Origin of the sequence: Vibrio sp. 3-2(1) (assembly GCF_963887575.1) — a bacterium.
GTDB classification, from domain to species: domain Bacteria; phylum Pseudomonadota; class Gammaproteobacteria; order Enterobacterales; family Vibrionaceae; genus Vibrio; species Vibrio anguillarum.
Window position 1 is genome coordinate 1 of the sequence record NZ_CAWPGB010000063.1, and the last position, 57,448, is coordinate 57,448.

57 protein-coding genes and 9 tRNA genes (1 of these 66 cut by a window edge) are annotated in these 57,448 nt (G+C 45.0%); 22 read left to right on the top strand and 44 right to left on the bottom strand.

Going from position 1 to position 57,448, the window contains the following annotated elements:
* Positions 1-296 precede the first annotated feature (296 nt).
* On the top strand, positions 297-506 hold the full coding sequence (locus AACQ79_RS15560) for an AAA family ATPase (RefSeq protein ID WP_249339207.1): 210 nt from the start codon (positions 297-299) through the stop codon (positions 504-506).
* 309 nt (positions 507-815) lie between these two features.
* Here AACQ79_RS15560 and AACQ79_RS15565 read toward each other — a convergent pair whose 3' ends face one another.
* From AACQ79_RS15565 to AACQ79_RS15585, 5 genes are all read right to left on the bottom strand, one after another.
* Positions 816-1,496, bottom strand: coding sequence for a 4'-phosphopantetheinyl transferase family protein (locus tag AACQ79_RS15565; RefSeq protein WP_154167498.1), 681 nt, complete (start codon positions 1,494-1,496; stop codon positions 816-818).
* Between the two features lie 191 nt (positions 1,497-1,687).
* Positions 1,688-2,173, bottom strand: coding sequence for a MarR family winged helix-turn-helix transcriptional regulator (locus AACQ79_RS15570; protein ID WP_154167501.1), 486 nt, complete (start codon positions 2,171-2,173; stop codon positions 1,688-1,690).
* A gap of 116 nt (positions 2,174-2,289) precedes the next feature.
* A complete protein-coding gene (locus AACQ79_RS15575; protein WP_212756399.1) occupies positions 2,290-3,210 on the bottom strand; it encodes a pseudouridine-5'-phosphate glycosidase in 921 nt (306 codons plus the stop codon).
* A gap of 10 nt (positions 3,211-3,220) precedes the next feature.
* The gene (locus tag AACQ79_RS15580; RefSeq protein ID WP_170899347.1) at positions 3,221-7,123 is read right to left on the bottom strand and encodes an amino acid adenylation domain-containing protein; all 3,903 of its coding nucleotides are present in this window, start codon (positions 7,121-7,123) and stop codon (positions 3,221-3,223) included.
* Positions 7,124-7,271: 148 nt separating this feature from the next.
* Positions 7,272-7,757 (bottom strand): MarR family winged helix-turn-helix transcriptional regulator, encoded by a 486-nt coding sequence (locus AACQ79_RS15585; RefSeq protein ID WP_170899348.1) that lies wholly within the window; start codon positions 7,755-7,757, stop codon positions 7,272-7,274.
* A 156-nt stretch (positions 7,758-7,913) separates the two neighbouring features.
* Here AACQ79_RS15585 and upp point away from each other — a divergent pair, with 156 nt between their 5' ends.
* From upp to AACQ79_RS15615, 6 genes are all read left to right on the top strand, one after another.
* Complete coding sequence (upp, locus tag AACQ79_RS15590) at positions 7,914-8,579, top strand: uracil phosphoribosyltransferase (RefSeq protein ID WP_170899349.1); 666 nt, start codon at positions 7,914-7,916, stop codon at positions 8,577-8,579.
* The gene (locus tag AACQ79_RS15595; protein WP_170899350.1) at positions 8,572-9,480 is read left to right on the top strand and encodes an EamA family transporter; all 909 of its coding nucleotides are present in this window, start codon (positions 8,572-8,574) and stop codon (positions 9,478-9,480) included. Before upp ends, AACQ79_RS15595 begins: the two co-directional genes overlap by 8 nt.
* Positions 9,481-9,491: 11 nt before the next feature.
* Positions 9,492-10,088: an NADPH-dependent FMN reductase gene (locus tag AACQ79_RS15600; protein WP_170899351.1), complete on the top strand. Its 597-nt coding sequence runs from the start codon at positions 9,492-9,494 to the stop codon at positions 10,086-10,088.
* Between the two features lie 13 nt (positions 10,089-10,101).
* On the top strand, positions 10,102-10,326 hold the full coding sequence (locus tag AACQ79_RS15605; protein WP_154167518.1) for a tautomerase family protein: 225 nt from the start codon (positions 10,102-10,104) through the stop codon (positions 10,324-10,326).
* Positions 10,327-10,380: 54 nt separating this feature from the next.
* Positions 10,381-11,055 (top strand): HAD family hydrolase, encoded by a 675-nt coding sequence (locus AACQ79_RS15610; RefSeq protein WP_154167520.1) that lies wholly within the window; start codon positions 10,381-10,383, stop codon positions 11,053-11,055.
* A gap of 966 nt (positions 11,056-12,021) precedes the next feature.
* Positions 12,022-12,825: a glycosyl hydrolase 2 galactose-binding domain-containing protein gene (locus AACQ79_RS15615; RefSeq protein ID WP_013857849.1), complete on the top strand. Its 804-nt coding sequence runs from the start codon at positions 12,022-12,024 to the stop codon at positions 12,823-12,825.
* Between the two features lie 11 nt (positions 12,826-12,836).
* On the opposite strand, the gene AACQ79_RS15620 is transcribed toward AACQ79_RS15615, so the two are convergent.
* The 5 genes from AACQ79_RS15620 to argR form a co-directional block, all read right to left on the bottom strand.
* Positions 12,837-13,229, bottom strand: coding sequence for a DUF2061 domain-containing protein (locus AACQ79_RS15620; RefSeq protein WP_029388185.1), 393 nt, complete (start codon positions 13,227-13,229; stop codon positions 12,837-12,839).
* 167 nt (positions 13,230-13,396) lie between these two features.
* Positions 13,397-13,834, bottom strand: a complete 438-nt coding sequence (locus AACQ79_RS15625; RefSeq protein ID WP_013857847.1) for a universal stress protein — start codon at positions 13,832-13,834, stop codon at positions 13,397-13,399.
* An 84-nt stretch (positions 13,835-13,918) separates the two neighbouring features.
* Positions 13,919-16,492 (bottom strand): TRAP transporter permease, encoded by a 2,574-nt coding sequence (locus tag AACQ79_RS15630; protein ID WP_013857846.1) that lies wholly within the window; start codon positions 16,490-16,492, stop codon positions 13,919-13,921.
* Between the two features lie 287 nt (positions 16,493-16,779).
* Entirely contained in the window at positions 16,780-17,748 is a 969-nt protein-coding gene (locus tag AACQ79_RS15635) for a TAXI family TRAP transporter solute-binding subunit (RefSeq protein ID WP_094166180.1), read from the bottom strand.
* 463 nt (positions 17,749-18,211) lie between these two features.
* Complete coding sequence (argR, locus tag AACQ79_RS15640; protein ID WP_013857844.1) at positions 18,212-18,685, bottom strand: transcriptional regulator ArgR; 474 nt, start codon at positions 18,683-18,685, stop codon at positions 18,212-18,214.
* 325 nt (positions 18,686-19,010) lie between these two features.
* Between argR and mdh the strand changes: the two genes are divergently transcribed.
* Both mdh and AACQ79_RS15650 read left to right on the top strand, forming a co-directional pair.
* Positions 19,011-19,946 (top strand): malate dehydrogenase, encoded by a 936-nt coding sequence (gene mdh / locus AACQ79_RS15645; RefSeq protein ID WP_017043806.1) that lies wholly within the window; start codon positions 19,011-19,013, stop codon positions 19,944-19,946.
* 293 nt (positions 19,947-20,239) lie between these two features.
* On the top strand, positions 20,240-21,646 hold the full coding sequence (locus tag AACQ79_RS15650; protein ID WP_094166179.1) for a basic amino acid/polyamine antiporter: 1,407 nt from the start codon (positions 20,240-20,242) through the stop codon (positions 21,644-21,646).
* Positions 21,647-21,743: 97 nt separating this feature from the next.
* On the opposite strand, the gene ispB is transcribed toward AACQ79_RS15650, so the two are convergent.
* Positions 21,744-22,715 (bottom strand): octaprenyl diphosphate synthase, encoded by a 972-nt coding sequence (gene ispB / locus AACQ79_RS15655; protein ID WP_094128145.1) that lies wholly within the window; start codon positions 22,713-22,715, stop codon positions 21,744-21,746.
* A gap of 272 nt (positions 22,716-22,987) precedes the next feature.
* On the opposite strand from ispB, the gene rplU reads away from it, so the two are divergent.
* The 6 genes from rplU (at position 22,988) to folA (ending at position 26,929) form a co-directional block, all read left to right on the top strand.
* Positions 22,988-23,299: a 50S ribosomal protein L21 gene (rplU, locus tag AACQ79_RS15660; protein ID WP_010320620.1), complete on the top strand. Its 312-nt coding sequence runs from the start codon at positions 22,988-22,990 to the stop codon at positions 23,297-23,299.
* 21 nt (positions 23,300-23,320) lie between these two features.
* Complete coding sequence (gene rpmA / locus AACQ79_RS15665) at positions 23,321-23,578, top strand: 50S ribosomal protein L27 (protein ID WP_010320621.1); 258 nt, start codon at positions 23,321-23,323, stop codon at positions 23,576-23,578.
* A 221-nt stretch (positions 23,579-23,799) separates the two neighbouring features.
* Positions 23,800-24,972, top strand: coding sequence for an Obg family GTPase CgtA (gene cgtA, locus AACQ79_RS15670; protein ID WP_010320622.1), 1,173 nt, complete (start codon positions 23,800-23,802; stop codon positions 24,970-24,972).
* A gap of 116 nt (positions 24,973-25,088) precedes the next feature.
* Positions 25,089-25,850, top strand: a complete 762-nt coding sequence (locus AACQ79_RS15675) for a threonine/serine exporter family protein (RefSeq protein ID WP_013857840.1) — start codon at positions 25,089-25,091, stop codon at positions 25,848-25,850.
* Complete coding sequence (locus AACQ79_RS15680; protein WP_013857839.1) at positions 25,838-26,326, top strand: threonine/serine exporter family protein; 489 nt, start codon at positions 25,838-25,840, stop codon at positions 26,324-26,326. Before AACQ79_RS15675 ends, AACQ79_RS15680 begins: the two co-directional genes overlap by 13 nt.
* 72 nt (positions 26,327-26,398) lie before the next feature.
* Entirely contained in the window at positions 26,399-26,929 is a 531-nt protein-coding gene (gene folA, locus AACQ79_RS15685; RefSeq protein ID WP_373568406.1) for a type 3 dihydrofolate reductase, read from the top strand.
* Between the two features lie 64 nt (positions 26,930-26,993).
* On the opposite strand, the gene apaH is transcribed toward folA, so the two are convergent.
* Genes apaH through lptD form a run of 6 tightly spaced genes read right to left on the bottom strand, consistent with a single transcriptional unit; the run spans position 26,994 to position 33,773 of the window.
* Positions 26,994-27,797, bottom strand: a complete 804-nt coding sequence (gene apaH, locus AACQ79_RS15690; RefSeq protein ID WP_170899352.1) for a bis(5'-nucleosyl)-tetraphosphatase (symmetrical) ApaH — start codon at positions 27,795-27,797, stop codon at positions 26,994-26,996.
* Positions 27,798-27,808: 11 nt separating this feature from the next.
* Positions 27,809-28,189: a Co2+/Mg2+ efflux protein ApaG gene (gene apaG, locus AACQ79_RS15695; protein ID WP_013857836.1), complete on the bottom strand. Its 381-nt coding sequence runs from the start codon at positions 28,187-28,189 to the stop codon at positions 27,809-27,811.
* A 60-nt stretch (positions 28,190-28,249) separates the two neighbouring features.
* Positions 28,250-29,056 (bottom strand): 16S rRNA (adenine(1518)-N(6)/adenine(1519)-N(6))-dimethyltransferase RsmA, encoded by an 807-nt coding sequence (gene rsmA, locus AACQ79_RS15700; protein WP_013857835.1) that lies wholly within the window; start codon positions 29,054-29,056, stop codon positions 28,250-28,252.
* Positions 29,057-29,069: 13 nt separating this feature from the next.
* Positions 29,070-30,062, bottom strand: coding sequence for a 4-hydroxythreonine-4-phosphate dehydrogenase PdxA (gene pdxA, locus AACQ79_RS15705; RefSeq protein ID WP_170899353.1), 993 nt, complete (start codon positions 30,060-30,062; stop codon positions 29,070-29,072).
* Complete coding sequence (gene surA / locus AACQ79_RS15710) at positions 30,052-31,347, bottom strand: peptidylprolyl isomerase SurA (protein ID WP_017043799.1); 1,296 nt, start codon at positions 31,345-31,347, stop codon at positions 30,052-30,054. The genes pdxA and surA overlap by 11 nt, the downstream gene beginning before the upstream one ends.
* A gap of 56 nt (positions 31,348-31,403) precedes the next feature.
* Positions 31,404-33,773, bottom strand: a complete 2,370-nt coding sequence (gene lptD, locus AACQ79_RS15715; RefSeq protein WP_170899354.1) for an LPS assembly protein LptD — start codon at positions 33,771-33,773, stop codon at positions 31,404-31,406.
* 149 nt (positions 33,774-33,922) lie between these two features.
* Here lptD and djlA point away from each other — a divergent pair, with 149 nt between their 5' ends.
* Positions 33,923-34,777, top strand: a complete 855-nt coding sequence (gene djlA, locus AACQ79_RS15720) for a co-chaperone DjlA (protein ID WP_170899355.1) — start codon at positions 33,923-33,925, stop codon at positions 34,775-34,777.
* Between the two features lie 121 nt (positions 34,778-34,898).
* On the opposite strand, the gene AACQ79_RS15725 is transcribed toward djlA, so the two are convergent.
* From AACQ79_RS15725 to mutY, 12 genes are all read right to left on the bottom strand, one after another.
* Positions 34,899-34,974 (bottom strand) — tRNA-Asn (locus AACQ79_RS15725).
* 30 nt (positions 34,975-35,004) lie between these two features.
* A tRNA-Thr gene (locus AACQ79_RS15730) sits at positions 35,005-35,080 on the bottom strand.
* A gap of 34 nt (positions 35,081-35,114) precedes the next feature.
* Positions 35,115-35,190 (bottom strand) — tRNA-Asn (locus tag AACQ79_RS15735).
* A gap of 15 nt (positions 35,191-35,205) precedes the next feature.
* A tRNA-Thr gene (locus AACQ79_RS15740) sits at positions 35,206-35,281 on the bottom strand.
* Positions 35,282-35,336: 55 nt separating this feature from the next.
* Positions 35,337-35,412 (bottom strand) — tRNA-Phe (locus tag AACQ79_RS15745).
* A 371-nt stretch (positions 35,413-35,783) separates the two neighbouring features.
* Positions 35,784-35,859: transfer RNA gene (locus AACQ79_RS15750), tRNA-Asn, on the bottom strand.
* Positions 35,860-35,895: 36 nt separating this feature from the next.
* Positions 35,896-35,971 (bottom strand) — tRNA-Phe (locus tag AACQ79_RS15755).
* Between the two features lie 6 nt (positions 35,972-35,977).
* Positions 35,978-36,053 (bottom strand) — tRNA-Thr (locus tag AACQ79_RS15760).
* Between the two features lie 55 nt (positions 36,054-36,108).
* Positions 36,109-36,184: transfer RNA gene (locus AACQ79_RS15765), tRNA-Phe, on the bottom strand.
* A 106-nt stretch (positions 36,185-36,290) separates the two neighbouring features.
* A complete protein-coding gene (gene mltC / locus AACQ79_RS15770; protein ID WP_094166178.1) occupies positions 36,291-37,421 on the bottom strand; it encodes a membrane-bound lytic murein transglycosylase MltC in 1,131 nt (376 codons plus the stop codon).
* Positions 37,422-37,499: 78 nt separating this feature from the next.
* Positions 37,500-37,772 carry an oxidative damage protection protein gene (locus tag AACQ79_RS15775; RefSeq protein WP_010320634.1) on the bottom strand — a complete coding sequence of 91 codons (273 nt, stop codon included), beginning with the start codon at positions 37,770-37,772 and terminating at the stop codon, positions 37,500-37,502.
* A 21-nt stretch (positions 37,773-37,793) separates the two neighbouring features.
* Positions 37,794-38,849: an A/G-specific adenine glycosylase gene (mutY, locus tag AACQ79_RS15780; RefSeq protein ID WP_013857828.1), complete on the bottom strand. Its 1,056-nt coding sequence runs from the start codon at positions 38,847-38,849 to the stop codon at positions 37,794-37,796.
* A 175-nt stretch (positions 38,850-39,024) separates the two neighbouring features.
* On the opposite strand from mutY, the gene trmB reads away from it, so the two are divergent.
* Both trmB and glsB read left to right on the top strand, forming a co-directional pair.
* Positions 39,025-39,744, top strand: a complete 720-nt coding sequence (trmB, locus tag AACQ79_RS15785; protein WP_026027213.1) for a tRNA (guanosine(46)-N7)-methyltransferase TrmB — start codon at positions 39,025-39,027, stop codon at positions 39,742-39,744.
* A gap of 143 nt (positions 39,745-39,887) precedes the next feature.
* Positions 39,888-40,808 (top strand): glutaminase B, encoded by a 921-nt coding sequence (gene glsB / locus AACQ79_RS15790; RefSeq protein WP_026028230.1) that lies wholly within the window; start codon positions 39,888-39,890, stop codon positions 40,806-40,808.
* 83 nt (positions 40,809-40,891) lie between these two features.
* Here glsB and hemW read toward each other — a convergent pair whose 3' ends face one another.
* The 7 genes from hemW to AACQ79_RS15825 all read right to left on the bottom strand — a co-directional run bounded on the left by hemW (position 40,892) and on the right by AACQ79_RS15825 (position 45,634).
* Positions 40,892-42,049, bottom strand: coding sequence for a radical SAM family heme chaperone HemW (gene hemW, locus AACQ79_RS15795; protein WP_094150988.1), 1,158 nt, complete (start codon positions 42,047-42,049; stop codon positions 40,892-40,894).
* Positions 42,049-42,648 (bottom strand): XTP/dITP diphosphatase, encoded by a 600-nt coding sequence (locus tag AACQ79_RS15800; protein WP_017042394.1) that lies wholly within the window; start codon positions 42,646-42,648, stop codon positions 42,049-42,051. Before AACQ79_RS15800 ends, hemW begins: the two co-directional genes overlap by 1 nt.
* A gap of 12 nt (positions 42,649-42,660) precedes the next feature.
* A complete protein-coding gene (locus AACQ79_RS15805; RefSeq protein WP_170899356.1) occupies positions 42,661-43,092 on the bottom strand; it encodes a DUF4426 domain-containing protein in 432 nt (143 codons plus the stop codon).
* 42 nt (positions 43,093-43,134) lie between these two features.
* Positions 43,135-43,425, bottom strand: a complete 291-nt coding sequence (gene yggU, locus AACQ79_RS15810) for a DUF167 family protein YggU (protein ID WP_088720811.1) — start codon at positions 43,423-43,425, stop codon at positions 43,135-43,137.
* Positions 43,425-43,982 carry a YggT family protein gene (locus AACQ79_RS15815; protein WP_010320643.1) on the bottom strand — a complete coding sequence of 186 codons (558 nt, stop codon included), beginning with the start codon at positions 43,980-43,982 and terminating at the stop codon, positions 43,425-43,427. Before AACQ79_RS15815 ends, yggU begins: the two co-directional genes overlap by 1 nt.
* 70 nt (positions 43,983-44,052) lie before the next feature.
* Positions 44,053-44,871 (bottom strand): pyrroline-5-carboxylate reductase, encoded by an 819-nt coding sequence (gene proC, locus AACQ79_RS15820; protein WP_096036776.1) that lies wholly within the window; start codon positions 44,869-44,871, stop codon positions 44,053-44,055.
* A 61-nt stretch (positions 44,872-44,932) separates the two neighbouring features.
* Entirely contained in the window at positions 44,933-45,634 is a 702-nt protein-coding gene (locus AACQ79_RS15825) for a YggS family pyridoxal phosphate-dependent enzyme (RefSeq protein WP_170899357.1), read from the bottom strand.
* A gap of 25 nt (positions 45,635-45,659) precedes the next feature.
* Here AACQ79_RS15825 and AACQ79_RS15830 point away from each other — a divergent pair, with 25 nt between their 5' ends.
* Together AACQ79_RS15830 and AACQ79_RS15835 are read left to right on the top strand one after the other, a co-directional pair.
* Positions 45,660-46,697: a type IV pilus twitching motility protein PilT gene (locus tag AACQ79_RS15830; protein WP_013857819.1), complete on the top strand. Its 1,038-nt coding sequence runs from the start codon at positions 45,660-45,662 to the stop codon at positions 46,695-46,697.
* A 10-nt stretch (positions 46,698-46,707) separates the two neighbouring features.
* A complete protein-coding gene (locus AACQ79_RS15835) occupies positions 46,708-47,814 on the top strand; it encodes a PilT/PilU family type 4a pilus ATPase (protein WP_017048293.1) in 1,107 nt (368 codons plus the stop codon).
* Positions 47,815-47,897: 83 nt separating this feature from the next.
* Here AACQ79_RS15835 and ruvX read toward each other — a convergent pair whose 3' ends face one another.
* From ruvX to metK, 7 genes are all read right to left on the bottom strand, one after another.
* A complete protein-coding gene (gene ruvX / locus AACQ79_RS15840; protein ID WP_010320648.1) occupies positions 47,898-48,326 on the bottom strand; it encodes a Holliday junction resolvase RuvX in 429 nt (142 codons plus the stop codon).
* Positions 48,327-48,408: 82 nt separating this feature from the next.
* Positions 48,409-48,972 carry a YqgE/AlgH family protein gene (locus AACQ79_RS15845; protein ID WP_170899358.1) on the bottom strand — a complete coding sequence of 188 codons (564 nt, stop codon included), beginning with the start codon at positions 48,970-48,972 and terminating at the stop codon, positions 48,409-48,411.
* A gap of 46 nt (positions 48,973-49,018) precedes the next feature.
* On the bottom strand, positions 49,019-49,972 hold the full coding sequence (gshB, locus tag AACQ79_RS15850) for a glutathione synthase (RefSeq protein WP_170899359.1): 954 nt from the start codon (positions 49,970-49,972) through the stop codon (positions 49,019-49,021).
* Between the two features lie 13 nt (positions 49,973-49,985).
* Positions 49,986-50,717: a 16S rRNA (uracil(1498)-N(3))-methyltransferase gene (gene rsmE, locus AACQ79_RS15855; RefSeq protein WP_013857814.1), complete on the bottom strand. Its 732-nt coding sequence runs from the start codon at positions 50,715-50,717 to the stop codon at positions 49,986-49,988.
* Between the two features lie 108 nt (positions 50,718-50,825).
* Positions 50,826-51,533 carry a deoxyribonuclease I gene (gene endA, locus AACQ79_RS15860; RefSeq protein ID WP_170899360.1) on the bottom strand — a complete coding sequence of 236 codons (708 nt, stop codon included), beginning with the start codon at positions 51,531-51,533 and terminating at the stop codon, positions 50,826-50,828.
* Between the two features lie 131 nt (positions 51,534-51,664).
* Entirely contained in the window at positions 51,665-52,165 is a 501-nt protein-coding gene (locus AACQ79_RS15865) for a SprT family zinc-dependent metalloprotease (protein WP_019282289.1), read from the bottom strand.
* Between the two features lie 67 nt (positions 52,166-52,232).
* Complete coding sequence (gene metK, locus AACQ79_RS15870) at positions 52,233-53,387, bottom strand: methionine adenosyltransferase (protein WP_026027375.1); 1,155 nt, start codon at positions 53,385-53,387, stop codon at positions 52,233-52,235.
* Between the two features lie 329 nt (positions 53,388-53,716).
* Between metK and tkt the strand changes: the two genes are divergently transcribed.
* Complete coding sequence (gene tkt / locus AACQ79_RS15875; RefSeq protein ID WP_170899361.1) at positions 53,717-55,726, top strand: transketolase; 2,010 nt, start codon at positions 53,717-53,719, stop codon at positions 55,724-55,726.
* 62 nt (positions 55,727-55,788) lie between these two features.
* Here the strand turns inward: tkt and AACQ79_RS15880 are convergent, their stop codons facing one another.
* Positions 55,789-56,691, bottom strand: a complete 903-nt coding sequence (locus AACQ79_RS15880; protein WP_170899362.1) for a LysR family transcriptional regulator — start codon at positions 56,689-56,691, stop codon at positions 55,789-55,791.
* Between the two features lie 143 nt (positions 56,692-56,834).
* Between AACQ79_RS15880 and AACQ79_RS15885 the strand changes: the two genes are divergently transcribed.
* Positions 56,835-57,448 carry the start of a ligand-gated channel protein gene (locus tag AACQ79_RS15885; protein ID WP_094149861.1) on the top strand. It continues 1,342 nt past the right edge of the window, so 614 of the gene's 1,956 nt are visible here — the first part of the coding sequence; its start codon is at positions 56,835-56,837; the stop codon falls past the right edge of the window.

Genomic DNA, 57,448 nt, shown 5'->3' on the forward strand with positions numbered 1-57,448 from the left:
TGACCAGTCTTCGTTACATTGTCAGACTCGCTACTTTATTCAGAGTCCTAGGTTCATCTGGTGATACAGATGGTTCACACATTAAGCGGTGAACAGCGCTTCATACGACCTCACGTCGCACGCCCCAAAATCATTTAGAGCTAATACTCATCACACCTTCAGAAGACCGTACTTGCCCCAATTTTAATAATTAATCACTATGTGCTTAGTTGATTAATTGCTGGATTACCCTAAGTCTAGGGATATAGTGTTTATTTACTTTTATCCGATAATATTTTGGCGATCTAGCAGCCCAGATGCTTAGGATACCCAAAGTGCATATTTCAAAAGTTAGAATTGAAAACTTCCGCAATTTCCGTGAATTGGAAATCAAAACAGATAGAAATATGGTGATTGTGGGAGAATATAAAGTTGGCAAGAGTAATTTCCTCTTCTCACTCAGACTTGTTTTGGACCCCTCCTTATCTGACCTAGACCGATTCCTAAGTCTTTTGGGGATGGATTAGGAGGTGACAAGTTAGGAAGTACAATAAAGATATCCTTAGAAATTAGCGGAATTGACCAATCACCAACGACTTTAGCTGCTTTGGCTGATGGCTTAATTGATATAACAACCCACACAGCGAAAATTACCTATGTTTATCAACCTAAATACGGGGTAACGATAAGCTCTCTTAATGATTACGAGTACAATATATACCTTGGGAATGCTGAAGATATTCCTATAAATCGTTCCCTACGTCGCTGCATACAAATGGAACTATTTCATGCAATACAAACTTTATCCAGTACGCCTTATTTTTTGAATTAGGTAGTTAAGACTTTATCGAAGTATAAAATCCCATGTTGTCGATTTTTATGAAACTAATATCCTTGATTGGTATATCACTTTGCCAGCAAACACTGAGAGCTCCCCAGCCTAGACAAATGGTTTTTATCTTGTAGTTCTTTCCTCGCCAGTGTTGTATATACGGTTTGTCATCTAAACTCGCTGCACAGTTTATGGTGTTTAGTCTATCATCTAGCCCACAGCCAACTGCCTTGAGTAGGGATTCCTTGGCTGTCCATATTTTAAGAAATCCTTGATTTATATTCGGTGTAGTCGTTAAGTGGTTCCTTTCTGTTCGGTGCAATACGCTCTTTGTGAGTCCCGCAATATCCTCCCTTTTTTTATAGACCTCAATATCGATACCTATGTTGAGTTGGTTATTTCCCTTTAGAACAGCTAAGGCGACTGCTCCCGAGCTATGACTTAAGTTAAATGATAATGGTTCTTTTACAAATGGCTTACCGTTCTTATTTGTAAAGAACTGCCATGTCATTTTGTCCTTTTCTGGGTAATTCTGACTTAGTATATGGCGTTTAAAGCTATGTGCAAAAGCGTATTCGCTCCGTTCTTTTTCAAACTGAAATCGATTGAAGCGCTGGTATTCAGTGGAATCTAAACATTTCTCCAGTTCGAAAGGGCATTTGGTGAAAAAAATATGTAGCTGCATTGAGGTGACTCCCTTCTCACGACAAGTTGTTGGTCCGTTTTGGAGTTGACTTCTAACGTAACCAAAGAACCAACTAAGGTTAGTGAGGTGTCTGGTATTGATGATGTCATTGTACCGAGAGCCTCTTTCAGTTCGTGGATAACGGTTTTTCCAGAAACGAACCAAGTTTTTGATGTTGGCCAAAAAGTTGTTTAATTTCGCGTTAATTTTGGTGAATATGAGCTATTGTGACTAGAGCCAATTGAAATTTTGGATAGAATACTCTTGAGTTCTGCTTGGTTGAGAGAACAGAAAGTACGTTTACAAATCTGATTCAGGTCTTTTCGATATAGAAGTGTTCGCTCCTGACCTTTTTCTGTCAGTTGAACTCTGATGCTTCGACGGTCAACCGGATCAGCATAACGTACAGTTAATTCTTTGCGCTCTAGCGAGTCCAAGCGTCCCGTGATCGTCCCGGTAGTTACTCCTGTGTAGTATGCAATCTCAGAGGGTGTGAGATATCCCTTGGTGCTATGCTGTTGTAAAACGTCAAGAATCGTAAATACGTTAGGGGGGATTCGATGATGCTTGAGCTCTGTCCTTTCTAGATCGTTGATGTAGTTGATAATGTTTCTAAACTGATGATAAAGGCGCATCGCACAATCGTCTCCAGTGCAGGCAGGATCTGTTGTTTTCACAGCGTATTTTCCTTGTCGATGTGTTTTAATGTTTCTGTGGCCTGAAGGTCAGAGAGCAACCTCTCATTGAGAAGTGACTTCAGGCCAAATGGTGTCATAAGGGAATTTGAGCAGGGTTATTTCTGTGGATAATGGCGGTGGTGTGCCACCGCGAGTTCTCCTGCTACTCGAGCGGTATTAATCAGCACTGCTTGATTTGCTTCAGCAGAACGCCCATCAGTGGCTTTTTCGATCGCTTTCATTATGAACTTGGTCACCGAGTTTCCTGTTACTCCCTCTCGTTTTGCTCTCGCTACAGCGTCTTGAATCAACAGCTGGATATCCTGGCTATCGATAGCATCGTCATCTCGGGTTGGCGTTGTAATCAGTAAGCCACCGGATCCAGGGAGAGAGCGGTTGATTTCAATGGCTCTGGCTATCTCATCTGCATGATCCATTCTTACTGGGCTTTTGTGTCCACTGCTCTGACAATAAAACGCTGGAAAATCGTCAGATCGGTATGACACCACTGGTACGCATTGGGTTTCTAAATATTCCAGAGTCAGGCCGATATCGAGAATATTTTTTGCTCCGGCACAGACGATGGCCACTTTGGAACGTGTAAATTGAATCAAATCCGAAGATATATCCATCGAGGTTTCAGCTCCACGATGAACACCTCCTATCCCTGCAGAACTGAAAAATAAAATGCCTGCAAGTTCGGCGATAACAAGGGATGACGCTACGGTTGTTGCTCCCATTTTTCCTGAAGCCAAAACAAAAGGTAGGTCTCTGCTCGAGACTTTCGGAATATTTGGGGTTGAAGCAAAGCGCTCGATCTGTTCGCGATTCATGCCTACCAACACCACGCCATTATCGATGCCGATTGTTGCAGGGATGGCACCAGATTCACGCACGGCGTCTTCCACCTTAAGAGCCGTGTAGACGTTATCAGGATAGTCTAACCCATGAGTAATCACATTGGATTCCAGTGCAACAACGGCTTGACCTGCTTTAAGTGCTGCTTTTACTTCTGGGTGAAATTCAAGTGTAATCATTTTCTTCATCCTACTTTTTTTGTTGTTCTTGGTTGTTGGCCCACAGTTTTTGTTTGAGCTCCTGCACTCCGATGGCTTTTAGGACCTGATAGTGGTCGGCATCTAGCTCAACATAGGTTGGTCTTTCTCTGCTAAAGGTTGTTGCTTTTTCAAGGAATGAATAATGATCATCTTGTGCCTTAACAATGGTAACTGGTGCGTTTAAGCAGCGATTTTTTAACTCCTCGAACTGATAACTAAAACCATACGTCATAGTGACGATACGAATAATACGTTTGACTAAATCGGGCTCCAACATAGGGAATCGTTCACAGATGAATGCGACAAAGTCTTGCTCTGAATGACACAGTTCAAGACACCGCTCCATCAGGCGACCTTCTACTTTGTGAGCAAACACAGAGAACAAAATGGCCAGAAATACTGGATTTTTGAAGCTGGCGTTATGCTTAAATTTTTGCTCTCTTTCCAACTGTGTGATCGGAGCTCCGGGAGCCAGTAGGTAGAGTGCCTCAACAGTTTCGCCCATGGCTTCCAACTGTGCGGCGGCTTCAAACGCTACTCGAGCACCAAAGGAGTATCCCCCAAGTGTATAGGGACCTTCAGGTTGAACTTTTTTTATTTGTTGGATGTCTGCTTTGGCCATGTCACTTATCGACCCGAGTGGTATTTCATTGGCATTAATTCCTTCAGCCTGAACGCCGTAGAAAGCTCGCTCGGTGAACAACTCATTAGCAAGGTGCTTTAGATTAAGCGGATAGCCACCAAGACCGGGCCAGCAGAATACTGGATTGTGAAGATTTTGGTTTAGATGGACTAATCTTGAACATGGGTCTTGTGCTGATGAATTATTATCAATCCAATGAGCCAAACCGCTGACACTTGGTGCATGGAACAAAGCCTGCAGCGGCATTTTGATACCAAAATGACTGTTTATACGGTTGACGAGAGCCACTGCCGTTAGAGAGTTTCCGCCAGACTCAAAGAAGTTGTCTGTGGCAGAAACAGACTCCCATTTCATTATACGGCACCAAATCTCACCGATTTTCTGTTCTGTCTCTGTAGTGAGTGGCTCGAGTGCTCGATTAGCATTAATCTGCTTGAGTTCGTCTAACTGGGATAGAGCAATATAGTCGACCTTTCCATTGGCTGTCTGCGGCAGTTTATTCAGTAGCAGAACTTTGTTTGGAATCATGTACTGTGGCAGTAATAAGGCCAGTTCGTCTTTGAGTATTTCCGTTGGTCCCTGCATATGGACTCGATCTTCATTCATGCCTTCACTCGTATACTGAGCTTCGCTAATAGGTCCGCCGACAGCAAAGTAAAGACACTTCATCGGTTGGCTATGCTCGGCTAAGATGGTTCGCATTTTGATTGCGGATGGCAGATCATTATTGGTTTTAGAACTGTACCCCGAAGACATGATCCCAATTCGTGACGTGTTGCTTTGCAAGCGGTGAAGTGCACGACCTAGGTTGATATAGTGGTCATCTATGTTTTCGTCATTACACACAAGACTGATACCAAAACTTGAGCGTTCGAAGACTTTCTGGTTGATAGCAATGACATCATTCTTTTGCAACATCTGGTCAGTTAACCAATGTAGGTCTCCATCTTGATATTGATAAAGGCCGGGTAGCAGTCCCCCTACTTTATCGTCATGTATGTGTACAAGGTATTGCGGACTGGTTGGTTGATGAGTGACTCGGTAGGGTTCAAATCGATAGCTACCGCTGTAAATGTCTTCACTTTCCCCATCATACCAAGCCGGTAACTTGTCCTGTTCAATCGATTGGTCTTTAAGTAGCGAGAGGCCATGTTCGGGCAGTAATTCATCAAATAAACCCAACATATGACCAGTTTCCATCTCCAGTACTTCTAACAGATTGTTTTTATATACAGGCTCGATAGCACTCCATTTTCCGATGAAGTGAACATTCAGCGTAGGAACATGTGCTGTTGGCAGGGTATGAATTTTGATCAAGCAATGTTCTGCAGGATGATAATAGTAAATCCCTGGTGTAATCCCGAGCAGTCCACGGATCTCAAAATACATTTGCGTCGCGTATAAGGCACCTGGCGATGCGTACGCGTATTTTGGAAGCAGACGCTCTTCACTAATGAACTGGCCAAAGTTTCTTATGAGGCGACCAAACGTAGAAAGGGAAAGAGTCTCAACATCACGTGAATGTTGAACAGGCGTAGGTTGGCGTTCCAATACACTCAACAGCATTGCTTTTGACATGGGGGTTTCGCCTTCAAAAAAACGGTACGTTTTTCGGCCAAAGGCGTTCGCTCGTTGAGTGGCTGTTGCTGTTTTTCCCGGTAATGGAAGAATATCAATGGCATCACAGTGGTTCAGATCGCGACATCCGGAGTTCGATAGTTGTGCTTTTACCTGAAGCTTATTGGATTTTGATTGATGATGACTATCATGATTGCCTTGATCCATCAGGGCTGCTTGTCTTTCATCGAGCTCTACGCAAGCGATTAAGTTCTGGTGACCAGTACGTGGATCATTTTTGACCACCATAGCGGCCGTTTTAACCCATTGATGATTCTCTATCGCCAAGCGTATTTCATCGAGTTCAACGCGGTACCCACGGAGTTTTATTTGGCTATCGGCTCTGCCGACAAAGTGTGTATAGCCCTGAATATCTTGTTTCACAAGATCTCCGGTTTTATACATCACTCCATGACCTGGTAAATAGGCTCTTGGATTAGCAATGAACTTTTCATTCGTCATATCAGGGCGTTGATAGTAGCCTTTCGCAACTTGTACGCCGGAAATATGCAATTCACCGATTTCACCGACTCGTGCTGGCTGACCATCTTCTCGCAATACATGGTACAAGGTGTTCGCGACAGGCTTACCAATCGAAATGGCGTCTGGGTAATTGGCCAACGCATCGAGAGATAGAGTAAATGTAGAAGAGTTGATCGTACATTCAGTTGGTCCGTACAGGTTAGTCAATTCTGCATGAGGCAAACATTGCAAGAATTCACCAGCCAGCTTGCGAGTTAATGTTTCACCACCACTAAATACCTTGTTCAAGCGAAGACAATCAGTAAATAGCGGGTGATCCACCAATGCCTGAAGGAGCGTCGGTACACACTGTAGTATAGAAATATCATGATTTAGCAAAGTATCAATCATGGCATCTGGATCGCGGTAGCAATCTTTCGGGCCGACCACGACTTGGCTACCAAATGCTGGCGCGAGAATTTCCCACTGAGCGGCATCAAAGCTGGCTGGAGTCTTTTGAAGGATCCGATCATGCTGATTGAAATTAAACTGTTCTTTCATAAAGGCTATTTGATGAGAGATATTGGCGTAGGTCACCATTACACCCTTAGGTTTACCTGAGCTGCCTGAGGTATAGATGATGTAGGCCAGCTGATTATCATCGGGAACACTGTGCTCAACCGTATGTATAGTGTCACTCTGGTCTAGGCCTTGCAACTCAGCTTGTGTCAATACAGTGACATCTCGCGGAATAATGGACTCTAACTGGGATTTTAGGTGCGGTTGAGTGAGGATCACTCGAACACCAGAATCGGCAACCATATACCTTATTCGCTCTTCTGGATATTCAGGTGCCAGAGGCAGGTACGCGTGCTCGGATGCAAGAATACTCCATGCGCCCGTTATCATCTCTAATGACGGGTCACAGTAAAGACCAATGCATGGCTCATCGGCGTTGATATGCTGATTGATAAGCTGTGCATTATATGTCACCAATGCCTTAAACGTCGCGTAATCAATAGATGAATCACAATCTTGGACCGCAATATGCTCAGGATACATCTCCACTTGAGAGTCAAGCATAGTGAATAAGCATGGCTGCTGGATGATGGTGAGGAGCTCTGAATCTAGCTCCGGAAGAGTCTCAAGTTGATCTAATAAAGTACTCATAGCAAGTTAATTTCCCTATATGTAATTAGCATTTCAGGAAGTAAGATACCACAGAGTTGCATTAATACAAGTATCTTTTTATTGAGATACTTGTGTTTGGGATATTGAGTTGGGGTAAAAAAACCTGCAAAACTGCAGGCTTGAGAAATTAAGATTCGTTTGTCAACAGCCAGGTTCTAAGTAGGCTAGCCAATTGCTCACGTTGTTCGTCAGTAAGTGGGTCAAGGATGGCCTTTTCATTGATGACATGCTCCTCAATAACCTTATCTACCAATGATTTACCTTCTTTTGTTAGTACGACACTACAGCTTCTTCGGTCTTCTGGGCTTGCGATACGTTCAATCAACTCCCGTTTCACTAACTGCTCAATACGCGTACTCATTGCACCGGAGGATAGCATCAGTGTCTGATACAGTTCGGTGGGGGTCATCGGTTCGTTAAAGCGTCTCAACGTGGCTAGGATATCGAACTCTATCGAGCTTAAATTGTTGTTTTTAAATGTATTATTTAATTTTTTGTCAACGATTCGACTCATTCGACTTAAGCGGCCAATGACACCCATTGGTGAGCAGTCTAGATCTGGTCGTTGATGTTGCCACTGTACCAACAACCGGTCTACATGATCGTATTGCATTTTTACTCCTTAAAATAATTTTTGAAAAGATACTTGAAAAAAAGATTTTCCGTAGGTATCGTTTGTTTTGTATCTTGCTAGAAAGATACTCACTAAAAAGCTAAAGACATTCTACCACCAATCTTGTCAGTAACAAGCACTAAAAGGAAAAGTACTATGTGTCTTCAAGGAAATGTACATGTTTTACCCCATACCTCCTATCTTGCCTATCTGCATACTAAAATCCGCAACAAGCACTCTGACTTAAGTACATTCACGCATTTTAGTAATCAGGTTATTCGTCAGTTGTTGATTAAAGCATCAGAATTGCTGGATTATTCAGAGCAGCATGTCACGACACCGATTGGTGATGTGTATCTGGGAAAAATGCTATCAAAAGGCCTCTGTGGCGTCTCCGTTATTCGTGCAGGCGAAAGTATGGAGCGTGAGTTTAAGCAGATGTTTCCAGAGCAACCTATCGGCAAGATCCTGATTCAAAGAGATAAAGTCACCAAATTACCAGAATATTTCTATTCTCACTTTCCTTCAGAGATCGCACAAAAAACCGTGTTCTTGTTTGAACCTATGCTTGCAACGGGTGGTTCGTTGCTTAAAGCGATCGATGTACTGCTGGATCAGGGCGTTTCTATCGAAAATATTATTGTAGTGAATTTTCTGGCGTCTCCCGCAGGGCTGGATCGGTTAATGACCACATATCCTTCCGTTCAACTGATCACCGCATCTATCGAAGAGACCATGAATGATGAAGCGTTCATGCGACCTGGCATTGGAGATTTTGGAGACCGTTATTTCGGTACATACCCGGTACAAAGCTATGAATAAATATCAAACTTTGATGAATGTAGCTCTTACAGCACTGGCTCCCATTGTATGGGGTAGTACGTATATCGTCACAACAGAGCTGCTGCCTAAAGACTTACCTTTATTAGCCTCTGTTATTCGGGCACTTGGTGCGGGATTGGTTCTACTGTTGTTTTGCAAGATTCGGCCAAGTGGCATTTGGTGGGGGAAAATCGCAGTGCTTGGGCTACTTAATATTGGGTTGTTTTTCTATTGCTTGTTTGCAGCAGCGTACTACTTACCTGGTGGCCTCGCAGCTCTAGTTATGTCGATTCAACCGCTCATTGTTATGGGATTGGGGGTGGTTTTCTTTCAAAACAAACTAAGCGCAACTCATATCGCCTCCGCGGTAGTGGGCGTTGCTGGTATTAGTCTATTAGTTCTGAACAGTGCGGTTGAATTGAATTGGTGGGGAGTTTTTATCGGTTTAATAGGCACATGCAGTATGGCATTAGGTATTTTACTGACCAAACATTGGGGACGTCCGAAAAACATGTCTTTACTTGGTTTTACGGGCTGGCAGTTGACTCTGGGAGGTTTGATGCTGTTGCCGATTGCTCTTTGGTACGAGGATTTTCCTCTCGCAATGACGGCTCTAAATATTACAGGTTATACGTATTTAAGTCTGATCGGTGGAGTATTTGGTTACTTTGTTTGGTTCCGTGGTATTGAAAAGTTAAACCCGGTTACGACGTCGTTTCTTGGTTTTCTTAGCTCAGTCTCTGCTTGTTTTCTGGGGTATATCTTCCTTGGTCAGTCGTTTACTCAGCTACAAATTGTTGGTTCGGTAGCCATCATTGTCTCTGTCTATATGGCTCGCCCGAAACCAGAAAAACAACCGAGTGAGCTAACTCAAGCACCAGTGACATCTACACAACGATAAGAGATTAAACAATGAAACTTAGTATTATTTCAGGAAGCCACCGAAGCAACTCATACAGCTTAAAGGCAGCTACTTATTTACAGCGTCTGGCTCGATTGGAAGAATTCCAAGAGACGCAAATCATGGATTTGAGTGTTCTAGATTTTCCTCTTTGGAATGAAGGCGTTTGGAATGGCAGCGAACAGTGGAACGATTGGAGAGCTATCGCTCAAGAGCTGCAACAATCAGATGCCATCGTACTGGTGACGCCAGAATGGCATGGCATGGTGACACCGGCTTTGAAGAACTTTCTTCTACTTTGCAGCAATCAAGAATTGGGCCATAAGCCCGTGCTACTTGTTAGTGTTTCTGCAAGCGTTAATGGTGTTTATCCAATCAGTGAGTTGCGGATGACAGGTAGTAAAAATAATCACGCCTGTTTTATCCCAGAGCATTTGATCTTCCGTCATTGTGAGAGTCTTTTGTTATCTGATCAGGCTGTTAGTGATGAGCAATTTGATAGTCGAGCCAAATACACCATGAAGTCATTAACCGCTTACGCGAAAGCCCTCGGAGTGGTTCGTGCAACGTTGCAAGAAGACATGCAGCAATTCCCATTTGGTATGTAATAAGGAGATCCCTATGCCACACGTATCTATCAAGCACTTTCCTGTCGAGTTGACTCTGAAGGAGAAAAAAGACTTATCCGACATTATCTCTTCTTCAATTCAAAGCGCGCTTCAATGCAGTGAAGACGTGATTTCAGTTTCAATGGAGGAAGTTGTTCCAGAGGACTGGGCGATGGATGTTTATCAACCAGAGATCGAAGCTAAACGCCAGTACTTAATCAAGCAACCGAACTACTAATCACGATGAGCCCCGATGAAATCGGGGTTCATGAGTAAAGTAAAGGAATAATAAATGAAACACAACTCCCCAGTCATTATGTTCGACCTAGATGGTACATTGTTCGATACTGCCCAGGCTATTGCCACCGCATTCAACGCTACGTTTGCGTCTAAGCAATTGCCAACAAAGGATAATCAGGATATCTGCGATACGATAGGGTTACCGTTAGAAAAAGCGTTTTCCCACCTTCTCAATCAACCGGAAAATACCCCGATTGTGATGGAATGCGTGACTGAATATCAGCGTCAGTTTAGAGAGGCAATACTTCCTGCCGCAAAACAGCTTTTGTTTCCTGGTGTGTTCGATGGGTTAAGTCACCTAAAAAATCATCAGTTTAAACTTGCTGTTACTACCAATAAGTTTTCACGAAGTGCAAACGCGTTACTCACTGCTGCGGGGATCGCAGATTTCTTTGATGTAGTTGTTTGCGCCGATGAAGTTGAAGAGAAAAAACCAGCTCCTGAATCTGGCCAGAAGATTCTAGACCACTTCCAAGCCTCAAAAGAACAGGCGTTGATGGTCGGGGATACCACACATGACATCTTTATGGCGAACAATCTTGGATGCAAAGCCATTGCTGTGAATTACGGCATTCATTCTGAAACGGAACTTAATAAAGCCAACCCAACTTGGATGGCAGAGGACTTTCGCAGAGTGGTAGATATATGCGATCAGCATTTTAACTGAGCCATACATTTTTATTATCAGTTGGCTACGGTCAAATAGCTAAGTCTGACAATAACTACGGCGAATAAGTTATCTTTAAAGGAGATTTAATATGGAACATGTCTTTACTTTTTTCACATTAAGCTACATTACTTTAGGTTACCTAGTGACAATATACACGATCTTATTTTTTGTTTTTACAGGGTCGACGATTTTCGACCAAGTACGTGAGCAGGCAATGCCCTTGCGATACAAATTTAGTTTTATACTTGTATCTGCGGTGCTGATGCCTTATCTATACATTGTATTTGTCAATGAAATTCTGACTCTTCACCGAAGAAAAAATGTGACTATAGCTGCGTCTTCTAGCGTATAAAGTAGTTATGACTCGTAACAGGATTATTTATGTAGCATCAAGCCGTTTTATATTGCGGCTTGTTTTCACGTTAAGTTACCTACAATGAATACGCTGAAGTCGGGTGTCCTACGTCTATTCATCATCTTTGGCTTATTGTAGTGGATAAGTTCATTTTATACCCCAAGTAATCCGTTAAAAGCTAATTTAGTGATTAATATAACGCAGTTTTGTCCAAAAATGAGTTTCGCTCACTTGATTCTATCGTGCTAAAAGGTGAGAATCTCAAAGATGGCAATTCACACCTTTTTTGGTTTTTTTCGACCAATTGCAAGAAAACGTGAAAATGGTGAGATATGCATTGATATGACTGCCCTCTCATACCAATTTAAACAAAATAAGTGTAAGGGTGGTTCAGGGCGAAGATGCTCTATACGACGATGAAGAAGATGAAGACGACCAAGAGTGATTAAGCGTTATTTACCTTGATGTGAGATACCAGCCCTTTGGCTGGTATTTTTTTAGCTATGCAAAGCTAGCGGGGCACTTTAGTGACGAATCATCATTTTTGTCAGCACATCTTTATTTATTTTGTATATAATCGCTCAACATTGATCTAGCTCAAGTTTATTATGCGAATTTCTCTTGCTGGCTTTTGGCAGCTTTCACCGTTGACTGATTTATCGATCCCGCAAGATGATCTTTGTTTTCCTGCGCCTCTTAGCCAAGTATTACCTCACGATATGACAGAAGCACAAATTGCCGAGCAAGAGTGGCATTTGATGCATGATGTTGAGGTGGATGAAGTGATGCTTGGTTTTGCTGCAATTGATCTTGTGCTTGAGGGGATCGATTTTTATGCGGAAATACGTTTAAACGGTGTGGCACTATTTGATTGTGATGGTAGCCAAGCGGTGTATAAAAAAGACATTCGGCCTTTGCTGCAACTTGGCCGCAATCGATTCGAAATTTTGTTTGTTGAGCAAGAAGAAGAGTGGTTGCTGGAGGATCAAGATTTACCGCAATTATGCCCATTGGGACACCACTCGGTGAAGAAATACGATGAGCGAATGGGTATTTGGCAAGAGCCTTATCTGCAATGCATTCGTCATGTTCGTTTGGAGCATGTTACTACTGAGCAAATCTGGCACTATGGTGGTGGCTGTGAGTTTTTGGTTCACTTACATTATCAAACCTACGCACCAGGATTAGTTTCCGCGGTGGTGAAATTTAATGGTATGAGCTATCAGTTACCTATTGATGTGCGCCATCAGCACGCCAGTGCTTTATTTCAAGTGGAAGCGCCGAAGTACGCAGATCTTACACAGCTTAACCCGAATGATTTGTATACCTTATCGGTGCAACTTGATGGTCAGCAGCAATCCTTCCATATCGCGTTAAGCGAAGATCTCTGTGTTACCCATTTTCCTATCTGATCAACGTACAGCTAATGAGAGCATTTCATTGCTGACCATTCTTGCGGATGCCTCTTTTGCCAGAACTTCTCGTAGAAGTAGTAAGCACACGTATTAATACTCGGTTCGATCATGGCTAACACACCACCAATGATAAAACTTCCTGTCATGATATATGCCACGCTAAATGCAACACTAAAGTGTACTACAGCAAAGCTACCTGTTTTAATTTTAGCTGATTGTGAGTAGCGGCGCAGCGGGGCGTAGTGTGCCCATACTTTTTCATGAAAGTAAAAAGCAACGGTATTGACCATCGGCTCAAGCATGGCAATCAGACTACCAAGAATAATGTCGCCCGTAAGTAGATAAACGACGGTAAACGCAATACTGAAATGGATCGCGGCAAAGCTAAGCGTTTTTTTCATAATGTTCACCTAAACGGTTATCGGGTTGATGTAAACATTATTGATAATTATTCTCAACAAGTAAAGATAATTGAACCTATTAGTTTGATAGCCAATTCCTAACTGAGGCGCTTATCGTTGGCATAAAAAAAGCGCCTCATGCGCTTTTTTATGACGATGCAGGGTTTCTATCCTTGCGGTTTGACAACCAGTACATTGATTGGCGAGTTTTGCACTACTTTACTGGCCACCGATCCCAGCATCACTTTATCGATCTTCGATCGTTTATGGCTTGGCATGATAATCAAATCAGCTCCGAGCTTTTCTGCGTAATCTAAAATGGTGGTGTAGGCTTTACCTTCAGCTACATGCAGTTTGTAGATTATTTCGTCAGCGATATGTTGATCAGCAAACTGTTTTAGCTGTTGCTTGACGTCTTCTTTCATTTTCGCCGCGGCATCTTTCGGGAAGTATGTGGCGACCATCGACATGTGGATACCAGGTAATACATTTAAAAGATGAATTTCAGCATTGGAATGTGTCGCGTGCCAAACAGCAAGTTCAACGGCTTTGTCAGAAAAGCCTTTTTCATTAAGGTCCACTGGAACAAGGATGTGTTTATACATTATGGATTATCTCATCTACGATAGGGTGCTTTAGAGCACCTTGTTTCCGTAAAGTATATGCCTAGCTTGTGCTAGGCATATTGATTAAGCGCGTATTTCTTGTGTTCTCATACGGCGTTTTTGATTCCAAGCTAGCGTCAGCACTAATAATAATGCAGGTAAGAAAACCCACTCTTTCATTGGCCGTTGGCTTTCCAACACAACTGAGCGGATTTCCCAATCAAAATCTATACCTGCGGCTTCAGCTGGACTACCAAACTCAATCATATCCACCAGCATACGATTACTGGTTTCTTTCAGGGTTAGCCCCATTGATTGAATACGCTGTTCTGCCGTTGACGCTTGATCATCAAAAGGGAGTAGTACTGTTTTTGACAAGTAATCACCTTCAATGGTTTCACCAGCGACGATAAGCTCTATCGATTGACCCACATCGAGGTTTTCTACAATTTGCGCTATCTCTGTGCCTGGGTGCAGTTCGGTCGCAGGATAAATCATGTCCCACCAAAAACCGGGTCGGAAGAACGAGAACGTCAGCACCAACAGCAAGACGGTTTCCCACCACTTATTGCGAGTGAGCCACCAACCTTGAGTCGCAGCAGAAAACAGCAGCATTGCGGTAATGGCCGAGAAAATGGTTAACGCTAAGTGCCACCATGTATCAATGCCCATTAGCAGTAGTTGAGTGTTGAATACGAACATAAAGGGCAAAATGGCGGTACGAATATCGTAAGCAAACCCTTGAATACCTGTACGAATAGGGTCTGATTTAGCGATAGCAGCTGCGGCAAATGCCGCCAAGCCAACTGGTGGGGTGTCATCTGCCAAAATGCCGAAATAGAACACAAATAAGTGTACGGCAATCAATGGGATGATAAGACCATGAGCGGCTCCCAGTGTCACAATGACGGGAGCCATTAAGGTTGATACGACGATGTAGTTGGCGGTGGTCGGTAAGCCCATACCAAGAATGAGGCTGATCACGGCGGTAAAAATCAGCATCAGTATGACACTGCCACCGGAGATAAACTCAACAAAATCGGTCATCACTAAGCCGATGCCAGTCAAGGTTACGACACCAACGACGGTTCCTGCGGCTGCGGTTGCCACGCCAATGCCAATCATATTCCGTGCGCCCGAAACCAAGCTTTCGGCAAGATCAACAAACCCAGCCTTCACTTGCGTGTTCAAATCGTTGCTCTTATTGAGTAACGACATGATTGGTCGCTGAGTGATCAAAATGAAGACCATAAATATCGTGGCCCAAAAAGCGGATAATCCAGGCGAGAAGCGCTCGACCGTCAAACACCATACTAGCACCACAATAGGTAGCAGGTAATGAAGCCCTGATTTTACCGTCGGCCCAGGGTCGGGTACTTCTTGGATATCCATATCCATTGCACTTTCTGAGGCGTAGCGAGACGAAATTTTAATCAGAGCGACATAAGTCAGTAAAAGCGCGACCGTAACAATTGGAGTAGCGGCGTCACCAAACACCTCTTTGGTCCAACCAATGCCGTAGTAAACAACAGCGCTGAGAACGCAAAGCCCTAAAATAGTACCCGTAAATGAAAGTAAGCTTTGCACCCATGTCGGTGTATGACGGCGAGGTAGGCCTTTCATTCCTGCTTTGCAGGCTTCCAAATGGACAATATAAATTAAGGCAATATAAGAGATAAGCGCTGGCAGTAGCGCCGCACGGATCACTTCAACATAGGAAATACCGACATATTCCACCATTAAAAATGCGGCAGCACCCATGATAGGCGGGGTTAATTGGCCATTGGTGGAAGCGGCTACTTCAACAGCGCCCGCCTTTGTTCCGGGAAAGCCGACACGTTTCATCAAGGGAATGGTAAAAGTACCGGTGGTAACTACGTTTGCAATCGATGAGCCAGACACTAGCCCCGATAAGCCTGAGGCTACAACCGCTGCTTTCGCGGGACCGCCTCGCATGTGGCCCAGCAGTGAAAAGGCTACTTTGATAAAATAGGAACCTGCGCCAGCTCGTTCAAGCATTGCGCCAAATAGAACAAACAAGAACACAAAAGAGGTGGAAACCCCAAGAGCCACCCCAAAAACCCCTTCAGTGGTCAGCCATAAATGAGACATCGCTTTGTTTAGGCTCGCTCCTTTATGAGCGATCACATCCGGCATGTAGGGGCCACCAAAGGTGTAGAGCAAAAAGAGTGCTGCGACCAACATTAGCGGTGGTCCTAACGCTCGACGTGTTGCTTCAAGTAATAGCACCATTCCTGTGACGGAGACCGCTATATCAATCAAGGTTGGCGCACCAGAGCGACCAGCCAACTCATTGTAAAATAAATAGATGTAAGCAGCAGAGAAACTGCCCGCCAATGCCAAAATCCAATCAATCAATGGAATGCGATCGCGTGGTGAGTTCTTTAACGCAGGGTAGGCAGTAAAGGCGAGAAAGACAGCGAATGTGAGGTGAATGGCTCGTGCTTGCGTATCGTTTAAGATGGCAAAGTTAAAAATAAAGGGCAGCGGTGAAGCATACCAAAGTTGGAATAGTGACCAACATAGTGGGACAAACCACAAAATGCGCCCCGGCAAGCCGTGAGGGTTTCTTGCGCCGGTATCAGATTGCGCTACCATTTCCTGCACATCGGTTGACGGAGTAAGTGTCTTCGTCATGTACGTTATCCTTATTATTGGCTGCCTACGTCTCGGTTGGTCACAGGGTCAATTCACTGCTAATGAGAAGTGGGCTATTGCGGAACAGAACAAAAGGTGGGTTGTTAAATCATTCAAAACCCAAATGTGCCCAGAGAGTCGTTGTAAACGTAAGAGGACAGGCCATCATCGCTGACCATAACGCCAAGGGATAAAGGGCATATCGCTCGTGACTGAAAGGGCAATCAAAGGAGACGTTCAGCCTCCTTTGATTCGGTATCGCTATTGTTGGTTTTCGCGATGCGAAATTATTTTAGCAGACCGATTTCTTTGTAGTATTTTTCTGCGCCAGGGTGAAGAGGAATGGAGATCCCCGCTTTCACCATGTCTTCTTTTTTCAAGTTAGCAAAGGCAGGGTGAAGACGTTTAAAGGTATCAAAATCTTCAAATACCGCTTTGACCAAATTGTATGCGACTTCATCAGACACATCAGTGCTTGATACCAAGGTCGCAGCCACACCAAAACTGGTTACATCTTTATCTGTTCCACGGTACATGCCAGCAGGAATCGTGCTGTAAGCGTAGTAAGGGTTATTGGCAACAATTTTTTCAATTTCAGGGCCAGTAGCAGAGACGAGTTTTGCATCGCATGAGGTCGTTGCTTCTTTGATTGAACCATTTGGATGGCCAACCATATAAATAAAGGCATCTATTTTATTGTCGCACAATGCTTGAGAGCGCTCAGAGCCTTTGAGCTCAGAAGCCAGTTTGAAGCTGTCATTGGTCCAACCAAATGCATCCATCACCACTGCCATGGTAGCCCTGTCACCAGAACCTGGGTTACCAATGTTGACACGTTTACCTTTCAAGTCAGCCACGTTTTCAATGCCTGAATCGGTGCGGGCAATGATATTAAAAGGTTCGGTATGAAGGGAAAATACTGCGCGCAGTTTTTTATTCGGGCCTTGCTCGGCAAATTCACTGGTACCGTTATAACCATGGTACTGCCAGTCAGATTGAACAATACCGAAATCGAGTTCACCTGCACGAATCGTGTTCACGTTGTAGATCGATCCGCCCGTTGATTCTACTGAGCAGCGAATGTTGTGATCTTTACGCCCTTTATTAACCAGCTTACAAATAGCACCACCTGTCGGGTAGTAAACACCAGTGACGGATCCTGTACCAATCGTAATGAACTCTTGTGCGCTTAACGTACCTGTACCCATGACCGCTGCTGCAATAATTCCAACTTTAATCAATTTATTCAATGCCATGAATTTTCCTTCCTTATTCATTATTAACCCCATAGATAATTGTTGTTACACCCTTCCCACCTGAAGTTGCTGTGGTGTTGGCTACGTTCGTTCACCCCAATCACAGAATTATCCATGCTTATGACGACTGACTGACTTGCCGCCTACCCGCAACTTCAAGTTGTTTGGGTATCGGGGGAGTTTCCTCATCTAGAAACGGCATCTTTTTCAATCCGTATGTTGAAAAAGTGGCTAAATAATACCAAAAAATCGACACATAATTACAGGAATGTTAAAAAATGTAGCGAAATTGGCTATCAATAAGCGTCATTGTCAGAGCCAAAATATGGCAATAGCTTGCCTATCAAGGAGTTATTCCTCTTTCTGCTGTGACAACTTATTGCTGAAGATGTGAAGAGAATCACGCCAACTTGACTCAGTGTGATTCTACTAGAGAGTGAGATGAAATGCGTTTAGTGACAAATTACCCTGCGTAATCAAACAGATCACAGACTGAATCAAACAGCTGCTTTGTCGTTACGTTCAGTGTCGGTGTGATAAAAATGGTATCGTCACCGGCCACCACACCCAAGATGCCTTCTGATTTGCCCAGAGAATCAAGTAACCGAGCAATAAGCTGCGCCGCCCCTGGCCCGGTATGAATCACTACCAGCGCGGCATTGTGATCTATATCTAGCACTAATTCGCGCAGTGAACTTGATACGGTTGGTACACCGAGTTCAGCAGGAAGGCAGTAGACCATCTCCATTTTTGCGTTGCGAGTGCGTACCGCGCCAAATTTAGTCAGCATGCGAGATACTTTGGATTGGTTGATATTATCAAACCCTTCATTACGCAGGGCATCGACAATGTCACCTTGAGATCCAAAACGTTCTTCTTTTAATAGATTTTTAAAAGCACGAACCAGATTATCTTGCTTATCATTATTGTTGCGCATAGTTATCGTCTTCGATTAGCCATTTATTGCTGCATATTCTCGCATAGCTATGCAGTCATCGCCAAATTATCGTCCAAAAGTGTCTAAAAGGTCACTGTAAACTTTTATGTAAAACTTTGGTCGAATGGCAACTTAACTCTTTGTCGGTAAAGATAAACAAGGTCATAATTGCCATCGGTGCTGTAGCACGATTTTAGCGAATTGCGCGAGGTCGCAAAGCTAGCGTTAATTGATTGTAATCATATTGTGATTGCTATAGTTTTCTAGCTTAAAAATACCCTACACAAAAACATTTATAAGAGATTTATTCTCAAGGAGAACTACGATGAAAGTAGCTGTTATTGGTGCCGCTGGTGGCATCGGTCAAGCCCTAGCACTTCTACTTAAAAACCATCTTCCTGCTGGTTCCGATCTGGCGCTGTATGACATCGCACCGGTGACTCCGGGCGTTGCTGCCGATCTAAGCCACATTCCTACTCCCGTATCGATCAAAGGCTATGCTGGAGAAGATCCAACACCTGCGCTTGAAGGTGCGGATGTAGTCCTTGTTTCTGCTGGTGTCGCTCGTAAGCCGGGTATGGATCGTGCGGATCTGTTTAATGTTAACGCTGGCATTGTGAAAGCGTTGGCTGAAAAGATTGCGGTTGTCTGTCCAAAAGCCTGTGTGGGCATTATCACCAACCCTGTTAATACAACAGTACCTATTGCAGCGGAAGTCTTGAAAAAAGCAGGCGTTTACGACAAGCGTAAGTTATTTGGTGTGACAACGTTGGACGTGATCCGCTCAGAAACGTTTGTCGCGGCGCTAAAAGATAAAAACCCTAGCGAGATTATTGTGCCTGTGATTGGCGGCCACTCAGGCGTCACTATCCTTCCTTTGCTTTCGCAAATTGAAGGGGTTGAGTTCACGGCCGAAGAAGTGGAAGCCCTAACTAAGCGCATTCAAAACGCAGGCACCGAAGTGGTGGAAGCGAAGGCGGGTGGCGGCAGTGCAACACTGTCAATGGGTCAAGCGGCTTGCCGTTTTGGCTTATCATTAGTCAAAGCACTGCAAGGTGAACCAGGTGTTGTGGAATGTGCCTACGTTGACGGTGGTAGTGAGCATGCTTCATTCTTTGCACAACCGATTAAACTCGGTAAAGAGGGTGTCGAAGAAGTGTTGAGCTATGGTGCATTGAGTGCCTATGAACAAGCCGCGTTAGATGGAATGCTGACAACACTGAAAGGTGATATTCAGCTAGGTGTTGATTTCGCCAAATAAAGAATAACCTTATCTTATACAAAAATGCCGCTTGCTCATCCAAGCGGCATTTTTTATGGTTTTTACCAATATTTTTGTATGATGATGCTTTGAACTGTGTAATATGCGGTTTTTTTTACTGAGCAGTGCATTATTTTCGTCGTGAACTTACAAACTTTTTGATCCCTAGCAATGAATTTGACTATTGACTCACTATCTCAGTGACCGCGATCACATAGGGATTGATGTCTGGTAAATATGTTCTCTAAAATAGCGCCTTCCTCTAATGTGTAAACACTCACTGGATAGTTCCCATGGATAATAAGCTTGGTTTGGGCTCACTGACAGCACTGGTCATTGGTTCAATGATTGGCGCTGGTGTTTTTAGCCTGCCACAAAACATGGCCTCAGTCGCCAGCCCTTTGGCGGTAATGATCGGTTGGGGGATCACCGGCGTTGGTATGATCTTTCTCGCGCTCTCTTTTCAACAACTTGCCATTCATAAACCTCATATTAATAGTGGCGTATTTGGTTTTGCTCGAGAAGGATTTGGTGACTTTGCGGGTTTTTGTTCCGCATGGGGTTACTGGTTTAGCGCCATGGTGGCTAATGTCTCTTATCTGGTAATTGTTTTTAGTACCTTAGGCATGTTGTTTGATACACCAGATAACGTGATGTTTGGGGCGGGTAATACGTGGCTTTCCATTGGGAGTGCATCGGTATTACTTTGGTTGGTGCATGCGTTGGTCAAAAAAGGAGTACAAACGGCCGCATTCATTAATCTGATTACCACCTTTGCTAAAATGATCCCTCTCGTGTTGTTCATCATTTGTGCCGCTTTTGCTTTTTCTTGGGACAAATTCACATTGGATTTTACAGGCTTACACTTCGGTGTTGGCCATGATCTGCTGGATCAAATAAAAAGCACCATGTTGATCACGGTATGGGTGTTCATCGGAATAGAGGGAGCGGTTGTTGTGTCAAGCCGCGCTCGCCACCGTGCTGATATCGGTAAAGCGACTATTCTCGGTTTGCTTACGGCGTTGACCATTTATGTATTGGTCACCTTATTGTCGATGGGCGTGATTAAACCGGTTGAATTGGCGCAATATCAGAACCCTTCAATGGCCAAAGTGCTGACGACTATTCTTGGTCCTTGGGGTGAGTACATTATCGGTGTTGGCTTAATTATTTCGGTGTGCGGTGCTTTTCTTAGCTGGACGGTCCTGGCCTCCGAAGCGCCATTTTTATGTGCTAGAGATAAGATGTTTCCTGCCATCTACGCCCAGCAAAACGAAGCGGGGAGCCCAGTAAAAGCGTTAACTCTAACCAATATTTGCATTCAGGTCTCACTGATTCTGGTGATGTACGCAGGCAGTACCTACGATACGCTGCTGATCTTCGCTTCAGAAATGATCCTTGTTCCCTATTTTTTGATCGGTGCCTTTACGTTAAAGATCGCGATTGAACAGAAGAATAAAGGCAAACTTCTGGTGATAGGTTCTTGTGCCACCATTTATGGGATTTGGCTTTTGTATGCCTCTGGTTTTCACTATTTGATGCTCTCCGCGCTACTCTACTTACCTGGGCTCTATTTCTACATGAAAGCCAAACGAGAGCAGGGCATTCATCCTTTTCAAGGCAAAGAAAAGTTAGGAGCTTGTGCTTTAACGATCGTGGCTGTTTTTGCATTTGGCATGATTTGGCAAGGCGGGTTTTAAATAACGCTTAGAATCAAAAAGAGCCTCAATTGAGGCTCTTTTTGTAGCGGTGCATTTCTAGGCAAAGGTCGATTCTTCGTCCAAGCTAGCTGCTGTTCTACTTTGTCCTATTCACAGCCATATGAGCTAGAGCTATCAGTGCTTGTTTATATTCACTTTCTGGCAGGATAGACAGCTCATTGATCGCTTTATCGGCTTCTTTTAGCGCTTTGTTGGTTGTGTATTCAAGCGAGCCTGTCTGTTTCATTGCCGCTAGAATCTCATCAAGCTGTTCCATGCCATTGGCTTTTTCGATGGCCTCACGGATCATCTCTTTTTGTTCGGGTGTACCATGCTGCATTGCGTACAATAGAGGAAGTGTTGGTTTGCCTTCCGCTAAATCATCGCCCACATTTTTGCCCATTTCACTGCCATCAGAGGTGTAATCCATCACGTCATCAATGAGCTGGAAAGCTGTGCCAAGGTACTTACCATAGTTCTGTAGTGCCGTTTCAATTTCAGGAGAAGCGTTACTTAATATCGCACCAATCTGGGTCGCTGCTTCAAACAAACGCGCCGTTTTCGAGTAGATCACCTGTAGGTAATTTTCCTCGGTAGTGTTTGGATCATTACAGTTCATCAATTGTTGCACTTCGCCTTCAGCGATAACGTTCACCGCATCGCTCATCAGCTCAAGGATCCTTAACGATCCTAGTGTAGTCATCATTTGGAAGGAACGCGTGTAGATGAAATCCCCCACTAACACGCTCGCTGCATTGCCAAATGCCGCGTTCGCTGTTGCCTTGCCACGGCGCATATCCGACTCATCGACAACGTCGTCATGCAGCAAGGTTGCCGTGTGGAGGAATTCAATAAATGCAGCGGCAGTCGTGTGCGCTTCACCTTGATAACCAAGGGCTCGAGCCGACAAAATAGCCAGCAAAGGACGCAGGCGTTTCCCACCCCCGCTGACGATGTAGAATCCTAATTGATTGATTAAAGATACATCAGAGTTGAGCTGAGCTTGAATCGTTTCATTCACTTTTGCCATGTCATCGGCAGTAAGCGTTTGGATAGCTTTAAAATCCATGGTTAATCCGGCTGAAGTTAGAACCTATAAGGTGTTGTGTTCTTCTATAATTCTCGAATAATACACTAAAAAACGTTGATTAATACAAGGCTTAAAGGCATGATTGCGCCACTTTTCATTGGCGATTAGCTTTTCGCCAATTTTTTCAAAATATGGCTTGTCTTGGGGTACTCATTCGCGTAGAATCTGCGCCCTATTGATGATTAGTTTAGCGCACACCCAAATTGCTCAAATAAAAAGCATACGGCTGTGCGGAAAGAGCGGAGTAAAATATGTACGCTGTTTTCCAATCTGGTGGTAAACAACACCGTGTAAGCGAAGGTCAAACTCTTCGTTTAGAGAAATTAGACGTTGAAACTGGTGCAACTGTTGAATTTGATAAAGTTCTACTAGTTGCTAACGGTGAGCAAATCACTGTTGGGGCACCTCTTGTTGAAGGCGGTAAAATTACTGCTGAAGTAGTACAACACGGTCGTGGCGATAAAGTTAAAATCGTTAAGTTCCGTCGTCGTAAACACTCTCGTAAACAACAAGGCCACCGTCAGTGGTTCACTGAAGTGAAAATCACTGGCATCAACGCTTAAGTAATTTAGGAGAGTTTAACAATGGCACACAAAAAAGCTGGCGGTTCTACTCGTAACGGCCGCGATTCAGAAAGCAAACGTCTTGGTGTTAAGCGTTTCGGTGGTGAATCTGTTCTTGCAGGTAACATCATCGTTCGTCAACGTGGTACTAAGTTCCACGCAGGCACTAACGTTGGTATCGGTAAAGACCATACTCTTTTCGCTCTTACTGAAGGTAAAGTGAAATTTGAAGTTAAAGGTCCTAAAAACCGTAAATTTGTTAGCATCGACGCTGAATAAATTTATACCTAACTGAACTCAAAAGCCCTGCCGTTACGGTGGGGTTTTTTATTTATCAGCCGAACAGAAAAGAAGACACTCTAATCACTAGAGTTTCTCCTTATGTGTTCCAATTGTGGATAAAACGAAGGATGATCACGGTCGATCCTGAATGTGTATCTGCTAGAATTTATATCATTGTGTGACAATGATATCGCAACGCAAAGAGCGTGGAGTAACAAATGAAATTCGTTGATGAAGCGATAATTAAAGTCGAAGCGGGTGATGGCGGTAACGGTGTCGTGAGCTTTTGGCGTGAAAAATTCGTGACGAAAGGCGGCCCTGATGGCGGCGATGGCGGCGATGGCGGCGACGTTTATATCCAAGCCGATGAAAACTTAAATACCTTGGTTGATTACCGATTCCAACGCTTTTACGCTGCTGAGCGCGGCCAAAATGGTGGTGGTGCTAACTGTACAGGTAAGCGCGGTAAAGACATTACTTTGAAGGTGCCTGTTGGGACTCGAGCGGTTGACATTCACACCAATGAAGTTGTGGGTGAAGTTGCAGAGCATGGCAAAAAAGTGATGGTCGCTAAAGGTGGCTGGCATGGTTTAGGTAATGCTCGCTTTAAGTCATCCGTTAACCGTGCACCACGCCAAAAAACCATGGGTAAAAAAGGTGAGGTGCGCGAATTACGCCTTGAGCTTTTATTGTTAGCTGACGTGGGTATGCTTGGCTTGCCGAATGCGGGTAAATCAACCTTTATTCGTTCTGTTTCAGCAGCGAAGCCAAAAGTCGCTGATTACCCCTTCACTACGCTGATCCCAAGTTTGGGTGTCGTGAGTGTGGTTCCTGAGAAAAGTTTCGTGATCGCTGATATTCCGGGCTTGATTGAAGGCGCGGCCGATGGTGCTGGTTTAGGTATTCGCTTCTTAAAGCACTTAGAACGTTGCCGAGTGTTGCTGCATATGATCGACATTCTTCCTATTGATCAAAGTGATCCTGCGCAAAATGCGCTGACCATCTTTGATGAGCTAGAGCAATACAGTGAAAAAGTGTCACAAAAACCTTGTTGGTTGGTGTTCAACAAAGTTGATCTGATGCTTGAAGAAGAAGCCGATGAAAAGATCCAAGAGATCTTAGATGCGCTGGCTTGGGAAGGGCGATACTTCAAAATTTCGGCAGTAAACCAACAAGGTACGGCGGATTTGTGCCGTGAGTTGGCTGACTATATGGAAACGTTACCTCGTGAGCAGGAAGAGCTCAGTGAAGCTCAGAAAGTCGATTTCATGTGGGATGATTACCATAAAGATGAGATGAACAGCCAAAATGTGATCACTGAAGATGGTGATGACTGGGATGATTGGGACGACGAAGAAGATGACGGCCACGTTATCTATGTTCGTGATTAATTTTCCTGAATTGATTGAGCCGCAATAATTATTGCGGCTTTTTTATAGCTAAATCATATTTAAAGCACCCAATTTCGGGCACACTATTGGGCTTTTAGGACGTTCGGAAAGGAATCATGACATCCAAACAGAGGCTTGTTTCTCGATTGATCGCCCAAGCTGGGCAAATGTTGTTGGCTCATGGTGCGGAAAGTACACTGGTGGGCGATATTATGCGTCGCATGGGAGCGGCGTGTGGCATGAGTGAAGTGGAAGTATCGCTCTCGGCGAGTTCACTTGTGCTAACCACGGTTTACGATGGCCATTGCATTACGACTGCGCGCCGTTGTCCTGATCGTGGGATCAATATGCGGGTAGTGACGCAAGTCCAGCGCATCTGCATCATGATGGAAAAAGGGATTTTAGATTATTCCCTTGCGCAGAAAAAACTCAATCAGATCAGCCCTGAACGCTACAACCGTTGGTTGGTTGTGGTGATGATTGGTCTTTCTTGTGCTGCATTTGCTCGTTTAGCTGGCGGAGATTGGACTGTGTTTACGATGACGTTCATTGCTTCTGCGGCGGGTATGATTGTGCGCCAAGAGATTGGGCATCGCCAATTTAATCCGCTCGTCAACTTTACGGTGACCTCATTTGTTACTTCGATCATTTCAGCGCAAGCTATCATCTACCAACTAGGCAATAAACCAACCATTGTGATGGCTTCTTCTGTACTGATGTTAGTCCCCGGTTTTCCTTTAATTAATGCGGTCGCGGATATGCTTAAAGGTTATATCAATATGGGTATTGCCCGTTTTGTGATGGCAAGTTTGCTTACGTTGGCAACGAGTTTAGGCATCGTTGCGGCGATGAGCGTGACGGGTGTATGGGGGTGGTAGCGATGGATTGGATGAATTTATTACTCGGTTTAGCCAATGATATGTTTTTTGCTGCAATCCCAGCCGTTGGTTTTGCTTTGGTGTTTAATGTTCCTGTACCAGCCCTAAAATATTGTGCGTTAGGTGGTGCGATTGGTCATGGCTCACGTTACTTAATGATGCAATTTGGAATTCCCATTGAGTGGGCGACTTTTTTTGCTGCAACTATCGTTGGAATGATTGGCGTGCGTTGGTCGCGTAAATTTTTAGCTCACCCTAAAGTGTTTACGGTAGCGGCTTTGATCCCAATGGTTCCCGGGGTTTTTGCCTTTAAAGCGATGATTGCAATGGTTGAAATTAACCATCTTGGTTTTACGCCAGAGCTGCTGGCGATACTGATGGATAATTTTTTAAAAGCGATGTTTATTATCGCGGGCTTAGCGGTTGGCCTTGCGGTGCCGGGTTTGTTATTCTATCGGCGCAAACCCATAGTGTAAGGGCAATGGTTTGTACTAATAAGGGAATTAGGTATAATCCGTTTTCTCCAAGAATTCTAAGGTATATTTGACGTGTTAATTAGCATGATCGCGGCTATGGCCCATGGCGGTAAGATAGATAAATCTCAAGATATGTATCTTTCTAATGCTAGTTCTCGGGTTATCGGTAACGAGAATTCGATGCCTTGGCATTTGCCAGCTGACTTTGCTTGGTTTCGAGAACATACGTTAGGTAAACCCGTTGTAATGGGGCGTAAGACGTATGAGTCTATAGGTCGTCCGTTACCTGAACGCCATAATATTGTAATCAGCCGTGATTTATCACTAGAAATTGAAGGCGTTACAGTTGTCTCGTCTGTTGAAGAAGCAATCAGTTCCGCTGGCAATGTGGATGAAATAATGATCATCGGTGGTGGGTCCATCTATAAAGCTTTTCTCCCCTTAGCTGGAAAATTGTATTTGACATTTATTGAAGCTGATATAAATGGTGATACTAGATTCCCTGAATGGGGAGCCGATTGGAAAGTAGCTGAACAACGAAAATACAAGAAAGATAGCGGAAACCAGTTTGACATGCATTTTGTAGTGCTTGAGAAAAAATAGTTAGAAGTGCTTTTACTTTCAAATATTGCTGGCGATAGTTGCCAGCTTTTTGGGAGTAGTTATTTTAAAGCGCTTTTTGAACAAAATACTGTTTATCTTCCCAGCGTAGCATGGTCAAACATCCTCCCCACACACAGCCAGTATCAAGCCCTATCACTTCGTCGCTGCGGTAACCTTCTAACGCAGCCCAGTGGCCAAATAGGACTGTTTTATCGAGTTTAAGGCGTTTGGGTAGGGCAAACCACGGTAACAATTCTTCATCTTTTATTTCTTGAGGGGGAAGTTTGCACGCCATATCAAGACGCCCATCAGCAAAGCAAAAACGCATCCGAGTATAGGCATTGATGGTATAGCGATAGCGATCAATCCCTTCTAGCTTCGAGCTCCACATATCAGGTGTGTTGCTGTACATCTGCTCGATAAGCCAACGCCAACGATCACTTTGCAAAATACTTTCGACTTCTTTTGCTGCTTGACGTGCAGTTTCAAGATCCCATAGAGGAGAAATCCCCGCATGGCACATGACAAAGTCAGCATGTTCAGCGAGGAGCGGTTGATGGCGCAACCAAGTGAGTAGCTCTGTTGCATCGTTCGCTTGTAATATGGGTAAGGTTTTATCACGAGGTTTACATGGGTGGATGCCCAGCGAGACGGCCAGTAAGTGAAGATCGTGATTGCCTAGAACGATACGCGCCGAACAACCCAATTGTTTGATAAAACGTAGCGTTTCTAGAGATTTAGGGCCTCTTGCAACTAAGTCGCCAGCTACCCACAGTGTGTCTTGTTGTGGTTGGAATTGCACTTGAGCCAATAAACACTGTAGTTCGTCAAAACAGCCTTGAATGTCGCCGACAATATAGTTCGCCACGGCTACCTCTTTTAATTTAAAACATTAGGAATAGCGAGACGAAACGGCTCAATTTCAACAATAAATTCAGCGTCTGCTTCATCTAACATAATGTAATGACCTTGCATCACACCGACTGGCGTTTCCAACGCCGTACCACTGTTATAGCGGTACTCATCATTGGGCAAGATAATCGGTTGTTCCCCGACCACGCCATCACCTTCCACAGACATCTGTTTGCCATTCGCATCGGTAATTAACCAACGGCGGCTCATCAGCTGTACCTGCTGGTTGCTGAGATTACGGATGGTGATCACATAGGCAAAGATATAGCGGTGTAAATCGGGATTGGACTGCTCGGGGAGATACTGGGTATGGACTTGGATTTTGATACAAGGTTCAGAGATATCCATGTTAACTCCTTGTTTTTATAGATGAGCGATAGACATTGGCCGTTTATCGCTCAATCGTTATTAGGCGTGATGAGCGTCTAACCAGTTTGCCATAGCAACAAACTGTTCAAGTGTTAGGTTTTCCGGGCGCATGCCAGGGTTGACCCCAAGTTCTTCTAGCGTTTCCACCTCAATCAAACCTTTGTAGCAGTTGCGTACGGTTTTACGACGTTGGTTAAAACCATCTCGGCAGACACGCTCTAACCATTTCATGTTTGTCGTTGGATGCGGCAGTACTTCATAAGGCACCAAGCGCACAACAGCTGAATCAACTTTCGGTGGCGGTACAAAGGCCGTTGGCGGAACTTCCAACACAGGAACCACTTTGCAGAAATACTGCGTCATAACCGTTAAGCGCCCGTAAGCTTTACTGCCGGGACCGGCAGCTAAACGGTTGACCACTTCTTTTTGCAGCATGAAGTGCATATCTTGAATATCTTTATGAAATTCAAATAAGTGGAACATTAATGGCGTTGAAATGTTGTATGGCAAGTTGCCGAAAATGCGCAGTTTATTATTCGGTTTCACCAACTGCGTGAAGTCAAAACGCATCGCATCACCTTCATGAATCGTCAATTTACTCGATAATTCTGGGTGGTTGCGCAGGCGCTCAGCTAAGTCACGGTCTAGCTCAATAACAGTGAATTTATCCACTTCGCGGCCGACTGGCTCAGTTATCGCTCCAAGACCGGGGCCGATCTCAACCAAATTTTGTCCCGGACGAGGGTTAATCGCAGAGACGATGCCATCAATAATGTATGGATCGTTTAGGAAGTTTTGACCAAAACGTTTACGCGCTTTGTGCCCTAAGTGGACATCATTTCTCATAGTTTTCTCGAAATTAATTAGGTTTCTTTTCTACCAAGTCAATCGCGTAGGCGAGTGCTGTTCTAAAGCTCCCTGTATCCGCAAGCCCTTTCCCTGCCAATTCGAGTGCGGTGCCATGATCGACCGATGTTCTTATAAAGGGTAGACCAAGAGTAATATTTACTGAACGACCAAAGCCTTTGTACTTTAATACGGGTAGGACTTGGTCGTGATACATGCCTAAAACAGCATCGGCATCTTGCAAGTATTTGTCATTGAAGATGGTGTCGGCTGGTAGTGGGCCAATCAAATTAATGCCATCTTGCTGACGAATTTTTTCTAGTGTTGGAGTGATGGTTTCTATCTCTTCACGGCCCAGACAGCCATCTTCTCCCGCGTGTGGGTTTAAACCACACACATAAATTTTGGGTTGAGCAATGGCAAATTTTTCCACCAAATCTTTATGCAAAATAGTGATGATTTTTTCTAACCGCTCGACCGTTACTGCCTTTGATACATAAGTCAGTGGAATATGTGTTGTCACTAGCGCGACTCTCAACCCTTCTGTTGCGAGCATCATAACCACCAGTGGAGTATTAGATTTTTCAGCAAAGAATTCAGTGTGGCCGCTAAATGCAACGCCAGCTCGGTTGATCACCCCCTTGTGCACAGGGCCGGTGACAATAGCATCAAATTCATCATTCATACAGCCTAAAGCGGCTCTTTCTAATGTATTTAATACATAATGTCCATTGGCTTCATTCAGTTTCCCCGTTATCACCGGTGCGCCGAGGGGAATATGATCCACTACTAACCGTCCCGCTTGCTGTGGTTTTGGTGCGGAGGTGACTAAGTAGTCTTCCAATATAACGTCAATATTGAGCTCTTTAGCGCGCTCTGCAAGCAAGCTTTTGTCCGCGCATACCACCAGTTGATGTGCCCAATCTTCTTTTGATAAGGCCAGCACCAAATCTGGGCCAATACCCGCGGGCTCGCCAGCGGTAACCACGATGCGTTTAATTGTCATCTTGGTTGTCCTGTATAATTTCGACAAAGGCACTGGCACGCATTTCTTGTAGCCATGCGCTGGCTTCTTCATTGAATTTTCTATTAAAAAGAATGCGATAAGCTTTGTTTTTCAGTGCGGAGTCGGTGCGGTCGACTTCACGGCGATCAAGCACTTCGACAATATGCCAACCATGAACGGTTTTAAAGGGGTCGCTGATTTGCCCAACCGATAATGTTTCGATTTGATGTTGAAACTCCGGCACGTACAGATCCGGTGTTTGATAACCCAATTCGCCATTTTGCGCCGCAGAGCCGGGATCTTGGCTGTATTGCTGCGCCAATTCACCAAAGGTCGCTTCACCTGCCTTAATGCGACGAATGAAGTCATGTAGCTCTTTTTGTACGCCGTCATCGCTTAAAATAACCGTGGGTTTGATTAAAATATGGCGTGCATTAACTTCCGTGACCGCGACGGTTTCTAATCCTTTGACGTCATCAATTTTAAGAATGTGGAAACCGACGCCACTGCGAAATGGCCCAATAATAGAGCCTTTGTTTTGCATTTTGATTTGGTCGGCAAAAATTGTCGGCATTTCTTCTTTGCGCATCCAGCCCCAATCACCACCTTGCAGCGCTTTCGGACCTTTTGAATAGGTATAAGCCATGGTGCTGAAATCCGCTCCTTGGTTGAGTTTTTCGACTAAGGTTTTGGCTTGCTGTTCTACTGCGGCCTTATCTTGAGTGTCGTCAACACGCAGTTGGATGTGGCTGATTTTATATTGCACCGTTGCATTGGTTTCTTGCGCAAGAATATTGGCTAAGTTGTCCACTTCGTCTGGTAATATATTGATCCGGCGACGAACTAAAGCATTGCGCGCTTCACTTGCTGCAATTTCTTTACGTACTTGTTCGCGAAATTCGGCATAAGTCAGCCCTTCAGCAGTAACAGAAGCGTTAAGCTGTTCTAGGGTTTGATTATTGTTTTTCGCGATGTCGGCGATCGCGTCACTGAGTCGGTTATCGTCAATGCGCACGCCAATGCGTTGTGCTTCTTGTTGCTGAATGGTATCAATAATCAATTTTTCAACCACTTGCTCACGCAGCACTGTGTCTTCGGGTAGCGTTTGACCATTTTTCTTTGCATTAATGGTCAAGGTTTTTAATGCACCATCAATGTCACTCTGTAAAATAACGCCACTATTGACGATGACGGCGACGCGATCGAGCTCAACAGGAGCAGCGTATGCGGTGTTTAGGCTTAATGTTGCCATCAATCCAATCAGTGTGTGTTTCCACAATTTCATTTGTAGTCCTATCAAAATGAGCAAGGGCCTTTACACTTAAGCAAAGGCCGAATAAATTAGTTGTTTAGGAAAAATGGACGACCATAACTTAATGAATTTCCAGCGCTGTCTACGCCCGTCATTCCGGAACCTGCACCAATCGTGGTGCCAAAACCGACAATACCAAAGTTCAAACTAAAGTTATTTTCGTAGAGTGGCGTAGCATTAGGGTCAGTAACAAAATCACCATCCCATTTCCGCAGTTGATTACTATAAGTAAAACCAATATACCAACAATCTGAGGTGTAGCTTAGGTTAGCCAGCCACTCCAGGCTCTTTTCCGTGGTTAAATCGTAGAAGTACTGTCCGCTAGCATTCCACTTTTTGGAGATCTGATACCCAGCCAGTAAACCGGCTTGTGAAATGCCATCTTTGGTAATGGCATTAATATTGGTAATTGTATCGCCAACGGTATTATCAATATACTCTTTGGTGACGTAACGATAGTTAGTTTGAATGTATCCAGAACCCACTCTGTACTCTAGGGTACTGTTGGCCAGTTGCATCTTACTGCTATCAATGTCGTACTGAACCCCGCCATGGTAGAAGAGTAAATCATCATAGTTGAAGTCCATTTCGACGGCCCAAGCCGAATAGTTGGAAGTGTTGGCTGAATTATCTCCCTCATTAGGGGAGGAATTCTTGAGATCTTTTTTGAGGTAAAAAATCTGGCCAAAAGAGATATTTAAACGTTCTTTATACTGATCGTCGAAAAACCGTGAAGAGGCACCGTAGCTGATCTGATTTGCCGGGGCAATATAATCGACACCACTATATTTACGGCTGCGGAATAAACCATAATAATCGGTTTGCAGTAGCGTTGTATCGTACAGCCCGATATTGCGCTGATCTTTTCTCGGTACGTACAGGTACTGAATCTGCGGCTCAAGTGTCTGCGTATAATCATCAAACAGAACCGTATCTCTTTCCAGTACTAATCCCGCATGAGTTCTAAATTCCGGAATGATGCGTGAAACGCTCTCTTTTAGGTCTTTATAATTATCCGAATTGAGGTCAACACCGCTGAGATCTTGTTGGTAATAAGTACCAAGCACTCGCGCTTCGGTTGTCCAAGTGCCCCAGGTGTTACTGAGAGGAATAGTAAAGCCCGGTTCAATGTGCGCTCGGGTGGCTGCAGGTTTTCCTCTTGCATCGGTTTCAAAACGCGATAGATGGCTCACCATATCAAAGTTCAAATACGGTAATAATTCGGGCGCATAGTAATTAAACGCAATCTGTGGCATCAAGCGATAGGGTTGGTTGGTGCTAGTTTTGTCTTCTGTAAGCAGCTGAAAGTCGCGAACCAGTATCGATGAATCCCAATTGTGGGTCCGGTAGGTGGCTTTACCTTCTTGGATAAGCTGACCATCTTCTCGGTTACCGATACCTGAGTCTAAATCACTAAAGTAGCTAATGTCACTGACTTGAGAGTAGTCAATTTCAAACTTCCAAGCTTGGTTGAAAATACCACTGTGTTGGTATTGGAAGCCCCAGCGGCTGCCCTTTTCCGGATGTTTTTGATCATCAGGTAAATATTCAGATTTAATGTTACCTGTACCAAAATCATTCAGATAACGGAATTCACTGTTTAATTGCGTACCGCGTTCTTGCATATATTTAAAGGTCGTTTCTAGGTCATAGTTTGGCGCTAAGTTCCAATAAATAGGTACTTGGGCTTCAAAACCATCGCTAGAACCGTAAGAAACGGTAGGGTATAAAAATCCCGTTTTACGTGTGTCGCCAATCGGCACCGTAAGAAATGGCAGATAAAAAATCGGAATATTTTGAATCTCGAAGCGCGGATTATAAAAAGTGGCTTGCTCTTCATTTTGGTCAATATCAATGCTGGATGCTTTCAATCGCCATGCATTATTACCTTCAGGGCAAGAGGTAATCGAACCATCTTCTATCTCATAAACGGCCTTACCCGTTTTGGAAATATACACAGCTTCACCACGGCCGGGTTCACACAAAAATTGATATTTTGTGTTCTCTAATGTCATTAAATCCGTATTAAGATTGTTTGTGGCTTTGTCAGAAATGGTCCTTACTTCACCGTCACTGAAGTTGACATTACCTTGCGCAACCACAATATTATCTTTCTGATGCAGGGTAACGGTATCCGCTAGAATGCGTTTTTTACCTTGAACAACGACCACATTGCCTGAGTAGTTTGCGCGTTCACCGTTCACGGCTTCTAGCGTATCAGCCTCGACATTAATCGGTTGCTGACTTGAGTTTTCTGCTTCAGGTTCGTTGATCAAACATTGATCTATAGCGGGCATTTCCTGCACACTATTGTCTAACATAGCTTCTGCTTGAGTCTGTGGCACAAAAAGAGCTGCGCTAATTGAAGCGGCTAACAAGGTGCGGGAAAAACATGACATCGAGTTGTACTATCCTGTTTGAACTTGATTGATTCGGAAGATGGATGGCCGAATGTAAAATAAAACGTTTCTTATCATAAAGGAAATTGAAGCTCCCGGCACTATCAGACCGCTTTACTCCTGAAAAATTCATAGATTGAGAGCACATAATGCATATTTTTGGCAAAATTCTTGGCGCTTTTTTTGGCTTCTTATTTGGAGGACCGTTTGGCGCATTTTTTGGTTTGTTTCTCGGGCATCAATTTGATAAAGCTCGTCGTTTGAATCAAGCGGGGTTTAAAACTAGCTCATTTGGTTCAGGGCCAAGCCAAACTGAGCGACAAGACGAATTTTTTAAAGCCGCTTTCGCGGTCATGGGACATGTTGCTAAAGCGAAAGGGCAAGTCACCAAAGAAGAGATCCAGCTAGCTACCATCATGATGGAGCGTATGAACTTACATGGTGAGCAACGTAAAGCGGCTCAAGATGCGTTTCGTGAGGGGAAAGAGAGTGGCTTTCCTTTAGAGGAAGTGTTGGAGCGTGTGCGCCTTTCGACGGGTGGACGCTTTGACTTGTTGCAATTTTTTCTCGAATTGCAAATATCAGCCGCGTTTGCCGATGGGGATATTCACCCTAGCGAGCGCAATGTACTGCACAAAATCGCTCGTAGTTTAGGTTTCTCATCTGATCAACTGGAAAGACGCTTGCGTATGCAAGAAGCTGCCTTTCGTTTTCAACAAGGCGGAAATTTTGGTGGCCAACAGCAAGGTTATCAGCAATCGGGGCAGTGGCAGCAAGCATCACAAGCTTCTCGGCTCTCGGATGCCTACGATGTGTTAGGTATGAGTGAAGATGCGGATGCTAAAGAGATTAAACGTGCCTATCGCAAATTGATGAATGAGCATCACCCAGATAAATTGATGGCCAAAGGCTTACCACCAGAGATGATGAACGTTGCGAAAGAAAAATCGCAAGAGATCCAAAATGCGTACGATTTGATTAAGAAAGAGAAGGGTTTTAAGTAACCGACTATCGTGAATTACCGCGAATGTTTCAATCGATTGAGCTGGTGCAAACTGGCTCTTTTTATTATGAGCATACGCAAGACACAAAAAAAGCCAAGTTTGAAAACTTGGCTTTAGAAAGTGGCTCCCCCTGCAAGACTTGAACTTGCGACATACGGATTAACAGTCCGCCGTTCTACCGACTGAACTAAGGGGGAACGAATGTTTGCTTATCTTATGCAGATAAATGGTGCCGACTACCGGAATCGAACTGGTGACCTACTGATTACAAGTCAGTTGCTCTACCTACTGAGCTAAGTCGGCGCCGAATCAATAAGCAGTGCTCATTGATGAAAAGTGGCTCCCCCTGCAAGACTTGAACTTGCGACATACGGATTAACAGTCCGCCGTTCTACCGACTGAACTAAGGGGGAACAGGTTTTAAAGAATGGTGCCGACTACCGGAGTCGAACTGGTGACCTACTGATTACAAGTCAGTTGCTCTACCTACTGAGCTAAGTCGGCACATTTTTATCTTTAATTTTATTGTCTGTGCTAGGCACCAACAATTTAGAAACTGTGGTGCCCGGAGGCGGAATCGAACCACCGACACGAGGATTTTCAATCCTCTGCTCTACCGACTGAGCTATCCGGGCGACGGGGTGTATTAAAAGGTTTTTCGCATTTAACGTCAACAGTAAAATGCAAAAAAAATGTCGTTTGTTGTTTTTCTATACTTAGTGACTCGTTTTTGCCCATTTTCGTTAAAAATTAGTGTCAGATTAGATAGGGAAAGAGGCGTTGAAAAGAAAATAGGAGCTTTGAATGGAGCAAATAGCGAATAAAAGCGCGTTGAAAAACACACGTTTATCCGCTTGGTTACACTAAAGGAGCAAACTCACCAGACTGGTTTTAGTTTTTGACGGAAAATGGACTGACCCATAATTCAATCGTTGTAGAGGTAGAGGGAATTGGATAAATATGACAGGTAATAAAAAAGCCAAGTCGTTAAACTTGGCTTTAAAAGTGGCTCCCCCTGCAAGACTTGAACTTGCGACATACGGATTAACAGTCCGCCGTTCTACCGACTGAACTAAGGGGGAATTATCTGTGTAAGTCTAAGACTTCGCACCAAATAATGGTGCCTCGAGGCGGAATCGAACCACCGACACGAGGATTTTCAATCCTCTGCTCTACCGACTGAGCTATCGAGGCAATAAATGGTGCCGACTACCGGAATCGAACTGGTGACCTACTGATTACAAGTCAGTTGCTCTACCTACTGAGCTAAGTCGGCGCACTTTATTTATTGCTTGCTGCTACTTTAACAAAAGCACCAACAATTTAATTTGTGGTGCCCGGAGGCGGAATCGAACCACCGACACGAGGATTTTCAATCCTCTGCTCTACCGACTGAGCTATCCGGGCAACGGAGCGCTATTAAACGGATTTTCCCTTCAATCGTCAACTGCTTTTTGGAAATATTTTGAAAAAACGGTTTGTTTGCTGCGAATTTAGACAAAGCTGCGCTTTTTTATCCACCTGCGTTAAATTCCTTTTTGAATTTTGTTACTTTTTCTAAGTACCTTCTCGATTCAGCATTAGGGTGTTTTTGGGTCAGCGCCCAATAGACTTGATTGGGTTGCAGTGAATTTAAGTCCCTCATCGCTCGTTTCCTATCTTTGCTAAAGGTATTCAGTACTCCTCCTGTGCCGCCGTTGTAGGCCGAAATCATACTGTATTCGAGTGACGTTGGATGGCTGACCTCTTTGAGGTAGCGGTTTTTCAGAATATAAAAATAGGCCGTTCCCGTATCAATATTTTTTTCGGGATCAAACAGATATTCAGGACTGGGCTCACCAGATTTATTTTTGACCAGTTTAAAAACATCTCGACCTGCGGTTTTAGGAACCACTTGCATCAGGCCATACGCATTGGCCCAACTGACGGCGTAGGGGTTAAAGCTACTTTCAGTTTTTATGATCGCGTAGATCAGATCTTCGGGAATGTTATATTTTTTCGAGGCTCGGTGCACGATGTCGGCGTATTTATAACCTCGTTTAGAGGCATGATCCGCTACCATAGGAATTTCCACATAGTAGGCTTTTTTGAAATCAACGTTCTTAACTTTTAATTTATTTTCAATAAGATAATCAGCAAATCGATTCGCGCGCCAACCCCACTGGATCGGTTGTTTATCTTGATCAAGCACTTGGTTGTACAAAAATGGCTGACCATTCAATTCGATATTTTGTGAAGAGAAAAGGTCAACGTGCGCTGGATCATCAGGCGTCAGTAAGGTGGTAATAATGGCATTGCGTAGGTGCTTTTTGGGGTCGGTTGGGGAAACCGTTTCGATAATGATGGTTCCTTCGGCAAAATTGACTTCGGAACGACTAAGGTAATTATCGATATATTTTACGTAGTTGCTTTTACCGGCCACTTTGATCTCTTTGCTGCCCCAGCGTTTTTCAATATTGCCAGAAAAACTGCCGATCAGTGCATCTAAGGCGGCGGTATCTTTGACAAATTGCCCGGGTAATTGCGCTAAGTTTTTGGCAAAACGGTTGGTCGGCTCATAATCGACGCTGTATATGCGTTCAACTAATTCTCGGCTACAACCGGCCAGTAGCATTGCAATAAAAAAGTAAGTCAGCTTTCTCATTATCTTCCCAATACAAAAATGACATCAGAGCGTTTACCATGATGTCATTGATTATCCTCGAAATAAATAAGGTATCTCTTATTTGCTTGGTGGCGTGTAGCCTTCGATATGGACCTCTTTTCCTTCAAATAGGAAGTTGGTCATTTCGGTTTCCAGCAATTTACGATGTTCAGGGTCCATCATATTGAGTTTTTTCTCGTTGATCAGCATGGTTTGCTTATGCTGCCATTGTGCCCAAGCCTCTTTTGAGATGTTGTCAAAAATACGTTTACCCAATTCACCTGGGTACAGTTGAAAATCCAAACCGTCGGCTTCTTTATTTAGTCGAGCACAAAATACAGTGCGGCTCATGGTCACTTCCTCTTCGGTGTTTTAAGGGTTAATTTCAAATGGAAGGCTTTCTAGCAACTGTTTTACAGGAGCGGCTAAGCCGATTTGTTCCGGTTGGGCTAAGTTATACCAAAGACCTTTGCTTGCTTCCATGATGATGTTCGGTTGTTGAGATAACTCCACCAAGATCGGTGTGATCTCTAAATGATAATGGCTAAACGTGTGGCGAAAAGCGATGAGTGGGCGAATAGAGCGGATAGCGCTCTCTTTGATGGCTCTGTGATCAAGTTGATCTTCGATGGCGCTATTGGGGTTTTCAGGGAAGCAAAATAATCCACCCCAAATTCCACTTTGAGGGCGCTGTTCTAACCATACTTGATGGTTATGGTGTAGCATCACAAACCAAGTTTGCTTGGTTGGTTTGTCTGTTTTTGGTTTTTTGCCCGGATAATCGAGTGGGTTATTTTGTTTATTGGCGATGCAAAAAGATTCAACTGGGCAGAGCGTGCATTTCGGTTTGCTGCGTGTGCAGACCATCGCCCCCATATCCATCATGGCTTGGTTATATTTATCAACATCTTGCGCTGGCGTATTTTGTTCGGCATGTTGCCACAACTGAGTTTCAACCTTTTTTTGCCCCGGCCAGCCTTCGACAGCAAAACAGCGGGCTAAAGTACGCTTTACGTTACCATCTAAAATGGCGTGCGGCTGCTTATAAACCGAAGAAAGCACCGCCGCAGCGGTTGAGCGGCCAATACCCGGTAGAGCATTCATCTGTTCGATATCAAGGGGAAACTCACCGCCATATTCGCTGGCCACTATTTTGGCTGCTTTGTGTAGATTGCGCGCACGCGCGTAATAACCAAGGCCGGTCCATAGGTGCAGTACCTCGTCTTGTTCTGCATTGGCTAAATCAATCACGGTTGGAAAACGTTGCATGAAGCGTTCGAAATAAGGGATTACCGTTGCGACTTGAGTTTGTTGGAGCATAATTTCCGACAGCCAAACGCTGTAGGCCGTTTTGTTTTGTTGCCACGGCAAATGTTTGCGCCCATAGGCGTCATACCATTTTAAAATGGCGTTAGCGAAAGGTGTCACGACAGGCTCTTTGGTTTATAGTTTTAGTGGAGCAAAATTGCACCACATAAATGTGACGTTGTAAAACGGACAAATTGTGTGGATTTATCCAACAAGTTTATTTCGATAACACTTGCACCGAGAATAATTCTTTGGATAATCCCCGCTTTGATTAATCAATGTGCAGGCAAGATCAATGAGTGAAGTAACCACCAACGAATATACCGAAGAAGGCAAAATACTGCGTCGAATCCGTAGTTTCGTTCGTCGTGAGGGTCGATTAACCAAAGGCCAAGAAGCGGCAATGAATGAATGTTGGCCAACAATGGGTATTGATTTCCAGCCACAATTGCTCGATTGGGCGGCGGTTTTTGGTAACGATAACCCGGTGGTTTTAGAAATCGGTTTTGGTATGGGCGCTTCATTAGTTGAAATGGCTAAAAATGCACCGCAAAAAAACTTCTTTGGTATTGAAGTGCATAGCCCAGGTGTTGGCGCCTGTTTGTCAGCCGCTCGTGATGCTGGCGTGACTAATTTACGCGTGATGTGCCATGATGCAGTGGAAGTATTTGAACACATGATCCCTGATGGCAGCCTGCATACACTGCAACTGTTCTTCCCTGATCCTTGGCATAAAAAACGTCACCATAAGCGCCGTATTGTGCAGTTAGAATTTGCGGAAATGGTGCGTCAAAAACTAAAAATGGAAGAGGGCATCTTTCATATGGCGACGGACTGGGAAAACTACGCTGAGCATATGATTGAAGTGATGAATCAAGCGCCGGGCTTTGCCAATATTGCCGCAGAAGGTGACTATATTCCTCGTCCAGAAGAGCGTCCTTTGACTAAATTTGAAGCGCGTGGTCACCGTTTAGGTCATGGTGTGTGGGATATCAAATATAAACGCACCGCGTAACGACTCACTTTTGTTGCTGCAACAAAATTAGCGATTAAAGAAAAGCCAACATTGTTGTAATGTTGGCTTTTTCGGCCTTAGCGCCCTACGAAAATCATTATAAAAATAGAGAAAAACATTTCTCACCCGAGGTAAGGTCACCCATGAAGCTAACACCCAATCTACTTGCTGATATTTTGTGTGAGGTTCGCCCACTGATCGGCAAAGGAAAAGTCGCCGATTACATTCCTGCTTTAGCCAAAGTACCGAATAACAAGCTGGCGATCGCGGTTTACACCAATCAAGGTGAAGTGATTTCGGCTGGAGATGCCACGGAAGGATTCTCAATTCAATCCATCTCTAAAGCTTTGAGCTTAACGCTCGCTATGATGCTTTATAAACCAGAAGAGCTATGGCTTCGTGTCGGAAAAGAACCTTCAGGCCAAGCGTTTAATTCGATGATCCAGCTTGAAATGGAGCAGGGCATTCCGCGTAACCCTTTTATCAATGCTGGAGCTATTGTGGTGGCGGATATGCTGCATAGCCGTTTATCAGCCCCTCGGCAGCGCTTACTGGAGTTTGTACGTCAGTTGTCGGGTGAAGAGGGCATCGTATACGACAAAGTGGTAGCGGCTTCAGAAATGATGCACAGCGATCGCAATGCCGCCATCGCCTATTTGATGCGATCGTTTGGTAATTTCGATAATGACGTTATCCCGGTCCTGCACAACTATTTTCACGCTTGTTCACTTAAAATGAGCTGTGTTCAATTAGCGAAAACCTTCAGTTATCTGGCGAATAAAGGGGTGTCCGTGCATACCAAGGAAGCGATAGTAACGCCGACACAAAGTAAGCAGATCAATGCCTTATTGGCTACTTGCGGTTTGTATGATGGCGCAGGAGAGTTCGCTTATCGTGTTGGCATGCCGGGTAAATCGGGCGTAGGTGGCGGTATTATTGCTGTTGTTCCTGGGGAGATGACGATTGCGGTTTGGTCGCCAGAGCTTGATGCGTCAGGTAATTCTTTAGCGGGCACTAAGATGTTAGAACTCTTGGCTGAGCGTATTGGTCGCTCTATCTTTTAAGTTCAATATTTTCTGACAGCCCGTGTTTTTGGCAAAAGATTGGCTACCGATTAGGTTAGCCAATCTCTGTTGGGTTTATCTTTTTAGTCGTCAGCCATAAAGGCTTCGAGCAAGTCATTAAGAAACAGTTTTCCTTTTTCTGTGATTTGCCAGTGACTTTCGGTTTGCGTTAAATAGTGTTCGGCTAGTGCCCAATCTATCGTTGGTTGAATAACGCTTAAACTTAATCCAGTTGTTTCAACAAAGTCTTGTTTCGGACAAGGTTCCATCAAGCGAAAGCGGTTCATGAAGAATTCAAAAGGGCGATCCGCAGCGGCGACTTCAAATTCGTCATCCAAGTAAGGTTTGAGTAAATTGAGATAGCCACGCGGATGCTTCACCTTAGTGGTGCGTACAATACGCCCATCGTTAAAGCTGAGCTTGCCATGCGCGCCACAACCAATCCCCAGATAATCACCAAAGCGCCAGTAATTTAAGTTGTGTTGGCATTGATAGCCGGGTTTGCTATAGCCAGAAATTTCATATTGCACGTACCCAGCGGCGGCCAATTTTTGGTGACCCAGCTCAAAAATATCCCACAGCGCGTCATCATCTGGCAAAGTAGGCGGTTTAAAGTAGAAAACCGTATTAGGTTCAATGGTCAGTTGATACCAAGAAAGATGAGGCGGGTTTAGTGCAATCGCTTTGTCTAAATCGGCCAGCGCTTGTTCACAGTTTTGATCGGGTAAGCCATGCATCAAATCTAAGTTGAAGCTGTTTAAGCCAATTTGATGAGCTAATTGAGCGGCATTAACCGCTTCTTGTTGACCATGAATTCGCCCTAAACGTGCCAGTTTTTGTGGCTCAAAACTTTGTACACCAATCGAGATGCGCGTCACCCCTGCTTGTCGATATCCAACAAAACGGTCAGCTTCTACCGTGCCCGGGTTGGCCTCCATAGTGATTTCAATCCCAGGCTTAAACGCAATACGCGCTTCAATGCCTTGTAGCAGGCGAGCAATACCTTCAGCAGAAAAAAGACTCGGTGTACCACCGCCAATAAAAATGGAATGCAATGGGCGAGGATGGTCTGTAAGGCGGTATTTGGCGATATCGGTATCGAGATCCTCCAATAGCGCATCAATGTATTCACGTTCAGGAATATCGTGCTTTAGCGCGTGAGAGTTAAAATCACAATAGGGGCATTTTTGTACACACCACGGGATGTGCACGTACAAACTCAGCGCGGGTGGTTGCAACATTATGAATTTTGCTCGCTTAAGGTTTTAAATAGCATTTTTAGCGCTTTGCCACGATGTGAAAGCTGCTTTTTACGTGCAGGTAGCAGTTCTGCTGAAGCGCAGTTATCTTCAGGGACAAAGAAGATCGGATCATAACCAAAACCGTTACTGCCGTGAGCTTGGTGCAAGATGCGACCTTGCCACGTACCATGGCAGACCAATGGTGTTGGGTCATTTTCGTGACGCATGAAAACCAGCACGCAATGAAAACGAGCGGTGCGTTGTTCGTCTGGTACACCTTCCATCGCCGCTAATAATTTTTCTAGGTTTTGTTGGTCACTGGCATTTTCACCAGCGTAGCGCGCCGAGTAAATTCCCGGAGCACCTTGCAGATAATCCACTTCTAAGCCGGAGTCATCGGCAATCGCAGGTAAGCCAGTGATTTTGGCAGCATGCCGTGCTTTGATGATCGCATTTTCAATAAAGGTGGTGCCAGTCTCTTCGGCTTCTGGGACGTTTAATTCTGTTTGCGCCACCACATCAAAACCGAAATCAACCAGCAGATCAGCCATTTCGCGCACTTTGCCTTGGTTTCCTGTGGCTAATACTATTTTTTTCATTGCACTATTTCTCTATTCTTCGACGTAGAATTTTTGGGTGAATTTAAGCTTACCGGTACCTTTTAAGCCCGCATCAACCTCAATGTCAAAACTCAAATTCTCTTCATTAGTAATGGGGAATTCAGCGAGGTAATAAATCGCGTTGCCCTCTTTGAATTGTTTAAATTCAAGTTCACGTACCTGACCGATTAGGTTTTTCGCATTGCCTTTGAGTATCGCTTCCATAGCTGGTTTACCTAAGGACGAGTTATCTAATACGCTGATGTTTAAAATAGCCGAGTAACCATTGCGTTTTAGCTGATAACTGCGCGCCACTTGTGGCGTTAAAAATGTTGAGTTGAAGGCAGAGTAGTGAACTTCAACATTCTTGATGGTTTGAAACTGCTCGGCGAGTGTGGGTAGCGAAATAAAGGCTATAACAAACGCTATCATCCATTTACGCATGTGGTGCTCCTTACAAAACAGAGTGGGCTAAATAAAAAGCCATCACAAGATGGCTTCAATCGGCTGTGGTATCACGTGAGGTGAATGAATTCGGACTTGTTTATGACGTCCCAATTCCCCTTTTTCTATCTCGATTAAACCTTTGGCGACTTTAAATTGTTTAGCCAAGAATTTGGTTAAATGCGCGTTGGCTTTGCCATCAACAGGCGGTGCGGTGATGGCAATTTTGAGCTCTTCACCATGCAAGCCGACGATACTATCGCGGCTTGCTTTGGGTTGGATGTAGAGTTTGAGGATTAGATCCTCTCCCTCTTGCCAAACAGCAGATGACATTACAACTGATACCATACTGGGCCAATAAAATCGCCCATTAGGAAGTTAGCAAACTGCAGCACAATAAACAGCACCAATACACTTAAATCAAAACCACCCATCGCTGGTAGGATACGGCGGATCGGCGCAAGCATCGGCTCGGTTAATTGATGAAATACGTATTCAATCGGGCTGCGGCCTTGGCTAACCCAACTAAGAATAGCGCGGATCAACAGCACCCAGAACAGTAAACCGCCAGCGGCTTTGACTAACGAGAGTAAGCCTAAGAATAAAAAGTAGACGCTAAAACTAACTGCACCACCTGATGCCACCAGCATTAAGGCAATAAATTTCAATACGCACAGCACGTACGCAAAGAGAACCGTGGCCAAATCTAGGCTACCAATGGATGGAATCGCTCGGCGCAGTGGGCCAACCACAGGTTGTGTTGCTTTGACGATAAACTGGGAGAATGGGTTATAGAAATCGGCACGCGCTGCTTGTAACCAGATACGTAAAATTACGACCATGATGTACAGATCAAACAGGGTGGAGATCAAAAAACTCATTGAATTCATAGCTAGCCCTTAATATGAGTAGAGTGTCGTTTGCGCTTTTGCGCTATAGCTTAGTGAAACGCCACTAGGATTAAAACAGTTTTTCCATTTCTTGTGCACGAGTTACGGCCGCTTGCATCGCTTGTGCAACGATATTGGCAAGCTGATGCTCGTTAAAGGTGCGAATCGCCTCGGCGGTGGTGCCGCCTTTGGAGGTCACTTGTTCACGCAATGTCGAGAGTTCAATCTCAGGGTTTGCCACCACCATTTCGGCTGCGCCTAACGCCGCTTGTTGTACTAACAAACGGGCCGTTTCTTTATCAAAGCCTTGAGCGATGGCTTCATTTTGCATCGCTTCCATAAACAAAAAGAAGTAGGCAGGCGCACTGCCTGCGGCGGCGATGATGCCATTAATGGCGGACTCGTTTTCAACCCAGCACACTTCACCAACGGCTTGTAGCAATTGTGCGGTAAAGCGTTTGTCTTGCTCTGATACGCTTGGAGTGGCAAATAGACCGCTCATGCCTCGATTGATCAGCGAAGGTGTATTGGGCATGGCGCGTACTAGTTGCAGTTCGGTCGCCAGCATCTCATTAAGGCGCGCCGCAGAAACACCTGCTGCAATGGAGATCACCAACTTATTTCTAAAATCAATGGATTGCAAAGGTTGACAGACACTGGCCATCAACTGCGGTTTGACCGCCAGTACCACCACATCGGCTTGCTGCGCTGCGGCAAGATTATCGCTGGTGGTGTGAATGCCATAAGCACTTTCCAGTGGTTTGCGTCTTGTTTCTGACGGTGCGGTCGCGGTAATTCTATCAGATGGATAACCGCTGGCGACTAAGCCTGCAATAATTGCTTTGGCCATATTGCCTGCACCGATAAAAGTGATGTTTCTCTGCTGCATCTGCTGACCTCTAATTGCTTGTCGCTGATTGATTATTATGTGGTTGATAGTTAAGCCAGTGCTAAGCGTAATCACGCGCACCAAAAATAGCGGTGCCGATCCTCACCATAGTGCTACCAGCTTCAATCGCCGCTTGCATGTCACCACTCATGCCCATTGAGAGCGTATCTAACCCTGAAAAACGTTCAGACAATTGCGCTTGTAAGCTCGCCAGTTTTTGAAATGCGGCAAGTTGCGCAGCGTAATCGGGGACATTCTCAGGAATAGACATCAGTCCTCTTAACGTGAGGTTGGGTAGCGCGGATATCAACTCTGCCAACTCAACTATTTCGTGTTCACCAATGCCCGATTTCGAGCTTTCGCCGCTGGTGTTGACTTGAATCAAGATCTGTAGTGGTGGCATGCCCGCTGGGCGTTGATCATTTAAACGCTGGGCAATTTTACTTCGATCCACCGTATGCACCCAAGCAAAGTTCTCGGCCACAATGCGCGATTTATTGGACTGAATTGGGCCGATAAAGTGCCATTCTAAATCCAGTTCGGGGTGCAAGGTATTGAAGTATTGAACTTTATCCGCGCCCTCTTGCACATAGTTTTCACCAAATAAACGTTGCCCAGCGCGCGCTGCTTCTAGAATCGCCTCGACAGGTTTGGTCTTACTGACCGCTAAAAGTTGCACTCTCTCTCGAGCGCGTCCACACTTTTGTTGTGCACTTTCAATTTGTGAAGTGATCTGTTCAATGTTTTGTTGAATACTACTCATAGCCTGACTTTACTAAGGAAATTAAATGGATATCGCTGAGCTACTGGATTTTAGTGTAAAGCACAACGCTTCGGATCTACACCTATCTGCAGGTGTTCCACCTATGGTACGGATAGATGGTGAAGTAAGAAAGCTCGGAGTGCCTGCTTTTACTCATGCTGACGTGCATCGTTTGATTTTTGAGATCATGAACGATGCTCAGCGTAGTGAATTTGAAGAGAAACTGGAAGTGGATTTCTCATTTGAGCTGCCTAATGTAGGGCGTTTTCGTGTCAATGCTTTCCATCAATCTCGTGGCTGCTCTGCGGTTTTTCGGACGATTCCTACGGTGATCCCAACCTTGGAAGAACTACAAGCGCCTGACATTTTTAATAAAATCGCCAATTATGAGAAAGGATTGGTGCTGGTGACTGGGCCAACAGGGTCGGGTAAGTCGACCACACTGGCAGCAATGGTTGATTACATTAATTCTCATCACAACAAACACATTTTAACCATTGAAGACCCCATTGAGTTTGTGCATAGCAACAATAAATGTTTGGTTAACCAACGTGAAGTACACCGAGATACCCACAGTTTTAAAGCGGCTCTACGCTCGGCGCTGCGCGAAGATCCGGATGTAATCTTGGTCGGTGAGCTGCGCGATCAAGAAACCATCAGCTTGGCGTTAACCGCGGCTGAAACCGGGCATTTAGTGTTTGGCACGTTACATACCAGCTCTGCGGCGAAAACCATCGACCGGATCATTGATGTGTTTCCCGGTAGTGATAAAGAGATGGTTCGTTCAATGCTCTCTGAATCATTGCGAGCCGTGATTGCGCAAAAGTTGCTAAAACGTTTAGGTGGGGGCCGCGTCGCATGTCATGAAATTATGCTTGCCACTCCTGCGATTCGTAACTTGATCCGCGAGGATAAGGTTGCGCAGATGTATTCCATCATCCAAACGGGTGCGGCACATGGCATGCAAACCATGGAACAGAATTCCAAACAGTTGATTGCGCAAGGTATTGTCGATCAAGAAGAAGTGCAGAAAAAACTGGAAGTCAATTCATCACCATTTTAAGAGAGAGCTCATGGAACTGAACCAATGTCTTGAGGGTATGTTGACTCAAAAAGCTTCCGACTTGTACCTCACCGTAGGAGCGCCAGTGTTATTTCGCGTCGATGGAGAGTTAAGAGCTCATGGCGAAAAGTTATCCCAAACGCAGGTGATGGCGTTGTTAGATGCCATGATGGATGAGGATCGCCGCCGTGAATTTCAACGTACACGTGAAGCCAATTTTGCAGTGGTGAGAGAGATTGGCCGCTTTCGTGTCAGTGCTTTTTTCCAACGTGAGCTGCCCGGTGCGGTGATCCGCCGCATTGAAACTCATATCCCCACTTTTGAAGAATTAAAGTTACCGGGCGTGTTGCAAGATCTCTCGATTGCAAAGCGTGGGCTGGTGCTGGTGGTCGGCGCGACGGGGTCGGGCAAATCGACCACCATGGCGGCCATGACGGGTTATCGTAACTCGCACCGAACTGGGCATATTTTAACAGTGGAAGATCCGATTGAGTTTGTGCATGAGCATCAGCGTTGCATTGTGACCCAGCGAGAAGTGGGGTTGGATACCGAGAGTTACGAAGTGGCGCTGAAAAACTCGCTGCGCCAAGCCCCTGATATGATTTTAATTGGTGAGATCCGTTCACGTGAAACGATGGAATATGCGATGACCTTTGCCGAGACTGGTCATTTATGTATGGCAACGTTACATGCTAACAATGCCAACCAAGCGCTTGAGCGAATTTTGCATTTGGTCCCTAAAGAGCAAAAAGAGCAGTTTTTATTTGATCTGTCGATGAACCTCAAAGGCGTCGTGGGGCAGCAGTTGATCCGCGATAAAAATGGCAAGGGACGACATGGTGTGTTTGAGATTCTACTCAACAGTCCTCGAATTTCCGATTTGATCCGCCGCGGTGATCTGCACGAATTGAAAGCGACGATGGGCAAATCAAAAGAAGTGGGGATGCAGACTTTTGACCAAGCACTGTATCAACTGGTCGTTGAGGACAAAATCAGTGAACAAGATGCACTGCACAGCGCTGACTCGGCTAACGATTTACGTTTAATGTTAAAAACAAAGCGTGGCGAAGGGATCAGCAGTGGCACATTGGATAACGTGCAGATTGATATGGAATAGTCGCAGTTTAAGACGAACAATCCCGAACTCGATTCGGGATTGTGCTGCATCGCTGTATTAAAGTTAAGTTGCGTGAGGTTAAGTTACGCGCCCCATTGCGCTTCAAACCAGCTCTCTAAGATCACTACAGCTGATTGGCAATCGACATTGCCTTTGCTCAGTGCTTTGTAGCCGCCCATGGCAAATAAGTCGGCGCGCGCTTCCCGGGTTGAAAGCCGTTCGTCATGCATCTCGACGGGTAAGCCAAAGCGCCCGTGTAAACGCTGCGCAAATTTTTTGGCTCGCGGAGTAATGGTTTCCAACGCTTTGCCGTGCAAATCTGTTGGTAGCCCTACCACCAATAAATGGGGTTGCCACTCTTTGATCTGCTTTTCGATCTCTTGCCAATGTGGAATTCCGTCATTGGCTTTAAAGGCTTTAAGTGGCGATGCGGTGCCTGTAACTTCTTGGCCAATCGCACTGCCGATGCTTTTGGTGCCAAAGTCAAAAGCCATAATGGTTCTGGATGTCATAATCAGTATCTTGAATGGTGCAATAAAGGCTCTAAAAAGGAGCGTTACCTAGTTAGAGCCGTCAAGGTTAGAGCCGTAAAAGTTAAGCATGCCCAGCTTGCGCTGAGAGTTGGATGGGATCAATGCCGAGTTTTTTAATCGCCTGATTCCACTTATCGTTAATGGGCGTATTAAAGATAACATCTGGATCGGCCTCAATGGTTAACCAAGAATTTTCAGCCAGCTCTAACTCAAGCTGACCCGGCTCCCAGCCTGAATAACCCAGAGCCACAAGATAGTGACTTGGTTCGGCATCCGTGCCCAGTACCGCTAAAATATCTTTCGATGTGGTGACGGCAATGTCATCGCTCATACGGATGCTGGATTCATAATGATCTTTCGGTCGATGTAGGATAAAACCGCGATCTTCAGAAACAGGACCGCCATTCAATACAGGTCTTTTTAGGCTATCAAGTTGAAGCTTCGGGTAGCTTGGCTCAACATCGACTTGGTTTAACATGCCGCCCACGGTGATATCAATTGGCACATTAATCATCAAGCCCATCGCCCCTTCTTCATTGTGCTCACAGATGTAAATAACACTGTGCTTGAAGTAAGGGTCTCTCATACTTGGCATGGCGACTAAAAAATGATTTGTAAGATTCATACTGCCTCCAACCTATCGCAAATTACTGGGCAAGAGTTTGCCCAGTTCAGCATGACTTGTTGATTCGACGCTCAATCGCGTCCATCAACTTACCGGTAATTGAGATATCAAAGGCGGCCTCTATTTCACGAATACACGTAGGGCTCGTCACGTTGATCTCAGTGAGCTTGTCGCCAATAACGTCAAGTCCGACAAAGATTAAGCCTTTTTCTTTCAATGTTGGAGCAATAGTTTGAGCAATTTTTTTATCGGTTTCGCTTAGCGGACGCGCTTCACCACGGCCACCAGCTGCCAAATTGCCACGGGTTTCACCTTGTGCCGGAATTCGCGCTAGGCAGTAAGGCATTGGTTCACCATCGACCACTAAAATACGTTTATCACCGTTGTTGATGTCAGGTACAAAAGTTTGCGCCATACAGTAGTTTTGGCCGTGGTTAGTTAATGTTTCGATAATGACAGATACGTTTGGATCACCCTCTTTAACGCGGAAGATAGATGCCCCGCCCATACCGTCTAACGGTTTTAAAATCACATCACCATGTTGCGCGCGGAAGGCTTTAATTTTTTCCGCTTTACGCGTCACTATGGTGGTTGGCGTTAGTTCAGGGAACCATGCCGTAAACAGTTTCTCATTGCAGTCACGTAAGCTTTGCGGCTTATTGACGATTAATGTTCCTGCTTCTTCTGCTCGTTCTAGAATGTAGGTTGCGTAGATATATTCAGTGTCAAACGGCGGATCTTTACGCATCAACACTGCATCGAGATCAGCCAGTGGAATAGTTTGCTCAGATAAAAACTCATACCAACCGTTCGGATCTTCTTTCAATGTCACCACTTTGGTATCGGCAAAAGCGACACCTTGATCTAAGTGTAGATCATTCATCTCCATATAGTGGATTTCATAACCACGACGCTGCGCTTCTAGCAACATGGCAAAGCTGGAATCTTTTTTGATGTTAATGGACGAGATAGGGTCCATGACGATACCAAGTTTAATCATTGTTTTTCTCCGGTTAGCCAAGATCGCCAAAGCGAACTTGAAGAGCAGTAATAGCCGTTAAGGCCGCAGTTTCAGTACGCAGTACGCGTGGGCCTAGCAAGGTTTCTTCAAAATGGTACTGTTCAGTCATGCTAATTTCTGATTCTGATAAGCCCCCTTCAGGGCCAATCAACAAACGGACTTTATTGATGGGTTGAGGCAGGGTATTAATCGAATACTTCGCACGTGGATGTAAGTTGAGCTTGAGCGCATCACTGGGTTCGGCACACCACTCTTCCAACTGCATAATTGGGCGGATCAGCGGCACTATATTGCGGCCGCACTGCTCACAAGCGCTGATTGCAATTTTTTGCCACTGTTCAAGTTTTTTCTCAAAACGTTTGGCATCTAATTTCACGCCGCAACGTTCAGAAATCAAAGGCGTGATGGTATTGACGCCAAGTTCGACCGATTTTTGAATGGTGAACTCCATTTTGTCTCCACGCGAGATCACCTGCCCAAGGTGTAAATTAAGAGGCGATTCACAGCTGCTTTCGACTCTTTTCAACACATTGACCAGCACATTTTTTTTGCTGACCTCGGTAATTTCCGCTGGGAATTCCGCGCCACTGCCATCAAAAAGCAGTACTTCTTGGCCCGCTTGCATGCGTAACACCCGGCCAATATGCCCAGCCGCATCATCATTGAGAGCAATAATGCTTGAGGGTTGAAGAGGAGTCGGATGATAAATTCTAGGGATACGCATGGATAGTTCCTACCTGACGTTTAATAGCCATTAACATGGATGCTTTACACTGAAAAAACAAGGGGCAAGGGCGAGTTTCAATCACGAAAATGGCCCACAAAAAGTACCTTATGAACGGCACTGTTGCTGCACAAATGGGTTGTGGTTGCCTTGAACTTTGGCAATTCGCTGATCGCGTTTGCATTCCCACTCATCGGCTGGGTATTGGCGATTCCAAGCTTGCATTAGTTGTGTTTGGGACTTGGATAACTGAAAGCCATAGTTTTGGCTCATGTACAGATAGGTACGAGCAATTGAGCCACGTGCTCTATCGGGTGGCATGACTTTGCGTTGTTTAAAATCGACCTGCATTTCACAACGGCCATAGCTTTCACCCTCTACGCCATTCCACTGACTGAAATTGTAGTTTGAACGGTCACCGTTGACTTCGCCAATCGCCGGCGTCAGGTTGTGGAGGTCAGCTTCCATCGAACGAAAAATAGTATCATTTTTGGTGCAATTTTTACGCCCACCTTGCTGCCAACACTGGCGCTGGTGGCCAAATTGCCAAGCAGGGACGACGTGTTCCCATTCAATACGGCTGGCGCGAGTTTGTTGTTTGCGAACTTGGTAACCACAAGTTTGTAAGTCGGGCGTGCCTTTCTTACCTTGCCATGCAATGTCACAACCGCAGTAAAAGCTCACTGGATGATCATGATAGATTTTCAATGCTTCTTTTTTAGCTTGAGAAAAGGAAGCGGGAGGCGCAGCTAGGGCACAAAACGAGAACAAAGCTAAGCTGCTATTCACAAGCAATAAGCGAAAATAGGGCATCATTTAGACTGATATAAGTATGGTTTTTATTAGTCTAACACTCAGATTAAAGAATAATAAATGATGTTTTTGTTGTTAATTGCAGGTGAGTGTAACCACTGCTGTGGATTCAAGTAGCAGCAACCAAAGTTTATTTAGGAAAGCTGCACGCCAGTAAAATGGAGCGTTTGTGCACAGTGTTGACAGCGGTAGGTGGCTTGATTGCGCATCACTTTATTGTGACGACGGACAGTGAGCGGATAATGCGCACAAGCGCAGTGATATTCAAAGGTTTTGCCTTGCACAGAAGAGACTTCAAAGCGATGAGTGGTATTGGCTGGTAAATGAAACACTTGATTCATCACCCCCTGCCACTCTTTACCGTGCGGACGAACGCGACCATAGCGCTGGTAGGTAATTAGGTGGGCGATTTCATGTGGGATCACTTCATCGAGAAAGGCGCGTTGATTTTCAGCAAACAGCACTGGATTCAGTCTGATTTCCCAACGTTGTAAATAAGCCTTACCTGCCGCCTTTCCCCGTAACTGATAGCTGATACTCGGCATAGGGAAGTCGTGTTGAAAATAGTGACGAGCGGTTGTGATGCACTGTTTTGCTTTTACTTGCGCGCGGTAATGTAGCTCAAAATTAGGCACAGATTCATTCCTAGAAAAAAGCCCTTGCGAATGAGCAAGGGCTTACAAATTTAAACTAGGTTGAAAATTACTTCAAGCCAGCAAAGTCACGCAGGATGGCGGCTTTGTCAGTCGCTTCCCAAGGAAACTCTTCACGGCCGAAGTGACCGTAAGCGGCGGTTTTCTTGTAGATCGGTTGCAGTAAATTGAGCATTTCTTGTAGGCCGTATGGGCGTAGGTCGAAGTGCTGGCGTACCGCTTCAATGATGATCTCTTGTGATACTTTCTCAGTACCAAAGGTTTCGACCATGATTGAGGTTGGATCTGCGATACCAATGGCGTATGACAACTGAATTTCACAGCGGTCAGCAAGGCCTGCCGCTACGATGTTTTTCGCTACATAACGCGCCGCGTAGGCTGCACTACGGTCTACTTTTGATGGATCTTTACCAGAGAATGCACCACCACCGTGACGCGCTGCGCCGCCGTAGGTATCAACAATGATCTTACGACCAGTTAAACCACAGTCACCCATTGGGCCGCCAATCACAAAACGACCAGTTGGGTTGATGAAGAATTTGGTCTCTTTGCTAAGCCACTCGGCTGGCAACACAGGCTTAATGATCTCTTCCATGACGCCTTCGCGTAGGTCAGCTGTCGAGATAGAGTCGCAATGTTGCGTTGAAAGAACGACTGCATCAATTCCGACAATTTTACCTTGGTCATATTGGAAGGTAACTTGAGATTTTGCATCAGGACGTAGCCAAGAAAGCGTGCCATTTTTACGCACTTCTGCTTGTTTTTGCATCAAGCGGTGAGCGTAGGTGATCGGTGCTGGCATCAGGATTTCAGTTTCGTTGGTCGCGTAACCGAACATAATACCTTGGTCACCGGCGCCTTGTTCTTTAGGATCGGCCTTATCAACACCTTGGTTGATATCAGGTGACTGTTTACCAATGGTATTCAAAACGGCGCAAGAATTGGCATCGAAACCCATCTCTGAGTTGACGTAACCAATTTCACGAACGGTTTGGCGAGTAAGCTCTTCAATGTCCACCCATGCAGAGGTAGTGATTTCACCACCAACCATGACCATGCCGGTTTTCACGTAAGTTTCACAAGCAACGCGCGCTTTGATGTCTTGTTCTAGAATCGCATCCAAAACTGCATCAGAAATTTGGTCTGCAATTTTATCTGGATGGCCTTCTGAAACGGATTCAGAAGTAAACAGGTGCTTAACCATGAGAGCTCCACTTTTAATCGTTGGACTATGGCAAGCTTCGCTCACCATCGTTATTCATTAGTTTATGTAGGTGTTTCTACATCTAGACGTCTATTCTAGTTTTGAATGGTCGAATTACAAGTTATTTTTACGCCTGTCTGTAAACCAAACGTTTGCTTAAATTTAGATGAAAAATTGGAGTTTGGTTTTTTATCCTAAAAATAAGCGCTAAAGAGCACTATTTCTCCAGTAAAACGTTTGCAGTGAGAAAAGTGCTTTGAGAGAATAGCCGCGCTATTTTCAGCCCATTTCCGTTAATTTGAATTCGCTTAATGCACTCAGGAGCAGACATGTTTTCCCGTAACCTTGTTTCTAATAAAGAACTCGCCAATGCCATCCGTGCTCTTAGTATGGACGGTGTTCAACAAGCTAACTCTGGTCACCCTGGTGCACCAATGGGTATGGCGGATATCGCTGAAGTGCTTTGGCGTAGCCACTTAAACCATAACCCACAAAACCCACAATGGGCTGACCGCGACCGTTTTGTGCTGTCAAACGGCCACGGCTCAATGCTGATTTACTCTTTATTGCACCTGAGCGGTTACGCGCTGTCGATTGATGATTTGAAAAACTTCCGTCAATTGCACTCAAAAACACCGGGTCACCCAGAATACGGTTACGCGCCGGGCATTGAAACCACCACGGGCCCACTAGGCCAAGGTATTACCAATGCGGTCGGCATGGCGATGGCTGAAAAAGCACTGGCGGCGCAGTTCAACAAACCGGGTCACGACATCGTTGACCACTTCACTTATGTATTCATGGGTGATGGCTGTTTGATGGAAGGCATCTCGCACGAGGCGTGTTCTCTGGCGGGCACTCTGGGCCTTGGCAAACTGATTGCGTTTTGGGATGACAACGGCATCTCTATCGATGGTCATGTGGAAGGCTGGTTCTCTGATGACACGCCAAAACGTTTTGAAGCGTACGGCTGGCATGTTATTGCTGCGGTTGATGGCCATAACGCTGAAGCGATTAATGCCGCGATTGAGGCTGCGAAAGCTGACCCTCGTCCAACCTTGATTTGCACCAAAACCATCATCGGTTTTGGCTCGCCAAACAAAGCGGGCTCACACGATTGTCACGGTGCCCCTTTAGGCGCTGAAGAAATCAAAGCGGCGCGTGAATTCTTGGGTTGGCCGCATGCACCTTTCCACATCCCTGCCGACATTTACGCGCAGTGGGATGCCAAAGAAGCTGGCCAAGCGAAAGAAACCGATTGGAACGCCAAGTTTGAAGCCTACGCCGCCGCTTACCCAGCCGAAGCCGCTGAGTTCAAACGTCGCGTAAATGGCGAGTTGCCAGCAGAATGGGAAGCGAAAGCGAGTCAAATTATTGCTGACCTTCAAGCTAACCCAGCCAATATTGCGTCACGTAAAGCGTCACAAAATGCGCTGGAAGCGTTTGGTAAAATGCTGCCAGAATTTATGGGCGGCTCGGCGGACTTGGCACCGTCTAACCTCACCATGTGGTCGGGCTCTCAATCGCTCACGGCGGAAGATTTCTCGGGTAACTACATTCATTACGGTGTGCGTGAATTCGGTATGACGGCCATCATGAACGGTATCGCGCTGCACGGTGGCTTCGTTCCTTACGGCGCAACCTTCCTGATGTTTATGGAATACGCCCGTAATGCAATGCGTATGGCCGCGCTGATGAAGATTCAGAACATCCAAGTCTACACCCATGACTCGATTGGCTTGGGTGAAGATGGCCCAACCCATCAACCGGTTGAGCAAGTGGCTTCACTGCGTTTGACACCGAACATGAGCACATGGCGTCCATGTGACCAAGTGGAATCAGCCGTCGCATGGAAGTTGGCGATTGAGCGTAAAGATGGCCCATCAGCGCTGATTTTCTCTCGTCAAAACCTCGCGCAGCAGCCACGCAGCGAAACGCAAGTTGCCGATATCGCGAAAGGTGGTTACATCCTGAAAGAGTGTGCAGGCCAGCCTGAGCTGATCCTGATTGCCACTGGCTCAGAAGTTGAACTGGCGGTGAAAGCCGCAGAGCAACTTACAGCCGAAGGTAAGAAAGTGCGCGTAGTTTCGATGCCATCGACCGATGCGTTTGATAAACAAGACGCAGCTTACCGCGAAGCCGTACTACCAGCCGCCGTGACTAAGCGTATTGCAATTGAAGCAGGCATCGCCGACTTCTGGTACAAGTACGTTGGTTTTGGCGGCAAGATCATCGGTATGACTACCTTTGGTGAGTCAGCACCGGCGGATCAATTGTTCAAAATGTTCGGCTTTACGACTGAAAACGTGGTGAAACAAGCGCAAGAGCTGCTTGCTTAAGTCGTTTAGTTTTAATGCAAAAGCCCAGCGAGTCATTCGCTGGGCTTTTTTGATCTTGATGTTTATGATGCTTTCCATTCTTCAGGACAGGCTTGACGTAGCGCGTCGATAAACAGACGCAGTTTGAGCGGATGTCTGCCTGCTGGATAATGACAACTAATTTCAGTGTGTGGCGACAACCATTCTGGCAAACATGCTTGCACACTGTTTGGGTGTGCTTGTTCAAAGCCTTTGGCAAACCATGTCGGCAGTAAGCCGATGCCTCTTCCTTTGGCTATTGCATCCGCTTGCATAGCTAAATTATCACTCTGCAAGCGGCTTGTGAGCGCAGGTAAAAGATAGCTGCCGTGAATAGGATGGATGAGAGCCAAGGCTTCTTGGCGAAAAGCGATAAAATCAATCCAAGGATGTTTGACTAGATCTTGTGGATGCTCTGGCATGTCGTTATTGGCAAGATAGTGTGGCGACGCATAAGGTGAATATTGCCAATGGCCGAGCAATTCACGTCTCCAGCCTTGTTGAGCAAACGGGCCAATCCAAATCAGTAAATCAGGCTCAAGATGCGACTCTTCTGCCACATATTGGCTGTAGAGTCGAATGTTGATTTCGGTGTGGGTTTGCATGAATTCATCCAATACATTGCTCAACCAGCCACGAATTAAATTCGGATGAACCACCAAGGTCATTTCACCGCTGATTTGGTTATTAAACTCTTGCAGTGCTTCATGGCTTTTTTCTGCTAATTCAAGCAGTTGCTCTGTATAAACTGCAAAAACTTGCCCAGCTTTAGTCAAAGTTAGACGGTTGCCTTGCCGAGCAATTAAGGCTTGTCCGAGATCGTTTTCCAAAGACGCCAAACGTCGACTGAGGGTAGACTTAGGCTGTTCCAGCGCTTTCGCCGCCGCTGTCAGGCTTTTGTATTGACAGAGAGCATGGAAAGCTTTGATCGCACTGAAATCATGCATAAGTAAAATGGCCTTTTAATCTAATCATCACTGTGTTCCATATTCGGTATCGACCATTCCATCTGTCTATCTATCTCAATCATCAAAATTATGAATAATCCAATCCTGAAATTAATAATCATTATCATTTAAAGGAGTGGTACATGTCCAGACTCAATCCGCTGAATGTTGCAATTACTGCGGCGCTCGGGTTATTCACCTCATCACACGTTTTCGCTGAAGAAATTCAATCTTATGAGAAATTAGTGGTGACGGCGGCTGGTTTTGAACAAACACAAGCGCAGGCTCCAGCGAGTATCAGTGTGATTACACGAGAAGAGTTGCAATCACGTTATTATCGTGATGTAACCGATGCACTGCGCAGTGTGCCGGGCGTGTTGGTGACTGGAGGTGGTGATAAAACAGACATCAGCTTGCGCGGTATGAGTTCAAACTACACCTTGATGTTAGTCGATGGTAAGCGTCAATCTTCACGTCAAACTCGACCAAATAGTGATGGCCCAGGTATTGAACAGGGATGGATGCCACCACTGCAAGCCATTGAACGAATTGAAGTGATTCGTGGCCCAATGTCGACTTTGTATGGTTCAGATGCGATTGGTGGTGTGATCAACATCATCACACGAAAAGATAATCAAGAGTGGTCAGGCAGTGTTCAGTTGGATACGGTTTTCCAAGAAAATCGCGATTCTGGCGATCAGAACGGCGTCAACTTCTTCCTGACAGGGCCACTGGCCGACAATCTTTCTTTGCAAGT

Coding starts and splice junctions, on each gene's coding strand:
- AACQ79_RS15560 (WP_249339207.1), top strand. CDS start 297: ATGCTTAGGATACCCAAAGTGCATATTTCAAAAGTTAGAATTGAAAAC.
- AACQ79_RS15565 (WP_154167498.1), bottom strand. CDS start 1,496: ATGCAGCTACATATTTTTTTCACCAAATGCCCTTTCGAACTGGAGAAA.
- AACQ79_RS15575 (WP_212756399.1), bottom strand. CDS start 3,210: ATGATTACACTTGAATTTCACCCAGAAGTAAAAGCAGCACTTAAAGCA.
- AACQ79_RS15580 (WP_170899347.1), bottom strand. CDS start 7,123: ATGAGTACTTTATTAGATCAACTTGAGACTCTTCCGGAGCTAGATTCA.
- AACQ79_RS15585 (WP_170899348.1), bottom strand. CDS start 7,757: ATGCAATACGATCATGTAGACCGGTTGTTGGTACAGTGGCAACATCAA.
- upp (WP_170899349.1), top strand. CDS start 7,914: ATGTGTCTTCAAGGAAATGTACATGTTTTACCCCATACCTCCTATCTT.
- AACQ79_RS15595 (WP_170899350.1), top strand. CDS start 8,572: ATGAATAAATATCAAACTTTGATGAATGTAGCTCTTACAGCACTGGCT.
- AACQ79_RS15600 (WP_170899351.1), top strand. CDS start 9,492: ATGAAACTTAGTATTATTTCAGGAAGCCACCGAAGCAACTCATACAGC.
- AACQ79_RS15605 (WP_154167518.1), top strand. CDS start 10,102: ATGCCACACGTATCTATCAAGCACTTTCCTGTCGAGTTGACTCTGAAG.
- AACQ79_RS15610 (WP_154167520.1), top strand. CDS start 10,381: ATGAAACACAACTCCCCAGTCATTATGTTCGACCTAGATGGTACATTG.
- AACQ79_RS15615 (WP_013857849.1), top strand. CDS start 12,022: ATGCGAATTTCTCTTGCTGGCTTTTGGCAGCTTTCACCGTTGACTGAT.
- AACQ79_RS15620 (WP_029388185.1), bottom strand. CDS start 13,229: ATGAAAAAAACGCTTAGCTTTGCCGCGATCCATTTCAGTATTGCGTTT.
- AACQ79_RS15625 (WP_013857847.1), bottom strand. CDS start 13,834: ATGTATAAACACATCCTTGTTCCAGTGGACCTTAATGAAAAAGGCTTT.
- AACQ79_RS15630 (WP_013857846.1), bottom strand. CDS start 16,492: ATGACGAAGACACTTACTCCGTCAACCGATGTGCAGGAAATGGTAGCG.
- AACQ79_RS15635 (WP_094166180.1), bottom strand. CDS start 17,748: ATGGCATTGAATAAATTGATTAAAGTTGGAATTATTGCAGCAGCGGTC.
- argR (WP_013857844.1), bottom strand. CDS start 18,685: ATGCGCAACAATAATGATAAGCAAGATAATCTGGTTCGTGCTTTTAAA.
- mdh (WP_017043806.1), top strand. CDS start 19,011: ATGAAAGTAGCTGTTATTGGTGCCGCTGGTGGCATCGGTCAAGCCCTA.
- AACQ79_RS15650 (WP_094166179.1), top strand. CDS start 20,240: ATGGATAATAAGCTTGGTTTGGGCTCACTGACAGCACTGGTCATTGGT.
- ispB (WP_094128145.1), bottom strand. CDS start 22,715: ATGGATTTTAAAGCTATCCAAACGCTTACTGCCGATGACATGGCAAAA.
- rplU (WP_010320620.1), top strand. CDS start 22,988: ATGTACGCTGTTTTCCAATCTGGTGGTAAACAACACCGTGTAAGCGAA.
- rpmA (WP_010320621.1), top strand. CDS start 23,321: ATGGCACACAAAAAAGCTGGCGGTTCTACTCGTAACGGCCGCGATTCA.
- cgtA (WP_010320622.1), top strand. CDS start 23,800: ATGAAATTCGTTGATGAAGCGATAATTAAAGTCGAAGCGGGTGATGGC.
- AACQ79_RS15675 (WP_013857840.1), top strand. CDS start 25,089: ATGACATCCAAACAGAGGCTTGTTTCTCGATTGATCGCCCAAGCTGGG.
- AACQ79_RS15680 (WP_013857839.1), top strand. CDS start 25,838: ATGGGGGTGGTAGCGATGGATTGGATGAATTTATTACTCGGTTTAGCC.
- apaG (WP_013857836.1), bottom strand. CDS start 28,189: ATGGATATCTCTGAACCTTGTATCAAAATCCAAGTCCATACCCAGTAT.
- rsmA (WP_013857835.1), bottom strand. CDS start 29,056: ATGAGAAATGATGTCCACTTAGGGCACAAAGCGCGTAAACGTTTTGGT.
- pdxA (WP_170899353.1), bottom strand. CDS start 30,062: ATGACAATTAAACGCATCGTGGTTACCGCTGGCGAGCCCGCGGGTATT.
- surA (WP_017043799.1), bottom strand. CDS start 31,347: ATGAAATTGTGGAAACACACACTGATTGGATTGATGGCAACATTAAGC.
- lptD (WP_170899354.1), bottom strand. CDS start 33,773: ATGTCATGTTTTTCCCGCACCTTGTTAGCCGCTTCAATTAGCGCAGCT.
- djlA (WP_170899355.1), top strand. CDS start 33,923: ATGCATATTTTTGGCAAAATTCTTGGCGCTTTTTTTGGCTTCTTATTT.
- mltC (WP_094166178.1), bottom strand. CDS start 37,421: ATGAGAAAGCTGACTTACTTTTTTATTGCAATGCTACTGGCCGGTTGT.
- AACQ79_RS15775 (WP_010320634.1), bottom strand. CDS start 37,772: ATGAGCCGCACTGTATTTTGTGCTCGACTAAATAAAGAAGCCGACGGT.
- trmB (WP_026027213.1), top strand. CDS start 39,025: ATGAGTGAAGTAACCACCAACGAATATACCGAAGAAGGCAAAATACTG.
- glsB (WP_026028230.1), top strand. CDS start 39,888: ATGAAGCTAACACCCAATCTACTTGCTGATATTTTGTGTGAGGTTCGC.
- hemW (WP_094150988.1), bottom strand. CDS start 42,049: ATGTTGCAACCACCCGCGCTGAGTTTGTACGTGCACATCCCGTGGTGT.
- AACQ79_RS15800 (WP_017042394.1), bottom strand. CDS start 42,648: ATGAAAAAAATAGTATTAGCCACAGGAAACCAAGGCAAAGTGCGCGAA.
- AACQ79_RS15805 (WP_170899356.1), bottom strand. CDS start 43,092: ATGCGTAAATGGATGATAGCGTTTGTTATAGCCTTTATTTCGCTACCC.
- yggU (WP_088720811.1), bottom strand. CDS start 43,425: ATGTCATCTGCTGTTTGGCAAGAGGGAGAGGATCTAATCCTCAAACTC.
- AACQ79_RS15815 (WP_010320643.1), bottom strand. CDS start 43,982: ATGAATTCAATGAGTTTTTTGATCTCCACCCTGTTTGATCTGTACATC.
- proC (WP_096036776.1), bottom strand. CDS start 44,871: ATGCAGCAGAGAAACATCACTTTTATCGGTGCAGGCAATATGGCCAAA.
- AACQ79_RS15825 (WP_170899357.1), bottom strand. CDS start 45,634: ATGAGTAGTATTCAACAAAACATTGAACAGATCACTTCACAAATTGAA.
- AACQ79_RS15830 (WP_013857819.1), top strand. CDS start 45,660: ATGGATATCGCTGAGCTACTGGATTTTAGTGTAAAGCACAACGCTTCG.
- AACQ79_RS15835 (WP_017048293.1), top strand. CDS start 46,708: ATGGAACTGAACCAATGTCTTGAGGGTATGTTGACTCAAAAAGCTTCC.
- ruvX (WP_010320648.1), bottom strand. CDS start 48,326: ATGACATCCAGAACCATTATGGCTTTTGACTTTGGCACCAAAAGCATC.
- AACQ79_RS15845 (WP_170899358.1), bottom strand. CDS start 48,972: ATGAATCTTACAAATCATTTTTTAGTCGCCATGCCAAGTATGAGAGAC.
- gshB (WP_170899359.1), bottom strand. CDS start 49,972: ATGATTAAACTTGGTATCGTCATGGACCCTATCTCGTCCATTAACATC.
- rsmE (WP_013857814.1), bottom strand. CDS start 50,717: ATGCGTATCCCTAGAATTTATCATCCGACTCCTCTTCAACCCTCAAGC.
- endA (WP_170899360.1), bottom strand. CDS start 51,533: ATGATGCCCTATTTTCGCTTATTGCTTGTGAATAGCAGCTTAGCTTTG.
- metK (WP_026027375.1), bottom strand. CDS start 53,387: ATGGTTAAGCACCTGTTTACTTCTGAATCCGTTTCAGAAGGCCATCCA.
- tkt (WP_170899361.1), top strand. CDS start 53,717: ATGTTTTCCCGTAACCTTGTTTCTAATAAAGAACTCGCCAATGCCATC.
- AACQ79_RS15880 (WP_170899362.1), bottom strand. CDS start 56,691: ATGCATGATTTCAGTGCGATCAAAGCTTTCCATGCTCTCTGTCAATAC.